Genomic DNA, 57,671 nt, shown 5'->3' with positions numbered 1-57,671 from the left:
GGCCGAGGACGGCGGGGTGATCTTTACCTTGATCACCTGTCCCGAGGTAACGTTAAACTTGTAATAGTCGTTGCGGTCTGTTCCGTCAAGATAGCAACCGGTCCAGGAGCCCGGAGATACGGTCAGGGCGGTGGAGAAGTCGTTCCCGGCATCCCCGCCGGAGCCCGCATCGTTCTGGGTCACCGAGCCGGTGCCGGTTAACGCCACATCATCGATATATACTCCGGTATTGGTAACGCTGCCGTCGCTGTTGAAATAGAACCTGATCTGGGTGGCGGTATTGGGGATGCTGACTGTCTGCTGGGCCCAGCTTTGATAGCTGCCGGCCCTCTGCCAGGCGGTGGTCCAGGTAGTGCCCGATAAGTATTGGACCCGGAGGTAGTCATATCCGCTCTCGCTATACTGCCAGATGTAGAATTTCAAAGCGACATCAGTGTATCCCGAAAGGCTGACGGACTTGGTCATGTAATTGTTCTGGCTGTTGGCGTATGGACTGACATCATCGCACCTGGCGCTGTAGGAGGAACTATAATATTTGGTGGAGGTCGTGGTCCAGCCGCCGGTGGTAGGCGACAGGGTCCAGCCGGTTAAGTTGGTCATATTGTCCGAGAAAATGGTGGTCTGAGCTGATGCCACCCCCGCTAAAATAAAGAGGGCGGATACCAGTAAACCTAACTTTTTCATGAGACTTCCTTTCAAAATGATTACCTATATTCAGATATTAGATATGCATAATTTATACCAAACCAACAAAACAAACATATATCTCACGTTATTGCAACATCTTATAATAAACAGACTTGGCTGATTGCTCCAATGTCTATCAATAAAATGTATCGTTATGTTACAAAACGAACGATTATTTTTCATTAATATGAACTTCTGTGAGATATGTTTCCGTAACCCCTTGAAATGCAACCTGTATAAATATACATTTTGTATCATTATTTTACAACGAACCATTATGGCCTTGTAGCCATAGCCTCTTTGTTCCGGTTTCAGACTTCGCCTGCCCAGCTTCGTTGGATTCACTACATCTACGCCTTACGGGCATAGTATTACAGAGGTATAAATAAAAAAATAAATTTATGTTGAAATTTACGTTTTTTAGTGCTAATATCATTATGTTACATTATGATACAAAATGAGCAAATAGAAATTGGCAGCCGGATAGCCGGCCGCTATGAAGTTATTGCCCAGATTGGCCAGGGAGCGTCAAGTTGCGTTTTCAGGGTTCGCGACCTGACATCCAAAACCGATCTGGCCTTAAAGCTTATCCTGAATTCCTGCCCCGGCATCAATTTTATCCAGCACGAGTTCAAGTTTCTCTCCTCCCTTAATCACCCCAATCTGGTTCCGGTCTATAATTTTGGAAAGGAAGGCCAGCGGTATTTCTATACCATGGAATTGATAGAGGGCCCCGGTTTGCTCTCCCGGCAGTTTGCCTGGAACGAAATTATAGATATCACCGCCCAGCTATGCCTGGCCCTTGAGCATATCCATCAGCAGGATATAATCCATATGGACTTAAAACCAGGCAATATCCTGCTCTCGGACAACGGCCATGTAAAATTGGCTGACTTCGGGTTTGCCCAGTGCTATACCACCGGCCAAAGCCTTGTCAGATCGTTGGGAACCCCGGCCTATATCTCCCCGGAGGTGCTTTCCGGTCAGGCCCCGGACAACCGTTCCGATCTGTATTCCCTGGGGGTGATAATGTATCAGATGGCCGCCCGGCAACTCCCCTTTGAGGCGCCATCTTTTGAACAGCTGGCCGATAAGATCCTCCACCGGCCGCCCCTGGCGCCCAGCCAGATAAAACCAGAGATCCCCCAAACCCTGGATAGCCTGATCCTGAAGCTACTGTCAAAATCTCCGGCCGATCGGCCCTCCTCGGCCAATGAGGTCATTGAGGAACTTAACCAGGGGCTGAAATTGAAACTCCCCCTGGCCGCCAAATCAGGACAGCGGGACCACGTGTTCTTTCCCCGGCTGATAGGCCGGGATCGCGAATTGCAGGAACTGCGCCAGGCCCTAAAATCTGCCGAAGGAAACCAGGGAAACTGCATATTCATATCCGGCGAGACGGGAATAGGACGATCCCGCCTGCTGTCGGAGTTTGCCAACCAGGCGCAGCTGGCCGGAACAAATGTTTTTTGGTCCCGTTGTTATCAGGAGAACCAGACGGCCTTCCAGCCCATCGACCAGTTATTGTGCCAACTGGCCCCCCTGGCCCAAAGCTTTTGCCCCGAAATTTTGGAAAACTACGGCCCGGCCATTTCCCAGGTATCTCCAGCCCTGGACGGATTCCTGGAGGGACAGTCAAAGCCCGGACCCAGCGGGCTTCCCGAGCCGGGCCAAAAGTTGCGGATACTGGACTCCATCGCCCGCCTGACGATTGAAACCATCTCCGCCCTGCCACACGGCGCCAGCCTGATTATCTTTGAGGGCATCCACCGGTCCGATCCCGAAACCATCGATGCCATAACCCACCTCTGCCGCAACATATCCAAAGAGCCCATACTGGTCCTCGGCAGTTTCCGCAGCGATGTCCCGGACGAAAATCATCCCCTGGCCAGGGCCGTCGAATTGCTGTCCGCAGAAAACAAGGCCGAACAGATGTTTCTCAAAAGACTCAATCAGGATGAAACATTCCGGCTGATCTGCAGCCTCTTTCCCCAAGCCAGAAATCTGGAACCCATGGCCCAGAGAATATTTGAGGCCACCGAGGGAAATCCATTTTTGATAGAGGAAACTGTTCATTATTTGATGTCCTCCGGACATATCCGCCGGGAGTCGGGCCGTTGGCATATAGACCCGCTTTTCCGCGACTCCATGGAGTTGCCAAAAAACATCCGGGAGATCTGGCAGCAAAAGATCGGCGCCCTGCCGGCGGTTCAGACCAGAATATTACAAGCTCTGTCGGTTTTTGGCCGACCAACCTCCGATGACGATGTAGCCCTGGTCCTTGATCTTTCGGCCGAACAACTCAGCCAGCATCTGATCCATCTCAAAGGGCGAGACATTATCACCCCGGTGCGGGATGACGATCAAACCCTGTTCGGATTTCACCACTCCAGGCTTGAGCAGTTTATCTATCAGTCTATAGATTCCCCGGAAACAGAAGCCCTGCACCGGAAAATTGCCCAAATGCTGGGAAACCGGAACGATCGGTCGGTCCAGGACAATATCTCCCTTGCCTGGCACTGGGAAAAAGCCGGGGAGCCCGAACGATCCGGACAATACCATCTGCTGGCCGCCAGGCACCTCCAACCGTATTCCTCTCAGCAGGCCATTGACCACTACCTGTCGGCCCTGCAGGTTGCCCGGATGGAGGATCGAAAAACCCTCCTGCCGGAGATTGCCAGGCTTTACTACCGATCCGGCCATTATCAACGCTGTCTGGATATCTGCCGGGAGCTCATCGGGCTGGATGGCGACGGACCGGAAATCCGAAGGCTGAGCGGCGGTTGCTGCCAGGCCCTTGGCAACTGCGAGGAGGCATTGGCTGAATTTTCACTGGGCCTTAAAATGTCGGACGAACTGCCCCGGCTGGCCGCCGGAATTAAGGCCTCGATGGCCGATGCCTATACCGCCCTGGGGGAATTCGGCCGGGCGGAGAAGATCTGCCAGGAAGGGCTTAAAAAACTGCCGTCGGAGAGCGATCCGCTGGCCGAGGCCGAGCTTTACAACAGCCTGGGCCAGATCTACTGGCACCTGGCCGACTGGGCTCAGGCCATTACCGCCCATCAAAAAAGCCTGGGCCTCAAGGAGCAGGCCGGAGACAAGTTCGGGATCGCCGCTTCCTACAACAACCTGGGTGCGGTGTATTACCGGATGTACGAATGGGACCGGGCGGCCGAATGCCACCGCAAAAGCTTTCTCCTGCGCCAGGAGATAGGGGACCTGGGCGGCCTGGCCAAATCCTACAATAATCTGGCCCTGATCTACCGCCATCTGTACGACTGGGACGAGGCCATGGTCTACCACGCCAAATGCCTGGAGATATTAGAGAGGATCGGATCCAGTTACGAGATGGCGGTGTCCCACATTAACCTGGGGTTCATCCACAAAGCCCGGGGAGAGATGGACCAGGCCCTGTGGAACTACAATCAGGGGATTCAGATGGCCCTCAAGATCGACGCCAAAATACTGCTGCTGGACTCCTTCATCAAGAAGTCCGAGTTGTACCTGTCCCTGGGAAGCCTTAAGGACGCCTCCCTCTTCTGCCAAAAGGCCCTGGAGATATCGAAGATTTTGGGTGGCAAACTGGAGACGGGACGGGGACTGAACATCCATGGCCGGATTTATCAGGTTAAACGGCAGTGGGATAAAGCCCGGGAAACTTTGGGCCGGGCGCTGGAGATATTTACCGAACTGGATATCAAGGCCGGTGAAGCCTTCATCCTGAAGAATCTGGCCGACCTGTATCTGGAGACTGGCCAGATCGAGAAATCCGGGCAACTGGCCGACAAGGCCCTGCGGCTGGCCCAGCGGGTGGAGGAACAGCACCTAGTTTCCGAGATCCTGCTGCTGAAAGGACAACTGCGGGAGGAGCTGGGCCAGTCGGGCATACGAGAGATGGAGTGGGCCTTGGAGATATCCGACCGGGTTCGGATACAGGAGACCTCGGGTTTCATCTATGGGGCTATGGCCCGCCACTATCTGCACCGCAAGGATCATCCGGCGGCCGCCCAATACTACCAGAAGGCGGTGGCGGCATTCAAACAGACCAGCCAGCACATCAGCCAGCCGGAACTAAAGAGTAGCTTCCTGCAGGAACCCCGTCGAAAACAGATATTCCGGGAGATACAGCAATTATATCTGGAGGTAGCCGGCCATGGCCCAGCCAGTTAAAATTTCCTCCCCGGAGGACCTTCTCTTCCGGGCCGAAAGGGAACTGACGGAGATTGATTCCCTGCTGCAGGGCCGGACCGGCAGTCTGGGACAGGATGCCGTGGCCCTGGGCCTGTTGTTGGAGGTCTCCCGCAAGATCAGCCGGGTGTTGAACCAGGACCAGCTGCTGGATACCATAATGGATTCGGTGATGGAGCTGACCGGAGCCTCGCGGGGCTTTTTAATGCTGTATGACCAGAGCGGGAAATTGAACATTACGGTCACCCGGGCCGGTCCCAACCAGGCCTGGGACAAGGACGACATTCGCTTCAGCCGCACCATAACCGAAAAGGTCATCACCACCGGACAGCCCCTGTGGCTTAAGGACATCAGCCAGGATCCGGAGTTCAACCAGGCCGCCTCGATAGCCGACCTTCAGCTCCGTTCATCGATGTGCGTTCCCCTGTTCGCCGGCCAGGCCCAACAACGCAAAGCTATCGGGGTCATCTATGTGGACAGCCAGCGGATCCAGGAGACCTTCAGCCATCACGATCTGGATCTGCTGGCCGCCCTGGCGGCCCAGGCGGCCATATCAATAGAAAATGCCCGGCTGGTGGAGGGCATCAAAACCCTGGAGGAGGAGAAGCGGCTGCGGCTGGAGAGAGAGAACCTGTCCCTGCAGCAACTGTTGGACGGCCGGAGCGACCTGCTGGGGCAGTGCCCGGCCATGGATGGGGTCTTCTCCATCATCCGGCGGGTGGCCGGCTCCGAGGTCAATCTGCTGCTGCTGGGGGAGTCGGGCACCGGAAAGACACTGGTGGCCCGGGAGATCCATGACTTAAGCCAGCGTAAGGAAAAACCCTTCACCGTTATCGACTGCGGCTCCATTCCGGAAAACCTTTTGGAATCGGAGCTGTTCGGCTACGAGAAGGGGGCCTTCACCGGAGCCTTTGCCCGCAAGATGGGAAAATTCGAGATGGCCAACGGCGGAACCGTTTTTCTGGATGAGATTGGGGAGATGGCCCTGCCCCTGCAGATCAAGCTGCTGCGGGCCATCCAGGAGGGGGTGATCGAGCACCTGGGGGGCCGGGAGCAGATCCGGGTGGATGTCCGGATTATTGCCGCCACCAACCACGACCTGGAGCAGGAGGTGGCCAAGGGAATATTCCGCAAGGATCTCTACTACCGGCTTAACATCATCACCCTGGAGCTCCCCCCCCTAAGGGACCGGGGCAGCGATATTCTACTGCTGGCCGAATCCTCTCTGAAAAAATTCTCCCTCAAACATAAAAAAGAAGCAGCCCGCTTCAGCCCTGAATCCAAATTCTCTCTTATGGGATATCAGTGGCCGGGCAACATTCGGGAGCTGGAGCACAAGATCGAGCGGGCGGTGATCATGTGTGACGACCGGCTGATCGAGCCGGACCATTTGGGATTGCTGGCCTCTCCCCAGGCAGATACGGAGCCCGGCAATCTGAAGGAGGCTAAAAGGAAACTGGAGAGACAGCATCTTTCCCAGGCCCTGGCAGCCAACCGGTGGGATATTACCGCTTCAGCCAGGCAGTTGGGCATCACCCGCCAGCAGGTATATCGGCTGATAGGACGCTATAAAATGAAACCGCCCGGCGAAAATAAGCCGGGCGGCAAAGAACAATGAAGAACGGGGGCTCGAGTTTTTGGCTCGGCCCCCGTTCTTTTAGATCCAGCTACTGTTTTATGCTGATGCTCTTGATGGTGACATTCTTGGTCGGCCGATCACGCATGTCGCGGGGTTGTTTGGCAATGAGGTCAACCACCTCCATGCCCTTGACCACCTTGCCGAAGGGGATGAAGCCCATCTGATCCAGCCGGGCGCATTTATCGTCTAAGTTGATGAAGAACTGAGCGTCGGACTGGGAGTCTATCGGCTGGGCGCGCGAGGAGGAGGCCATGGAGATGGTCCCGCGAAGGTTGGATTTCTTGCGCGGCTCGGCCCCCATCTGCTCCCCGCCGTAGCCGTCGTTATCAGGATCGCTGTCCTTGGACAGGGGGTCTCCCCCCTGGATCACAAAGCCCGGCACCAGCCGGTGGAAGGTGGTCCCGTCAAATGATTTGGCCAGGGTCCGACTGACAAAATTCAGAACGGTCTGGGGGGCGTCCTTGGGAAACAGCTCTATCTCTATCTGGCCGAGATCGGTATCCAGCACCACCACCGGCTTTTCCATTATCTTCTTGACATCGGGCTGGGCCTGGGATTCGGCCGGAACCTGGCTCTGCAGATTCTCCACTTCTTCTTTCTTGCAGGAGATAAGGGCTACCAGCGAAAGGCCTACGATCATAGTCAATATTTTTTTCATAATATCCTCCGTTTAATATTAAGATGCCCCGAACCAAAATTTCAGTTCGGGGCAATATGGTAAACTGGTGCTTACTGGTTGATCTTAAAGGTAACCGGCCACATCACCCAGACCCGGACCGGTTTGCCGCCCGGAGCCACGGCCGGAGTGAAGATACATTGTTTCCCGGCTGCCACGGCTGCTTCATCCAAAGACACATTTCCGGAACTTTTGGCCACCACCACCATTTTAACGTGTCCGTCGAAGTCGATCAGAAGCTGCAGATATACCTTTCCTTCGATGCCGGCTTTTTTGACGATATCCGGGTAGACCGAGCTGCCGGCTTTCACGATTTCGGGCAGTTTATCAACGGCCACATAAGCCTGCCTGTCAGGGACATCCTCCATCTGAAGGTTGCTGGTGCCGGAGGCTCCCTCGGCCGTTGCCAATCCGGCCGACATGGCTCCCAGCTCGGACTGGGTATAGGCGGCTTCATCCACCGCTTTATCGTCGGCCACCGGCTTGGGGACGCCCATGGTCGGAGCGGCCGCTACCGCCGATGCAACCTGTACCTGCTCCACGGTAGAACTGCTTAAGGAGGGCGGCGCGCCCAACTGGCTGTAGGTGATCCTGACCATCGGGGCATCCGGTATCGGCCGGTGGGCTTCAATATATGCGTTGACCGCAAAGTAGGAGAGCCCTCCCAGCACCACCAGCAGCATGGAAGTAAGCGATATCAGCAGGCCCTTTTTAAGGTGCAGGGGAATCAATACTTTTGATTGTTTGACGCCGAAGCCGATTGAAGAGTATTCCCTGGTCTGTATGGCCATCACTAACCAGGCTACGATCAGCCCCACCAGGGTGCCGGCCACCGGAAAGAAAATATTGATATTACTGTTCATTTTTTATTTCTTCCCTCCTTTCCCGGAGGCAGCCTTTTTCTTGGCTTCCTCGATGGCTTTCAGGTGCTCCTCGGTCTGCTCCACAATGGCAAAACGGGCGATCTGGTTCTGCTGGATGGCATCCATTACCGCCACCACTTTATCATAGCTGCTCTCCCGGTTCACCTGCACCAGCATCGTCAACCGGCAGATCTTCTCGTCCCTGACCATATCCAGGCTGTCGCGGATCTCCTTGGGGATCCGCTTGCCCTTGTTATCGGCCATGAATTTGTCGTATTTGTCCAGAAAATCCGGACCCGACTCGTAATAGGCCTGATTACGGCCATCGATATGGGCCGGCATCTTTTTGATATTATCCAGCTTGCTGTTCAGCATCAGGGAGTCCAGGGACTCCACCGCCACCGGCGTCGGGACGTCAAAGCCCATGTTCTGCAAAATGGTGCCGTCCTTCATGATGTTCATGGTCAGAACATTGGATTGGGCCACCGGTTTTTCGGTGCCGGGCTCTGTTTCCGGAGGCAAAGTTATTTCGATGGCCTGGGGTTCCTGGAACCGGGTGGTGGTCATGAAGAAAATCACCAGCAGGAAGCCGATATCCACCATCGGGGTCATGTCCAGCACTATGCCGGGTCTGCCTTTGCGTTTACGCAAGCCGCCTTTTTTCTTGCCGCCATCTTGGGGCCCCATATCTACTGCGCCCATGCCATCACCTCCCTTCTTCGCCAAACACCGGTTTGGCATCAGCTTTAAGGTTGGTAACCAAGCTGAATCTTAACATGTTGACATCTTTTTTCTGCAGGATGCCCGTCAAATCAAGCATCTTTCCCGACAGGCAATTCTTGTCCACCATAAGGACCATCATCAGTTTGGGGTTTCGCATGCGCTCCTCGACCACGGTCATGGCCATGTTTCCCAAGGGCAGCGGCTGGGCCGCATCCTTGCCGGTGGCATACCATATCACCATGCTGTCAACCCTGGCGGTATACTGCTCCGGGGTCAAAGAGACGATCTCCTGTTTGGCCCACTTGTTGATGAAATTGTCCTTCCTCTGCACCTCGCGGATGGCCAGCTCTGACGACCGGCCCCTGGTCAAGGGCTTGCCGGGAGCGGAGGCCACCTCTTTAAGCAATTCCTCCGAAGCCGAGGGAAGCAGAGTCCCGCCCATGCCCCTCATGGCCGCCACGGTCACGTTGGGGTCGGCCGTGGCCTCCTTGATGTTGGCGATCAGGGTCAGCAGGTTGGTCGGCCCGATGCTGTCGGCCAGGTCCGCGGCCTGCTCCGGAGCCAGCACATTGATCACCATGACATTGGCCTCGGGAACCTTTATGGGCGAACGCGAATCGGGCAGCATGACCGCCACCGTTACCGGCGGCCGGGCATGATAAGTGGACATGAAGAAGATGACCAGCAGAAAGGCGATGTCAACCATCGGGGTCATATCCAGAACTATCCTGGCCCGACGTTTCATCTTTGCTGACATCTTATTTCTCTCCTATCGTCAATAGTTGTTGCATCTCGTAAATGGCCTCGTCGGTGCCGAACTGGAACAGGGACACCTTATTCATGAAATAGTTGTTGGCCACGATTCCGCCGATGCCGTTAAGCAATCCGCCGGCGGTGTTGATCAGGGCCTCGGATATGCCGCGAGCCAGCTGGGAAGCATCCGGGGCGCCGGCGTGGGCCATGGCCTGGAAGGCGCGGATCATGCCGATGGTAGTGCCCAGCAGGCCCACCATGGTCCCGATGGAGGCGATGGTGGTCAGCATTATCAGGTTGCGTTCCAACAGCGGGGTCTCCAGCATATTGGCCTCTTCAATGGCTCTTAACAGCTCGGCGCTCTTTTTATCGGCCGATATGTTCTCGTTCTGCAGGGCCAGGTATTTTTCCAGTCCGGCCCGCAGGACGTTGGCGGTGGAGCCTCTCTGGGCGTTGCAGGCGGCGATGGCTCCGGTAACGTTGCCGGCCCTCAGCAGCTCGCGGAACTCCTCCATAAAAGCCGCCAGGTTCTTGGCCCCCCGGGCCCGGCCGATGGTCAGGCTGCGCTCGATGACGTAGGTGAACAGAAGGATCATCAGGAAAGTCAGTATGATCACCACCGGCCCGCCGTCCTGGATGTATTTGGGCAGGGTCTTGAAGATGATTGCTGAAACTGCCAAACCGATGACATATAGCATCAGGGTAACCAGGGCAATTTTTTTGGTGCGGGCCAGGGCAATGCCCAACACAGCCGCTAACACCGCCGGCGCCACTCCCATGATCAGAATCTTGACGATCAAGGAAGCATCCATTAATCCATTCAACATTGCTTTAAACTACCTCCTGTAAATATGTTGTTTTTTATTTGACTCCCGATCTGCCGGGGAGCCTGTTAATATTTTTTGTTTTCTAATAAATGGGTCCTGATATTGAGGGCTATGATCCTTACCAGACCTCTATCTTGGGTTTCAGAGACTCCAACACCTCCTTGGCGATCTTGTTGCCCGGATCGAGCGTAAGCAAAGCCTTGGCCTCGGCCGAGGCTTTGGTCTTAAAGGCCTTCTCGTTGAACTTGGTGAAAATATACAGATAATGCTGGGACAGGGCTTCCATGGCCGGAACTGCCTCCTTGACGGGTTTTATATTCTTGCCCATCTTCAAGGCTTTGGCCTTCAAGAAGGTATCGATGGCCTTTTCGTAAATGGATCTGGTCTCGGCTTTGGGAGCCTTGCTGGCCTGGCCCTTCAATGAATAACTGTAGCCCATGTTCATCAAAGCGCCGAAGGCGGTGGCCGGATTCTTTTCGATGCGTTTCTGGTACCACAGTATGGCCTCATCGTAATATCCGGCATAGTAGTAAGCATTAGCCATATCGTAATAAGTGTCCTCCACCTTGGAGGGGTCCAGCTCCATCCGTTTTTGATAGGCATTGATGGCCGCATCGAACATCAGCTTGGAATTTGCCGTATCCCTATTGGCCGAATAGGCACTGCCTGCCCGGATATAGACCCTGGCGGCCTCGTACCAGCGGGTGGGATCCATCGGCGACAGCTCCAGGGATTTACTGAAGGCCTGGGCCGATTCGATATAATTCTTCACATCATACTGCAGGGAGCCCAAAAGATACCAGACCCCGTCGTTCTCGGGATCCATCTTGGTGACCTTTTTGGCCTCGATGATGGCCGGCCCGATCAAAGCGGAGTCCTTCTGCATCTGATAAGCCTTGGCCAGCATATAATGGCCGGCAGCATCCTTGGGCGACAGCTCGGTGTATTTTTTGAAATATCTGGCAGCCTCGGCATATTTACCGCTTTGGAAGTAGGCACTACCCAAGTCCAGATTGACATCGGTGAAATCGGGGTTGAGCTTGATGGCCAGCAGATATTCGGACATGGCTTGGTTATAGTTTCGCTGGCGGAAATAGAGATTGGCCAGACCGTTATGGGCACTGGCATTATTGGGATCCATCTGTAGCACCTGGCGAAAGACCTCCCCGGCCTCGTTCAGCTGCCCCTTATCCAGATAGACCTTGCCCAGCCGGTATTTGAGGTCCACGTCGTTGGGCTTCTTGATAAGCAGTTCCTTGATCAGGGCCTCGGCCTCGTCCAGCTTCCCGGCCTTATGGTAGGTAACGGCCAGCTCGGTCACCGCCTGGGGGTATTTCAGGTCCCGGGCCGTTTCGAACTCGACGATGGCCTCATCGAACATCTTCCGTTCAACATAGATCTGTCCCAGGCGGTAGTGGGCTTCTTTGAGTTTGGACTTCCGCTGAATGGCCTGGCGGTAGAGGTCGATGGCTTGGTCGAAATCGCCCTGGTCATCTGCTGTGATTCCCTGCTGCAGGAGATCCTCGGCCTTGGGCTTTCCCGCCTGAGAGGTGGTGGCGCAGCCGATGAGGCACAGCGCCAAAGCTATCAGAACGAAATCGGTGATCTTTAATAATTTCATAGCAGACTATCTCCCCGCGATATTTATAAATGTAGCTGAGTTGGTGCTCTTATTTCTTAATGGTCACCGGCATGGTGGCCGGCACATATCCCTGCTGGGCCGCTATCTTCTGCCCCTCGGCCGAAGATATATAGGTGATGAATCCGTGGGCCAGGCTGGACATTCCCTGGGAATAGGTATTCTCCAAAACATCATTGACATACATATACAGGGGGTGGCTTAAGGGGTAGTTCCCTTCATAGACCGTCTTTTGATTGGGGTAAAAATATCCGCTCTCCTTGACCTGGGCTATTTCAAGCGCTTTTAGGCCGGTTTCTTTAATGGGCGGCCACACGTCCCAGTTCCGATAAAGGGCGCCCATGGAGACCAGGCCTATCGCACTGGGGTGGGTCTTTACCAGCTCGACTATCTGGGCGGTGGTGGTGCAGGGATATGTTTTGGCGGCATATTCCCCGCCGTTCAAGACCAGCTGCTGAAAATATTCGTAATGGCCCATATTGGGTCCGGGGATCACTGGGACCAGGTTTTCGATGTTGCCGCCCAACCGGCGCCAGCTGGTGATCTTTCCGGAGAAAATTCCTGACAATTGTTCAAAATCCAGCCGCTGTATCTTATTTTTGGAATTGACTATCACCGCCAGCCCGTCGTAGGCTATCTTGTATTCTTTGGCCAGGCCGCCGTTGGCTTTGATTATCGAATCCTCGGCGCTGGTTATGGGGCGGTTCATCACTGCGATCCTGATCCGGCCTTCGTTGAGATCCGCGATCGCCGCCTTGGAGCCGCCTTCATCAACCGCTATAGCCGACTTGGAATACAGGGCCATAAAAGACTGGGATTCGCGCCTGATCATTCTGATGGCCACGTCCTCTCCCTTGACCACTATCCTTCCGGCGGTCTGGGACTCTTCGGAACCGCTGTTTTGGGGGCCGCAGCCAAATAGCGGCAGCAAGGCCAGCCCGATGTAAAGCCACGATTTTATGAAATATTCCATTTTAATTATTCAGAAAGTTAATTATAAATTGATATATATGTAAAGTCAAGAGAAAATCTTAAAAATATTCAATAATCTTTGGCTAATCCAGCGATTTTCCCAGCTCATCCCATTCCCTCCCTTGAGGATTTCGTTGCTTTGATATCCGGAGCATCAATTTTCCCAAGGCCTTGTATAACTCCGTTTCCTGGGGAAAATCCTTTTTCAGGGTCTCCAGATGGCCGGACACCGTTTGGACATCGCCCCGCTCGATGGGCCCGCTTAGCGAATTTTCCAGCCCGTTTTCAACCAGATTATCCATCACCGTCCCGGCCAGGGCATGGAGCATAGCTTCGGTTTTTTCCTTCTCGGCCACGGCGGCCCCCATCATCTGGCCCGCGGCATAAAGCAGGGCCAGCAAATAGTTCGAAGCCATCACGCTGGAGAGATGATATAGATTCTTTCGAGAGGCCAGTATATCCACTGGAAAACAATCTAACGATTCTATCAGGGGTCTCAGCCTTGCCAAGGCTACGGCATCTCCTTCCACTCCGAAATAGATGCCCTTGAAGCGATCCCAAGGGATCAAGCATCGGGGGAAACTGGCCAGGGGATGCATCGAGGCGATGGAGGCCCCCAGCATCTTGTTGGCCACCAGGGCCGATGACGAAAGGAAGCCCGAGCAGTGGCAGAGGATCTGCCCCTTGGCCAGGGCCTGCCGGGAGGCCAGCCGATCGGAGACGGCCTTTATGTTGTCATCGGGGACCGCCAGAATCACGACCTCCGCCCCCTGGGTCGCCGCCGAGGGATCGCCGTCGGATGCGGCCGATTTTACCGCCCGGGCCGTTTCCTCCAGCCTGGCCGGATCGCTGTCGGACAGGCCGCTTATTCGATAACCTTTTTGCGATAGAGCCAAGGCCAGCGTGCTTCCCAGCTTGCCGTTTCCGATTATTGCTATGCTTGGTTTATCCATGATCTCTTCCCGTATTATTGTATTGAGGCGCTACCGCCTCCGCTCTTTTCTGTTGTACAGCAGGTAGAATGATATCGCCGAGACAGCATAACATCCTGCGGTCAGGTAATATGGCATGGCATAACCGTAGTGCTGCATGGCCCATCCCGAAAAGGCGGTGGAGAATGTCCAGGACAGGGTCCAGGCCATGGTGGCTATGCTGTTGACCGTGGCCCGGGCGCCATCCGGGACGACCTCCATCATAAAGGCAGAGGAGATGGGCGAGGACATCTGCATCAGGCTGGCCCTCATCCAGAAGGACAGCACAGCGATGTACAGAACCTTCTCGGCCCCCAGGCTTATCAGAAACGGCAGCGACAGCAGTTCCATGGCTACCACGGTTTTGACTTTGCCGAAACGTTTGGCCAGGGCCGGGCCCACCAGCACCGCCGCCAAAGTGAATATCTGGGACACCGAAAAATAAAGACCGATCTGGCTGCTGGAAGCGCCGAACCTTTTGGCAAAATACAGGTTGAAGAACGGTATCACCAGCCCCGCCCCCAACCCGATCCATAAATTGCACCAGACAAATCCGGCGGCGGCCTTGAACCCCTGCACTAAGCGCTTAAGGCTGATCAAATTAGATTCATCCGGAACCTTTGGGGTTTCGGATATTTTAAAGAGCGGCCACAGGGCCGTAAGAAATATGCCGGAGCCCAATAGCAGAGCGAAACGATAGGCCGTGAAAATACTGATGCCAAAAATATTCATCACCAAACCGGGGAGCTCGCCGGCCGCCAGGTTGCCGGCAATCCCGGCCATCAGCATCACGGCAAATGAGGCGGAGAAGAGATGGGTCCGCTCCTCCGGGCGGCTGTTCTCCATCATGAAGGGCGCGGCAGACAGAACATAGAGCGTCGAGGCGATCCCTCCCAAAAAACTCAGGGATAGAAGGCCGGGGCCGTTCACTGTCAAAGCCCTGAAGATCGACAGCAGGGCCCCGGCCAGGGTGCCGATGATCATGGCCTTTTTCCGGCCCAGCCGGTCGGAAAGAATCCCGGCCGGAAGGGCGGTAATGACCAGAGCCAGCCCGCTTAAGGAAAGAATGCTGCCGATGATCCCCTCCTGCAACCCCCCCTCGGTCAGATAGAGATTGAACAGGACCCCGTAGAAGGAGAAACCGACGGAGATCAGAAAGGTGGACAGCAGATACAGCTTGGCATTCCGGGAGAAACGTCCGGCCAGTTTAAAATAATTGACCAAGAACCCGACAATCGTCATCTTAAGACCTTCATCTGTATATACCCGCCCAAGGCAAAATTTATTCCGCAGATCTTTGAGGTTCCATTCTTTGCCGTATCAGGGCCTCCAGCTCCCGGCGGCCCTCCCCGGTCAAGGCGGAGATGAAAGCTGCCCCGGGATAATTTCTCCGCAGGCCATCCAGGGTGTCCGGATCCAGTAGATCCGTCTTGTTGAACACCAACAGCTCCGGACGGTCGGCCTTTATCTCTTTCAGCACCTCCTCCACCGCGGCGATCTCCTTAAGATAGAGGGGATGGGGGCTATCCACCACCTGCAGCACCAGGTCGGCCTGGTTGACCTCCTCTAGGGTGGCCTTGAACGAGGCCACCAGCTGATGGGGCAGCCGCCGGATGAAGCCCACCGTATCGGTCAGCAGAAATTTTTCCCCCGAGGCCAGCACTACCGCCCGGGTGGTGGCATCCAGGGTGGCGAACAGCCGGTCCTCCACTTTGACCCTGGCCTTTGACAGCAGGTTCATCAGGGTGGATTTGCCGGCATTGGTGTATCCCACCAGGGATATCTTGAATATGTCGGCCCGGGATTTTCGCTGGGTCCTTCTCTGCTGTTCAACCTTTTTAAGCTCCTGCTTGAGCCGCGCTATCCTGTGCCTGATCTTTCGCCGGTCCAGCTCCAGCTGTTTCTCTCCCGGCCCCCTGGTCCCTATGCCGGCGCCGGGATCGGTCATCTCCAGGCCGGCCCCCACCAAACGGGAGAAACGATATTGCAACTGGGCCAGCTCCACCTGGATCTTGGACTCGGCGCTCCTGGCATGCCTGGCAAAAATATCCATGATCAGCTCCGCCCGGTCCACCACCCGGCAGTCCAGCTGGGCCTGGATATTGGAGGCCTGGCTGGGGGTCAGGCTGTGGTCGAAGATCACCAGATCGGCCCGGCTGTCCGCCACGGCCAGCGCCAGCTCCTCTACCTTGCCCTTGCCGATGAAATAGGTGGCGTCGGGACGGGCCCGCCTTTGCACTATGTGGTCGATCACCGTAGCCCCGGCGGTATCGGCCAGACGAGCCAGCTCCTTCAATGATTCCTCTTCCTCGAAAATACTGCCCCGGTCCAGCATGGTGCCGACCAGTATGGCTTTTTGTCTCATTATTTATGTCCCATAATATGATTTGCCAGGTTCACCGATTAATAAATGGGCCTCCGTTCGGCGGAAGTGATTATTATCACAAATGATTTGTGGCATGCCGATAATCAGAGGCCCTGGGATATTGGTGTTTTTGTCGAATCTATTTGGCCGACTCCACTTCCTTTTGCTTCAGCTCCTCCTGGATGCGGCGGGTCAGCTCGGGCAGCATCCCGGCCTCCACCATCTTGTCGAACACCTCCAGCGCCCGATCGTAATGGGCCAGGGCCTCCTGGTTGGCATAGGCCTTCTTGGCCTTGTCCCCGGCCTCCACCGAATAGAAGAAGGCCGGCTCCCAGTTCTGGGCATGGAAATAATGGTGCGACAGCAGCTCCAGCACCTCTTCTATCTTGCTCTCGTTGCTGAGCTCCAGGTGATCGCCGATGTTGTTGTGCAGCTCCCGGCGGCGGCTGAACGACAGGCTGTCGTAAGCCACCTCCTGGGTCATGATGTGCTTGAAGTAATAATTGCCCTCCTGCTCGGTAAGCACCAGGTCCAGGCCCCTCAGACTGTTGAGGTGGGGATTGATCTCTATTTTTTTTGGGTAGATGGCCTGCAAAATATGATAGTCGAACTCGCGCCCGATCACCGAGGATATCTGCAGCACCTCCCGGGTCTCGATCGGCAGGCGGTCGATACGGCTCATGATCACCCCCTGAACGGTGTCGGGTATGTTGATCTTGGCTATGTCGGTGGTCACCACCTGCCACTGGCCGTCCTTCTCGGCGACCACCTTCTGCTCGATCAGCGACTTGACCACTTCCTCCACGAAAAAGGGGTTGCCCTGGGACTTCTTCAGGATCAGCTGCTCCAGCTCCGGCGGCATCCCTTCGATGTTCAGCATGGTCTTCACCAGTTCCAGGCTCTCCTCCTGGCTCAGCTCTTTAAGGGTCATCTGGCTGTGATATTCCTTGCCGGCGAATTCGTGCTTGGCCTCGATTGGCCGATAGACCATACACAACACTATGGGTTTGTCGCCGATATTACGGGCTACGTAGTTCAGCAGTCCCAGGGAGGCTCCGTCGGCCCAGTGCAGATCTTCGATGATCAGCAGCAGCGGCTCCTGGGCCGCCCCCCAACTGAAGATGTCCAGCACCAGATCGAATAATCTCTGCTGTCTGAGTTTGGCGTCCAGCGACTTGGTCAGCTCGCTCTCCGGCATGGACACTCCCACCACCTCGCCGATGATCGGGGACCAATCCTTGAGGACCGGGTCGATGATCTCCAGCATTTTGTGGATCCGGGATGTTTTCGCCTCCATGGAATCGGCCTCCTTGATGCCCAAATAGGTCTTCAGTAAATCGGCCCAGGGCAGGTAGGAGATGGCCGCGCCGTAGGACTGGCAGTTGCCCACGAAAAAGGAATATCCCCGTTCGGCCCAGTTCTGGATCAGCTCCCGGGACAGCCTGGATTTTCCGATGCCGGCCTCGCCCACCACCGAAATTATCTGGCCCTGCCCGGAGATGCCTTTCTCCACGGCGCTGTTCAACAATTCCTTTTCCTTCTGGCGGCCCACCATGGCTTTGGATTCCGTCATCCACTTGGCAAAAACATCATCGCCGGATTCATCTTTTTTGCTCACCTGATATATGGTGATGGGGTGTTTCTTGCCCTTGAATTCCTTCTCGCCCAGGCTTTTGAATCCGAATTTTCCGGAGTTCTTCCTCTGGATGGCGGCGGTGGCCAGCAGCTCCTGTTCGCCGGCCGATGACATCAGGCGGGCCGCCAGGTTGACCTCGTCGCCCATCACGGTGAACTCGCGGCGCAGGGCCGAGCCGACCGTCCCGGCGTAGACATAACCGCCGTTGACCCCGAACCTCTGTTTGACCCCGCCATAACCGAACTCCTCGCGGCCCAGCATCTCCAGAGCGCACAACAGGGCCCGCTCCTCGTCATTCTCGTGGGCGATATGAGCCCCGAACAGGATCAGCACCTTGTGGCCCTGGGGGCTGAAATCCACCTTGTTTACTATCCCGCCATATCTCTCAACCACCTCCTGCAGGACCGAAAAATAATTCTGGGCCTTGGAAACGGCATGTTGATCATCGTCGAAATCCATCCCCCAGACATTCAGGAACAGCATGGTCACCCGGCGATGCTCCCCGGCAACGCCTCCGGACTTGGGATCGGCCATGATCCTTTGTGACAGCCAGCTTGAGAAATAAGGACGGATCGCCTCCAGATGTTCGATGGACCGCTCGATATCCTCTGCCTCCTCCTGGCCGCCCTCTGCTAAATGGCCAACCTTTTCGTTCACTTTGACAAGCTTATAAGTATCGCTCTGGGCCGGCTCTGCCGTTATCTTACCCTTGGCTTTATTATAAAGCTCCCGGCTGATCAATAGCTCTGCTCCGGAGGATAGGTCCTCCAGCTGGGAGGCATAGTTGGTGACCCGTCCGGCCATGAAATATTCCAGGTCGGTCTCTTTCCGGCCTACGCTAAAGATCTCGGTGGGGCCGAGATGCAGGGCCAGATGCAGGCTGATGGGGAAGGCCCCGGCCGAGGTCTTGATCTCGGTAAAATTCTTGACCAGCTCCTGCATCTCATAAGCTGCCTGCAAAGCCCGGAGATGGCTGGGCGAGGGCTCGCCCTCCACCGTCTCGAAGCCGGCGCTGAAAGCGTCGCCGCCGAAGTAGACAACGTCGCCGCCGTAGTTGTGGACGATCTTTATCAGCGGGGCAAAATAGCTGTTGATGATGCCGGTGACCTCCTCGGCCCCCTCCCGGCCGATGCGGGACAGCCGCTCGGACAGCACCGTGAAGCCGGTGACATCGGCCAGCAGCAGGGCCTGTTCCACCTTGGCCCCGGAATGAAGCTTTTGAGCATGCCTCCTGATACCACCCGGCAGATAGGACGAAAAGACCCTGGTCAGCTCAGCCAGACGGCGCAATGCCTGTTCCTTATCGTTTTGGGAAAGATTTCCTTCAATAAGTTTGGCAGAGGTCTCCTCCCCCAGATAACGGCTGTAAGTTTTTTTCTTGACGTTCATATCTACCCCACTAAATTTTTGGTTTTCTATCTTTTAAAATTATTCCACGGTCACGCTTTTGGCCAAATTTCGAGGCTGGTCCACATTGCAGCCCCGAAGCAAGGCGATATGATAGGCCAGCAATTGCAGGGGGATGCTATTGATGATGGGGCCGAAATAGCTGTAGGTCCTGGGGACCTTTATCACGAACTCGGCCAGGCTATCTATCTCATCATCGTCGATATTGGCGATAGCGATCACCCGGCCCTTGCGGGCCCGCACCTCCTGGATATTGCTGACCACCTTGTCGTACAGGGCGTCTTTGGGCACGATGAAGACCACCGGCATGTTCTTGTCTATCAGGGCGATTGGCCCGTGCTTCATCTCGGCGGCCGGATAGCCCTCGGCATGGATGTAGGAGATCTCTTTCAATTTAAGGGCCCCCTCCAGGGCGGTGGGGAAATTGCTGCCCCGTCCCAGGTACAGAAAATTCTCGGCGTTTTTAAACTCTTGGGCTATTTTCTTGATCTGGTCGTCTAATAAAAGCACCTGGCGGACTTTGTCGGGGATGTCGGCCAGGTCCCTGGCGATCTTGGCCAGGGTCTTTTGCGGCAGGCCCCGGTTCTTGGCCAACAGGATGGCTATCTGGCCCAGCACCGCGATCTGCGAGGTGAAAGCCTTGGTGGAGGCCACCCCGATCTCCGGCCCGGCGTGGATATAGACCCCGGCGTCGGTCTCCCGGGCGATGGTGCTGCCCACCACGTTGACGATCCCCAGCACCGGGGCCCCTCTGGATTTGGCCTCCCGCAGGGCCGCCAGGGTGTCGGCGGTCTCGCCGCTTTGGCTGATGACCATCACCACATCATCCGGCCGGATGACCGGATTACGAAATCGGAACTCCGAAGCGTAATCCACATCCACCGGGATGCGGCCCAGCTGTTCCAGCATATACTTGCCCACCAGGGCGGCATGCCAGGAGGTGCCGCAGGAGGTGATGATTATCCGCCGGGCATTTAAAAGTTTGTCCATTACCGTATGCAGGCCGCCCAGCCGGACGTCGCCCTCTTTGACCATCAGGCGGCCCCTCATGGCGTTCTCCAGGGAGGTCGGCTGTTCGTTTATCTCCTTGAGCATAAAATGCTCATAGCCGCCCCGTTCTATCTGCTCCAGGGAGAAGGTGACCTCCTCTATCTGCTTGACCACCTCCTGGTCATGGATGGTCTTGGTATAGAATGAATCGGCCGTGATGCAGGCCATCTCGTCGTCGTTCAGATAGACCACCTGCCGGGTGTGCTCCACCAGGGCGGCGGCGTCGGAGGCTATCAGGTTCTCACCCTCCCCCACCCCGATCACCAGCGGGCTTCCGCGGCGGGCGGCGATGATCTTGTCGGGTTCCAGGGGCGATATCACCAGAAGCCCGAAGGTGCCCTCCACCTCCAGCAGGGCGTATCTGACTGCGGAGAACAGGTCCTGGGTCTTTTTATACATCTCCTCGATCAGGTGGGCCAGTATCTCGGTGTCGGTGGCGGTTCTTATCTGATGGCTGTCCTGGATCAGCTTTTTCTTTAAAGTGGAATAGTTCTCGATGATGCCGTTATGGATGATGGCTATCTCGCCCTTGCAGTCCCAGTGGGGATGGGCATTCAGGTCATCCGGCTCGCCGTGGGTGGCCCAACGGGTGTGCCCTATCCCCAAAGAGGCGGAAAGCTTCTTCCCTTCGATCATCGCGGCCAGATCGGCCACCTTGCCGGCCCTTTTCTCGATGACCAGTTTCCCATCTTTGATCAAGGCCAGCCCGGCCGAATCGTAGCCCCGGTATTCCAGGCGCTTCAGGCCCTCCATGATAATGGGGACGCAATTTTTGGCCCCGATATAGCCTACTATTCCGCACATAACGTCAGATAATAGTTAACAGATTTTAGATGATGGGATAATGCCCCGTTTCAGAAGCAGCAAGAAAATTAATGATAACAACGTCTTGATGCTCCGATGGTGTCCGGTGGCGCCTAATTTTTATATACCTTAAGATTGAAAGCGAACATCACGTCGTTCATTTTCAGTTCCAGCTCCATATTGTCCTTGGCAAAAGTGCCGTATCCATAACCCGCTTCCGGGGTCTTCATTTCACCCTTCCAGTTGTTTTCGGCCAGGATCTTTTTATAATGCTCCACCAATGCGGTTTTTTCCCCGGCCATCAACTTTTCGATCCGATAGGTGGCGTAAGTTCTTACCCCCTGACCGCCGCCTGAGGAAGTCCCATTCCCCACCGAGATATTTTTGGCGGTAAAACCTTCGGGAATAGCCAGCTCGGCTGGATAGCCATCGGGCAGCGGGGCTTCCTTAACGACCTGCTGTTTGGTCGGAGTTTGCTTCTTTTCGCTCTTGGGCCCACAGGAAACTATCAAAAAGGCTGCGATAAAAAATACAGCGATCTTCAATACCCTCATTTAAGTACTCCCTTATTTAGAATTGCTGATTGATATAGAAAGATAACTTCCGGGAAGCAAAAGACCCTAAGTGTCAATTTTAATTAACCGGGTTACATCATTCACCAGTTTTCTGGCCTTCTTCTCTTCCCGCGCTTCGGCGATCACCCGCACAATCGGCTCGGTGCCGGAAGCCCTGATATGTACCCAGGCATCAGGCCAGATATATTTAAGGCCGTCCCTTTTATCTGTTTTGCAGTTGGAGAATATTTTAGTCGTCTTGACCAGAAACCTTTTGGGATCCTTTATCGTCAAGGTGGTTTTGATCATGTGATATCTGGGCATTTTCTCGGCGATCTGTGATAATGGAAGATTCTCTTCGGTCAACATCTGCAATATCAAGGCTATCCCGGCAGCGGCATCCCGGGCGTAGTTGAGTTCGGGGATGATTATCCCACCGTTGCCCTCGCCGCCGATAAGAGCCCGGTGCTTTTTCATGGCGCCGACCACGTTGGCCTCGCCCACCGGGGTGCGGATGACGCTGGTTTTAAATTGGCCGGCCACCTCGTCTACCATCCGGCTGGTGGAGAGATTGGTGACGGCCTTGGTTTTAAAATGCAAGAACATGAACCGGGCGGCCAGGGCCAGGGAATATTCCTCGCCTATCGCTTTGCCCTTATCGGAGACCAGGGACAGCCGGTCCACATCGGCGTCGGTGGCAAAGCCGATATCGGCCCGGTGAGCGATGACAGCCTTCTCCAGTTCGCCCAGATTCTTGGCCTGCGGCTCGATGGGCCGCGAGAACTTTCCATTTGTTTCGTTGTGCAAGGAGATGACCCGGCAGCCCAATTCTTTAAGCAGCCGGCTGAATATCGGCCCGCCGGCCCCGTGGCAGGTGTCCACTACTACCTTGAACTTTTTTCTTCTGATGGCCGGAATATCCAGAAATGACAATTTAAGTATTCTGGCCACATGATCACTGATGGCGTTGGGATATTCTCCGCCCCCCCCCAGCCGGTCATATTTTTTATAGGCAAATTTGCCGGAATGGAAAATGGCAATGACCTTTTCGCCCTGGCCTTTATCTAAAAACAACCCCTGGCCGGAGACGAATTTCAGGGCGTTCCACTGGGAGGGGTTATGGCTGGCGGTGATGGCGATGCCCCCCCTGGCTTTTAAAAGTCTGGTCATCAGCTGGACGGTGGGGGTGGGAACGATGCCGATCTTGATGACCTCGCATCCCACCGAGCGCAGACCGGCCTCCACCGTCATTTCCATCACCGGGCCGGACAGGCGGGAGTCGCGCCCCAGCACCACTGGTCCGGCACCGACGAAGGTGCCGAAGGCCGCGGCGAATTTCAGGGCCAGCTCGGGGGTCAGGCTGGTTCCCACCACCCCCCGGATCCCGGCCACGCTGATCATCAATTTATCGTGAGAAGACAAAATATATTACCTTAAGTTAAATGATTATGATTTCTTTGTTTGTGTAGTTGTGTTTTTAAAGGCAACTAACGTTTGCGGACATACGTAGTCCCGAACGGAGCGAGGGATTTGGGCGAAGGCGAGAAGTAGCGCAGCCTTATAGTCCGCGTTATATGAAGTTACAGACTCTAAATAAAGCATAGGTATGAATCTATTCATACAATTCAAAAAACTTGGTTTCCCCTGTCTTACTAAAATTTGACCGTACGAAGTGAACAACTATATATGAATCGGATAGCGGAATAAAACCTGAAGCCAATGAATAAGCTTCATACTTTTGTACAATGATAATGGTTCTTCCCCGATATGCTTCCATGTCCCTTATGACGCGGTCTGTCAATTCTTGCTTCCCCAATTCCGTACTTTGTGGCCAGTCAATAGATAATGGATTACATTGTGAACTTCTTACCCAATTAGCAGCCACATCCGGGATGATACAATAATTTTTCCCTTCGCTCTTCGCTATATCCTTGGCATCTTTCAAGTCTATAAGAAAGTTATAAGTGTTGCCGTTCGTTTTGATCAGCCTCGCTCCCGGGAGCACGCCATCCAGATTTTGGTTTAGGTTGGATGCCGACTGTTCTCTGTAGATATAATTTTCTCTCGCTATCCCAAACGCCGCCAGGCTTATTATTGCTAATAAAATTACTTGAACATTGACGAGCTTTCGCAAACCTTCGGGGTGAAGAAACCGATAAATGAGCGAACATTTAGATTTGCCGGAAACTTTGTCTCCACTTGGTACCCGATAAGAGGACTGCCCGCATGCTATTAGAAATAGAATCAAGGGACCTGTGGCCAAAGCAGGGGTGGGATATCCTAAGGAGATGGATGTGCACCAAGCAAGGCAAATAATTAGCAATCCACATCTTATATGCCGTGATAGTTTCTGCTCTTTAGCGATAAAATATATTGTTGCTCCAACAACAGCGCCGAAAATACCAAAAGATGCTCCCCAAAGATATCTTCCGCCGGCTAAAGACCAAGCTGCTGCCAAAGGGATTCCAAACAATATCAAACGCCCAAGCAGTCTTAGCCAAGTGGCGGTATTTGATAGGCGCTTAAAATCGAGAGCATTGTATGCCATACTTGCTGCCAAGGCGCCGGTCAATATTCCCCACGGTACAGTCCAGGTTTTCACATAGCTCATTACACCCACAGATAATACATTTGTATAGGCGCTTAATTGCAGAATCGCATCCGATGCCGCTCCATTGATTACCAAATAAACCGCGTAAACTGCCAGTGGAATGCTTCCTGTAAGCCAAAAACGCTTTTGTCGCCGGTCGTTTAAGAGCAAGATCACCACGGGAATCATTGGTAAAAAGTTCAGTCTACACAACGGTGCCATACCTATAAATATGTAACCAAACAGTTTCGCCAACCAGGATTGCTTATGACATAATATTATGCCTACCGAAGTCAGAAATAAAGCATCAATAGTGTGCCATGCCATGATAGGGGAATAATGGGCCGAGAAAGAGAACACAACCAGCGCAATAGCGAACTTCTCCACCCAATTGGAGAAAATTTTAAAGGCCCGGGCTGTAACAACAGTCCATATCCACGCGATAGAAGCAAATTGAATCCATACAAAATATCGAGAGACCAGAAAGACATAATCGCCCCCAAAGAGAACAAATGGTATGTGAAGAAAATGGGAACCCGCAGGACGAATTGATATAAAGTCACGATGAGGGATTTGACCGTCTAATATTCGCCTGCTTCCCGCTAAAATGAAACCGTCGTCGGTGGGATTGAAACCAAGATGTGAAAAAAGAAAATGGGCGATAGTTGCCACTAAAAAAATAAATGCTGTTCCCATGAGAAGGTTGACTATGCGTGGGTATTTTGTGAGGGTATTTTTATTCATTTACATTCGTCCGGGTGCAATTGCGCCTAACGGGCGGCGGGTTTGCGGTGCGGGAATCGCGCGCCAGCGCCACCGGGCCGCCTCCGACGAAGGTGCCGAAGGCCGCGGCGAATTTCAGGGCCAGCTCGGGGGTCAGGCTGGTTCCGACCACGCCCCGGATCCCGGCCACGCTGATCATCAATTTATCGTGAGAAGACACGATATATTTCCTGAAGTTAAATGATTTTGTTTTGTTTAGTGGGGCCGCGTTTGCAATTATACTACTGTTGGGCAACAATAAAAGATAAGATACCTATAGCAAGCGTAAGAACCCCACGCACAGTATGGCCAGTCGCTTCCGAGGTTAATCTATCTTTATCTTCCCCATCCGGCAAAGAATTAGCTCCATCTCTAAGATCGCCCGCATCCGAAAAGAAATCATAAGCAAGGATTAAAGAAACGGCGCTTACAAACACATAAGGCGCTTTGTCTTTTTTTATTGAAGACGGAATAGAGGTTATCGTCTTTATTTCGGCGGGGTGAGTAGTTTGAGCAGAAGAAATATTTACCACCTCCGCACCGCGATAGCATTTCAATAACGCGAGCAATTTTAAATCTTCCGCAGTAATATTGTCAGATGGTCTCGATAATACTTCTTTAAGTTTGGCGGCATAAATTGTGTCGTTTTGGTTCAACCAATACTTATTAAAAGGCAAATACGTGGCACCGTCATCAATAACAATTTTATCGATCCTTTCAGATGGCACTTCCCAGGCTGAAGATAGCGGCGCGTCTTTCATAACAAAACTAATTTTACCTGCATCCCATTTAGTTACCGTACCCTCGTAAGACTTCCCATTTGATAGAAATAATGTATCGGCGTGAAGCACTAAAGGCAAAAGAAAAATGATTGTGGCTAAGAAGCACTTTTTCATTTTATTAACTCCTTTTGTTAAGTGTTGGTTTATTTTAGCCTTGCCCAACGTCTCACCACACCACGCAGTGGGTTTTGGTGCTACAAAAAATAGCTCCGACACACTGCGCTTATCAAACCGCACCAAAAACCATTGGGCGTCCACTTTAATCCATTTCAAATGGGGGTGCGTCGTGGTGCGGTGTGTTGGCCGCAGCGCCACGTTATCGTGTATGGCAGAAGTTCAGCCAATCTGGGCCAAAGTACTTATGAATAACTTGAAAAATGACTCGTTCCGAATCTGGAATCCCCTTTAAGTTATCAAGTTCATTTTTCAGACGGTCAGATACGTTTTCAAAAGAGTACCCGTTAAACCTTGATTTCTTGCTCACTTGTTTGTTGACCAGAACTTGACCAGCTTTCGCTATAGATTGAAGCCTCGCGGCAAGGTTCACAACGGGTCCGAGATAGTCCGTGATTACTACTGACTCGAAAAAGGTCGCTGATGCGTATTTGACGACATCTCCACCACAGATTGCTATGCCGAAACCTTCTGGCAGGTGAGCCTCATCTTCTTTCCAATAGTACCAGTACTTCTTGTGCAACTCGAAAGCTGCTCCAATGGCATTATCAGCCGTGGTTGTTTCATCATCGGTTACTTCCCAAACCAACATAATGCCATCGCCAAGCAACTTCCAGTAATCATAGTGATAGTCAATGAGCATTTGGACGACACGTTCAGAAATTACCTCGAAGATCCGCGTAACCTGTTCGGGATTAACTGAAAGCGACCACGTAGAAAATCCACGGAGGTCTGCGAACAGGATGTACGCTCTTGCACGTTGAGCGGATGGAGATTCGACGGGATGATTTGGACGGATGAGACTACGTCTAACAAATTCTGGTATGTGAAGATCGACGTAGTTTCTTCGAACATTGCCAATTGTGAAAGACTTGGTGATTCCGATTTCTCGGCATAGCGCCTCAGCCACAGCCTCTGGTGTGGCGTTCTCTTTGCCTGCGACATCTGAAAGGGGAAGCATCCCGGAACCGTATAACTTGGACTGATGATAACCATACCAAGGTTGTTCAGCCATAGGAAGATCAAATAGACAATAATGAATCGTGTCGTCATCAAAAAGAATATCAAAAGAGAGCCGAATGGGCCTCAGAAGACTGCTGGCATACTCAACAGAACCTATTGGATCATTCGTCATCATATGGTCACATTAGTCGTGGCGTTGCGGCTAACTATTGAATTTACAAATTGCGTATATTTTAGTTTTGGCTGAAAGGTGCGTATAACCCGCACCTTGGTTTTATTGTCCTTCAATTGCTTTAATTTCTTCATCGGTTAAGCCATAAAGTTTATAAACCGCATGGTCAATTTCGTGATCAAGTTTTTCTATATCATTTTTGAGTGCATGCCATTTATCAGTATTCGCCGAAGTTTTACGATAATCTTGATACAGTTTCATTATCTTATCAACACTTAAGGCGATTTTTTCTTGGGCCTTTTCGTCGGGTTTTATTAACGGCAAATTCAACAATGGCTCTTTATCAATTTGATAATTGCTTCCCTGCATTTTGCCTTTATTTTTAAGCCAGTATTTCATCAAGCTTGAATTAAGTAAGCCTGTTAAATATATTTGGTTTAATCTTATAGTTTTTATGACATAAAAAGTGGCCGAAACATAACAATCAAAATCAGTATAAGTAAAAATTGGTCTGTTGGTGCATTTCCTTTGCACTATGATTTTCACCCCCACAAAAAATTTCTCGTCTCGGGATCTGTGCAGGCCATAAGGTTTGTTGTCTGATGTAATTACACCTTTGAACTTATCCAGGTGAGCCTTTATGTTTGGATATGGCTTCATTTCATGGGGGTTTTTGAACTTTGAATCCGTATAAATAAGCCAAAGAGTATTTTGGGGGTTAGAATAATATCTGCCTAACTGTTCAGTAGTGAAATACGGTCTGATTAAACTTTTCTCTTCTTTTGTCAGATGTAGATTTTCTTTTTCTTTGTTTGTTAACCCAAAAATCCCTTCACCGACAATAAAATTAGCCCCCAACTTGATTTGATTAGCTTTATTTAAAAAATCTTGCGGATAAACAATGCCCTGCGCCACTTCTTTCTCAGTAAGCTCAAAGTTTTTCTTGGCTTCAATTTTATTCAATATTTCGTCATTTGTCTGGTTAGAAAATACGATATTTTTATCTATAAGTTGCCTTGGGTTAATCGTCGCGTTAAATTTTGTAATTCCACTATTGCCTGCTTTAAGGTTTGACTGCAACAATAAATTAACTGCGCCTTCTCCAATATTTTTGTCTACAATTTTTGCATAACATGTCTGATACCTTTTCTTTGGCTTCCCTTTCTGAAACACAAAAATCATCGTTTGTATACCGGCATCTTTGAAAACCTTAAAATCGCCAAAATCTATGAATTTTGTAATCTGCCCTTCTGTTAAAATCTTGTTTCTAAAAATACGCGCACCGGCGTTAGTGAGCCAATTATTAGGTGCAATGAAGCTGAAATAGCCGCCGTCTTTTAGCAAATCTATAGCGCGACAGGCAAAGAGTGTCCAAATATCCATTTTACCTTGGTAATAAGGATTGTCATGCACGGCGTCAAAAGCTGATCGGTTTGTATATTCCTTAATATATGGCGGGTTACCGATGATTACATCAAAACCACCATGTGCAGATACTTCTTTGAATTCGGTTTCAAAATTGAACGGCTTGTATTTTGGGTCGCCTTCGGAAATCAGCGAATTGCCAGAACTTAAATTATGCTGTAACGATGGCAGTTTGGTCTTCTGGGTTAAAACCTTTAGCAACAGATTCAGTTGGGCTATCTCCACCGCCTGGGCGTCCAAGTCAACCCCGTAGATATTGTCTTTCAAAATATCAAATTTGGTAAACAAATTGGGGTTCGCCACCTTCCCCAGAATCTCATCATAAGCCGCAGTCAAGAACGAGCCGGAGCCGCAGGCCGGGTCCAGCACCTTTATTTTGGAAATGTCCTTGGGTTTGGCGTTTTTCAGCGCCTCGCCCAGCGCCTCTTTTACAATGTAATCAACGATATACTTCGGCGTATAATATATGCCCTGGGCTTTTCTTTGGGATTTCTGCTTCTCTTCGCTTTTCCGTCCCTGGACATAACCCAGATACTGCTCGTAAATTCCGCCCAGCACATCGGAGGAGATGGCCGAAAAATCGTATCGGTAGCCGTCTCTTGTTTCGTAGATGCCGCTTATGACCTCGGCGATGACCTTATCATCTGCTTTCCATTCTTCGCAGTAGTGCGGTGCGAACAGCTTGGAATTAAAGCCATCGTCAAAATCCCGGAACTCTTTTGCCAACTGGCGGTAAAGCCCGGCTTTCCCGCTTCGCAAAATGCCCATCAGAACGTTTTGCTCTATTTCCCGATCCTCGGCGGTGCGGATGAAGATAAGCCTGTCAAGCACCCTCTGAACGCCCTCGTCCAATTCCTCCTGACTAAGGTCGTTCTGCTTTTTGAACTCCTTGGTCAGCAGGATGCGCCAGGACATCAGGTCCTCGAAAAGCTTTACCCCCACCTGTTTGCGCTGGGTAAGCTTGCCCCACTTTACCGCTTCCTTGTCCAACAGTTTGGTTTCAAAGCTTTCCTTGGACAGCAGCCACAACTGGTCAAACCGGGCGACAAAATCAGCGCACTTTAATTCAATGAACAGGTTTTGCGAAATGCTTTTAGGCGGTATTTCGGCGTTGAATACCTTGATGCTTTCAAAATCGGTCAGCACCGCCCAAGTAACGCTTTTATTCCAACTGTAGTTTATGGCCTGCTCGGCCCATTTCCACTCGTCCAGGTCAACCTTCATGGCCTTGGCTTCCAGAAACATCACCGGAATATTATTGAAACGGAAAGCCAAATCAACCCTGCCGCCGGAGACATTTTCCTCGGTGGTCACCTCATTATCGGTTGACAGGTTCCGCATGTCCCAGCCCAAGAAGCTAAACAGCGGTTCAATAAATTCGTTGCGGGTTTGGGCCTCGTTGTAGGTTTTCACCTTCCCCGCTTCCGCTATCCGCTGGTACTTTTCAACCAGCTTTTGTATCTGTTGTTTGGCTTCCTGTTTGGTCATCTTTTATAAATGCTTTGAAATAATCCGTGTAAATCGTCCGGCGCCATAGTCTGCTACTATAAAAGACGGCTTTGGACGACGGCGTCCGTGTCCCATTAAGCCTGGATTCCCGCCGGAGTTTATCCCGCACTTGATGCGGGGCGGGAATGACAACCGGGATTGCTTCACTCCGACAGCCATTCAAGGTGCTGGGCTCAGTGCAGGCTTTTTTTGCTTTGCGGTGTTTGCCTTTGCGTTGGGCAGAGCAAAATGTGAGTTCAACTGCGTTGGCACTTGAAACTCTATCCCTGAATAATTTCCGTTCACTAAAATTGAAAAGTCGCTTACTAAATGTTGCTGCACTTTTTTTGATTGTTGAGGTAGCTTTTCTTCTTCCTCTTGGTCAGAAAACAAATCAATCTTCTTTGATTTGGTTTTTGGTTTCTCGTCATTGATGTGGTCGTCTAAAGTTTGAGTTCCATTTTGGAAACGATTCAAAATTACTTTCATTGATTCGCTGCCGATGTCAACGCCAATCCAGTTACGGTGAAGTTCGTCTGCTGCAACCAAAGTTGTTCCGGAACCCGCAAAACAGTCCATAACCAGATCTCCTTTATTTGAAGAAGCAAGAATGATTCGTTTCAACATCTCAATATTTTTTTCTGTCGGATAACCTGTGGTTTGAGTGTTTTGATTATTTGCATCTAAGTAGTCAAGCCAAATATCTTGCAAAGCGATTCCGTTGCTTTCGTCTAAATAAATTTTGCGTCTTGGGTTGCCATTTTTACTCCAGTGGAGTTCACCTTTTCGGTCCAACTCGTCCAACTTGTCGGGTGTGAATTGCCAATGTTTACCTTCAGGCGGCATCATTCCTTTCCACATCTTTCCTGTAGTTCCGTTTCTTGTTCCGGGGGCATGAATAGGTACTCGCTTGTGCCGTCTGCCAGTTTCTTTCTCAATGAGCGGATACTCGATCAGAATTTTCTCGTCAGTCCATTCATTAAATTGCTTGTGCCAAACTGCGTTAGCGGATTTTGTATAAAACAAAATGTAATCACAAATATTTCCAAAGGAATTTTTTGTAAAGTTCTTTGACTTGCACTTTTTCCTTGTAATCATGCTGCGAAAATTTGCAGCACCAAAAATTTCGTCCATCAAAACTTTTACATGGAAAACCATTTTGTTGTCAAGATGAACATAAATTGAACCATCCGTCGCCAATAATTCCTTCATCAGCAACAATCGTTCACGCATAAACTCAATATAGTGTTCACCTGTCAACAGGTCGGTGTAAGCGTCTTTTTGTTTTCGTGTTTGAAAAACGCTGTTGGTAGCGTAAGGCGGGTCAATGTATATGAGGCGGATTTCTCCTTTCACCGTTTTGTCTTTCACCAAATCCTTCATTACTGAAACATTGTCGCCAAAATACAAACGGTTTGCAGAATTTCCATTTTGCCAAACAGGGCGAAATGAAAACTGTTCGTTGTTGGAGTTGCTTGTGTGCAACTCTCCATTCCATTTTGTTTTTGGGTTGCCTGTTGCCATTTTGTTACAATTTTGAGTTTAACCATTCTTCGGTGATTCTCTCAGCCACCATTCTCAGAGTCAACACCATTATTTTCCCTTTCCAGCTTTTTTCTAAAGCTGAATAGTCATTCCACATTGAACCGAGCAAAAGTCCTGGCCCATCGTTTACAAAAATTAATTTGGTGTTTAATTTATTTTTCTTGGCGAATCCAAGAAATTCGTTTGCACAATTTGAATATCCGCCGGTTCTGTCGTCTTCTTGTGCACCGCCCCGGTCTGAATCATATCTTGCCAAACCTATTGCAAGAATTTTATTCTTATCCTTAATTACAAAATCAACAGGTCGTGTTGGGTTGGGATAGCTTTCAAAAACTTCCTTCATCAAAATATCTCTGCCTGCCCGTTCGGGTCCAATAATTTGAAGCCCTCTGAAATTGCTGCGGAATAATTCGAAAAATCTTTCGGTTAAATCGTATCCCTTTTTACCCCTGTCCTTGTATTCCCAAAGCAAGGCACAAAGCGCTTCGTCTTTAATTGGTCGGCTGTTAAATGCTCTTTGAACTTCGTTGATTGGTCTGAATTTGCTTTTAAATTCTCTATCAAACATTGTTGCTTTTGTTTTTCGTTTTGTCATTTCAACAGGAAGAACAGGGCAAACATATCGTTTGAAAACTCTTAGTAATTGAACTCTCATCCAAGGTTCGACAACATCGGCAATTTCAAGAAAAAGTCGGGAAGATGATTCAGAAGATTTTACAAGTTGACCGAATAAAACTAAAACAGGTTTGTAAAGCTGACAAGCGTCTTTTAAAATATCTGGGTAATATTCGCCACCAGCCAGTGTTATCCAGTTGGAAGCGTCTTTTTTATAGTTGGAAAATGTATTTGTAAGTACTTTTTTCATTGTAGTAAAGTTAAGAAAAATTGATTGCGTTTTGTTAGTTGACTCTGCGTTCTTTGTGGTTAAAAAGATCCTTCGGCTTGTTGGGTAGATAGTCATACTCAGGATGACGAAAGCAACAACATTTGCTCACCAAGCAAAACAATCTGCGTAAATCTGCGTCCCATTAACCCCATCTCTGGAGCCGCTGACCGGAATCGAACCGGTGACCTACGCTTTACGAGAGCGTCGCTCTACCAACTGAGCTACAGCGGCAACCTGCTTTTTATTCTATCACTATAAAAGCAAAAAGTAAATAAATTTTACTTGCTTTTTTGCCTTTTATTATTCTTCCAGAGGATCAATGACGAAACCAGGGCAAAAACGATCAGCCCCAGGCTTATCCATTGATTATTGGTAAGCCCAAAGAGCCACAGCTGGCTGGCTTCGTAGTACCGAAAATGATCCAGCCCAAAACGCCAAACGCCGTACATCCCCAGAAACAGGCAGAACATCGCCCCGGGGAAATGTTTTATTTTTCCCAGCCACAGCAAAAAGGCCATGGCGAGAAAACCGAAGATTGCCTCGTAAAGCTGGGTGGGATGCAGGGCGCAGGTGAAGGCCGCTCCGGCGGCGGTATCACCAGGAAACTTAACCGCCCAGGGCAGGAACGACGGATTCCCGAAACAGCACCCGTTCAAAAAACAACCGAAACGCCCGATGCCCAGGCCCAGGGCAAAGGCCGGGGCCGCCATATCGGCCAGCGGCCAAAAGGCAATGCCTTTTCTCTTGAGATAGATGATCCCGGCAGGGACCGCCAGCAGAACACCTCCATAGAAAGTAAGCCCGCCCTCCCACACCGCCAGCACCGTCAAGGGCCGGGCCGCATATTCGACCCAATGGCTTAAAACATAGAAGGCCCGGGAGCCGATAACAGAGGCCACCATCACCACCAGCCCGAAATCCATGATCACATCCTTGGACAGGCCGGATCTTTTGGCTTTGGCCTCCAGCAGCAGGATGGCCGACAGGAATGCCAATGCCAGCATCAAGCCGTAGCTGTGCAGGGTAAAGGGGCCTATTTTAAAAATGGTAGGAAGCATACCTTAATGTTTAAAAGGTTTAAGAAGTTTAAATCGTTTACAATATCCGGCAAGCAAAGAAGCACAAAAATTATAATCGAAAGTATTCTCTGCGCCTCGTCCGACGCCATAGCTTGCTTTTATGTTTGCCGGCTTTGGCCGACGGTGTCTGCGGTAAAAGAATCCCTGAAATCCATCTAGTATTCATAGCGGCGCAGGCCGATGTTCAGAAGCAGCCCGACCATCATCAGGTTGATGATCAGGGCCGATCCGCCGAAGCTCAGGAACGGCAGGGGGATCCCGGTCACCGGTAAAATTCCCAGGGCCATGCCGATATTCAGGATCACATGGTATCCAAAAATTGACAGGATGCCCACCGCCGCCAGGCCGGCAAAACGGTTTCGGGCCTGCCGGGCGATAACGATGCCGCGGTACACCGTCCAGAAAAAAAGCAGCAACAGCAACAGGCAGCCGATAAACCCGAATTCCTCGCCGAAGGTGGCAAAGATGAAATCGGTGTGCTGCTCCGGCAGGAAGGACAGCTTCTTCTGGGTTCCCTCCAGAAAACCCTGGCCCCAGAAACCCCCGGAGCCCACCGCTATCTTGGACTGCAGGACATGCCAGCCGGCCCCCCGGGGATCAATTCCGGGATTGAGGAATATCATGATCCTCATCCTCTGGTAATCCTTGAGCCCCTGCCACAGGAAAGGAGTGATGCTTCCGATCACGGTGTTCAACATGAAGATCCAGGAGGCATATTTGAACTTCATCCGGAAGAACCAGAACGACAGCAGCAGAAGGATCATGAAAACTATCCAGCTGGGCATGGAGAAAACCGCCACCATCGAAAGAACCGGCGATAGCAGATACAGGATATTCTTCACCGGATATCCCTGCCAGAAGATCATGGCGATGAACAGCGCCCCGAAGGAAAGCGCGGTCCCCAAGTCCGGCTCGATCAGCACCAGCACCAGAGGCACCACCACTATGGCTATCGGCAGCAGGATGCCCAAAAATCCGGCCCGGTCCATGTCTTTCTTGTAAATAAGTTTGGCCAGGGCCAAGATGGTCGCCATTTTGGCGATCTCCGACGGCTGGAACATCTGTCCGCCCACCTGTATCCAGCGGTGGGTGTTCATATGTTTGGGTCCCAGCAGAGCCACTATCAGCAGAACCAGGGAGATGCCGTATATCGGCCAGGCAAAGGCTTCCAGATAACGGTAGGGCACGATCACCGCCACCACCATGACCGCCAGGCCGATGGCCAGCGACAACAGCTGCTTTCGCCAGATCCCTTCAAAGCCGGCTTGGTCGGTCTGGGTGGCGCTGTACACCGACAGGATTCCAATGCAGACCAAAACCAAAACAGACGCCAGCAGCTGCATATCAAAATCGCGGCTGGAATGAAATCCGAAAAGTTTCATGGAACCGCCGCCACTTTAAGGTTATCGCTCTCTATTATCCCTTTTTCCTTCAGGTAATGCTTAATCAGCTTTCCGGCCAATGGCGCGGCCACCGCCGAACCATGGCCGGCATTCTCCACTATTACCGCCACCGAGATCACCGGATCATCCTTGGGGGCAAAGGCCACAAACCAGGAATGATCGTCGCCGTGGGGATTCTGAGAGGTGCCGGTCTTGCCGGCCACCTCCACCCCGGCAATCCGGGCCGAGCCTCCGGTGCCTCCCGGCTGATTGACCACTCCGACCAGGGCTTGTTTGATGATGGCAATGCTGGCGGGCGATATTCCCAGTTGACGGCTCTCCAGCGTCTCCCCGGCCACCAACTTTCCATCGTAAGTCTCGGCCTTCAGCATCAGGTGCGGCTTGAAGAAAAGGCCTTCGTTGCCAATTGCCGCATATAACGCAGCCAACTGAATAGGAGTAGTTAATATCTCGCCCTGGCCGATGGACAAATTGGCGGGAACCCCTCCGCCCCAGCTGCCTTTTCCAAGTCGCTTTTCATACCAGCCGATGGTAGGGATCAGACCGGGAACCTCCTGGGGCAGGTCGACGCCTGTCTCCGATCCCAGGCCAATCTTAAGGCACAGATCGGAGATGCCCTGAACTCCCAGCAATTGCCCCAATTGATAGAAATATACGTCGCAGGACTGGACAATGGCGTCATGCAAATTCAGCGAGCCGTGTCCCCCGGCCTTCCAGCATTTGAAAACCCGGTTGCCTATTCTCATCGAACCGTGACAGGCCTTGGGCAGCAACTTTTTTTCATCGATTAGGCCGCTGTCCAGCGCCGCCGCGGCGGTAAAAATCTTAAAGGTCGAGCCCGGGGGATAGACGCTGCGGATGGCCCGGTCCCAAAGGGGGAAGGAGGGATCGTTGACCAGCCGGTTCCAGTTATCGGAGCTGATGCCGGTGGAAAATAAGTCGGGGTTAAAATTGGGACGGCTGACCAAGGCCAGTATCTGGCCGGTCCGTGGGTCCACCGCCACCGCCGCCCCCAACATGCCGTCGGTAAAAAGGCTCTCGGCCAGCTGCTGCAGCTTCCAGTCGATGGTCAGATAGAGATTGACCCCGGGCACCGGCTCCAGCCTCTCCAGATCGGGGATGTTTCCCTGCTCCCGCCCCTTGGCGTCAACCTCCACGAACTCGCAACCGTCGCTTCCCCGCAGCAGATCCTCATACTGTTTCTCCAGCCCGCCCTTGCCCAAAAAATCCCCCAGCCGGTAGCTCTGATCCTTAAGCCTTTCGTATTCCCTGGAGTTCAGCTCGGAGGTGTAGCCTATCAGGTGGCTGGCATAACCGCCGAACGGGGCCTTGCGCCTGGATTCGGTGGCCAGCCGCAGGCCCGGCAGTTTGTCGGCGTGCTCCTCGATTATGGCCACCTGTTCCGGAACAAGGTTCCGGACGATGGACACCGGATCCTGGGGATAGGCCCGCCTCTGGTAAATAATCTCCTGCTTGACCGAGTTGCTGTCCAGCCCCAGGATCCGGGAGGCAGTTATCACCGCCGGGCCCCAGTCTCTGACCGCCACCAGCACCAGGTTGAAAGCCGGCTTGCTCTCGGCAATGATAACGCTGTCCCGGGAGAATATCAATCCCCTGGCGGCCGGGATGGCGACCTTGCGAACCCGGTTCTGCCGGGCATAGTTCTGATATTTGGCCCCTTCCACTATCTGGAGCTGGGCGGTCCGGATCAGCAGCACTGACAGGGCCGCTATCCAAAAGATCAGGGCCGCCACCGCCCGGGAGCTATTTTTATAATCCTGCGCCATGGCCCCTACCTTTTACCGTAGGCCCAGCGTTCTAAAGCCGGCAGGATGATGGCCGCAACCAGGGCGGTGAGAACGGCGCTCCCCAGGCCGAACCTGATAAAATAACGGGGATAGGAGGAGAGCGTCCCCCCGTCCCGCCCGAAAAACACGAACAGCTGATACACTAAAGCCAGAGCCGCGGTCAAAGCCGCCTGGCTTAAGAGCTGCTCCCGATAGATCCTATCCCGGGCCATTCCGGTTAGGTAACCGACCACGGTCCCACCGAAGGCGAACAGGCCCATGGTGGAGGGGTGATAACAGTCAGCCAGAAATCCTACCAGCAGCCCGGTCCACACCCCGGACGACACCCCCTCCTTCAGTCCGGCCAGGGCGATCACTATCACCATGAAATTGGGGATCAGCCCCCAGGGGCTGATTATATTTACAATCGAGCTCTGAATAAAAACGGCCAACCAGATCAGAGATAGTATCTTGATGATCTTTATCATTGTCCGGCCCCTCCCGGCAGTTCCGATTCATCCGGCACCGGCACCGGGGCCTGGGGCAGCCGAATATCCATCTTCGGGGGCGGCGGGGCCAGAGCCCTTCTTCTGGGCTTAACCGCCAAGCTGTCCTGAGCCTTGGCCGGGACCAGCGATGGCAGCGGCGGATTGACCCCGCCGGTAATGATGAACATCTGGCTGATCCGGTTCAGATCCAGCGAAGGGTTGATTTCAATATTCATCGTCAGCTGCCTTTTATCGACCCGGATCCTCTCCACTGTCCCCAGCATCAACCCCGAAGGAAAGACCTGCCCATAGCCCGAGGTCAAAACGGTATCGCCCTCCCTGACATCGGACCTCAAGGAAACCCTGTCCAGGATGCACCTCTGCCCCCGGTCGGTGCGGAAGATGCCCAGCACCCGGCTGCGGGCCACTATGGCGCTGACCCGGGAGTCCTGGTCGAAGATGGTGGACACCTGAAAATATTCCGGCCCGGAGTTGACCACCTTTCCCAGTAGCCCCCGGTCGGATACCACCGGCATATCATCCCTGATGTCCTTGGGATCACTGGGCTCGACCACCAGGAACGAAGCCCGGGCCGCCGGCTCGCGCCCCACCACCCGGGCGGACATCAGCCGCCATTGGGTGCGGGACTTGAGTTCCAGCAGTTTCCGGAATTCGTCATTCTCCCGGGCCGCCTCCTTCAGCGAAATATTCTCCAGGGAGGTCACAGCCAGACGCAGCCTTAATTCCTGATTGTCCTTCCAGCTGGAAAAGAGCGACCGGACCTGGCTGGCCGGATATTCCAGCGGGGCGAACAACGTCCCCACCACCCCGCCGCCGGCGGCTTTTTTAAGCCCGGACGGCAGAATGGCCAGCACCGCCGAGATCATCAGGGCGGCGATCAGCACCGCAATATCATGTCGGTGCCAGATCCTTCGGTTGAAGAGAAGCATCAGTATCGGTTATCCCAAATCATTCTCGGCGGCTCTGCATCAGCACCTTGTCGAAGTTATCCCGGCTCTCCAGTATCCGGCCGGCCCCCAGCACGATGCACTCCCGGGGATTATCGGCCACCTTGATGGGCAAATTTGTCTCCTCGCGCAGCAGGGCGTCCAGCCCCCGTAGCAGCGAGCCGCCCCCGGTCATCACGATCCCGGCGTCCACAATATCGGCCGCCAGCTCCGGCGGGGTCTGCTCCAGGGCCTTCTTCACCGCCAGCACTATCAGGTTGATCGGCTCCCGCAGGGCCTCGCGGATCTCCTCGCTGCGGACCTTGACCGCCCGGGGGATGCCGGACACCAGGTCCCGGCCCTTGACCTCCATCTCCCGGCTCTCCTCCACCGGGAAGGCCGAGCCGATCTTTATCTTGATGTCCTCGGCGGTCTGCTCGCCGATCAGGACGCTGTAGCTCTTGCGCAGGTATTCCACGATGGCCTCGTCCATCTCGTCGCCGGCGGTGCGGATGGAGGTGTTGCTGACGATGCCGGAGAGGGCGATCACCGCGATCTCGGTGGTGCCGCCGCCGATGTCTATCACCATGCTGCCGATGGGCGAGCTGACCGGCAGCCCCACTCCTATGGCCGCCGCGATGGGCTCGGCCACCAGGTAGACCTCCCGGGCCCCGGCGTGTTCGGCCGAGTCGCGCACCGCCCGTTTCTCCACCTCGGTGATGCCCGAAGGCACGCAGACTATAATTCGCGGTTTGACTATGGAGCGCCGCTTCTGGGCCGTCTTGATGAAGGCCCTCAGCATCTCCTCGCAGATCTCGAAATCGGCGATCACCCCGTCCTTCATGGGCCGGATGGCCTTTATCTCGTCGGGGGTCCTTCCCAGCATCTTCTTGGCCTCGTCGCCCACCGCGATGGCCATGCCGGTCTTCTTCTCGATGGCCACCACCGAAGGCTGGTTCAGGACTATCCCCTTGCCCTCGACATAGACCAGGGTGCTGGCGGTCCCCAGGTCCACTGCCATGTCATGGGAGATGATGCTGGAAAAAAGATCCCGCAGATTAGGAAGCTTTATCATTGTTCCTCCAAGTTGGATGGTATTTTACAGTATTAAAGTTACAACGTAGAAAAGCAGGCAGAGCGGAGGCTAAAATTATTGTCAGGCCCTCGGCCCTCAGCTCCCGGTGCTCTCGTAGGCTCGGGTGCCCTGGCGCCAGATCAGCAGGGCCAGGCTTAAGAAGACCAGGGCCACCACCGGGGTCATCCAGACGTATATCGAATATTTGTCTTTCCCCAGCACATACATCGAGGGGAAAAAGGCGGTAAAGGCGTACGGTATTATAAAGGTCAGGATCACCCGCACCGCCCGGTTGAAGATTGTCACCGGATAGCGGGAGAATCCCTCCAGCATCAGCATCACCGAGACCACGCTTCCCCGGTCGTTGAACCAGAAGGTCAGGCTGACCAGAATGGTGAAGATCGCCAGGTAGATGGTGCAGGCCGCCAGCACTAGGCCGAAGGTGACCAGGTAGTCGCCCAGCCCCAGGTTCAGTTGCATCCGGGAAAGGGAGTAGGACATCATCGACAGGCCCACCAGGATGGTGGAACTCTCCTCCCAGTAGATGCGCTCGGTGACCACTTGAAAAAAACTGTTCAATGGCCGCAGCAGTATCCGGTCGAAGTGCCCCTCGATAATGTATTTTTCGCTCAGTTCCAGCAGGTTGGAGAAAAAGGTGAAGAACAGCCCCAGGCTGACCTGGGAGAAGCCGAAGATGAAGAAGATCTCCTCCTTGCGCCAGCCCTTAAGGCTGGGAACCTTGACGAAAAGCGAAACGATGAACAGCACCCCTATCAACTGCATCATGGCCCCGGCGATGAAACCGGACAGGAAATCCTCCCGGTAGGCCAGGCGGGACTTGATGGAGTTCGACAGATAGGCCCGCAGCAGGTTTATGTAAAAGATGAAACGTTTGATATGACCCGTTTTTTTATTTCTGCTTTTTAATTTTTGGTCTTTGATTTTATATTTTAGCCCCCCTGGATCTCCAGCCGCTTGATGGCGTAATGCCAGACGATCTGCCCGGTCAGGTAGATTATCACAATCCACATTATCTGCAGCAGCACCCCCTGGTGGACCTTGGACAGCGGCTCCATTCCCAGGTAGATACGCAGCGGGGCATAAGCAATGTATTTGAATGGCAGCCAGAACAAAACATTCTGCACCCAGTCGGGGAAGAAAGTGATCGGGATCATCACCCCGGAGAAGACCTCCACCAGCAGCTGTTTGAAGCGCAGCACCCCTTCGTTGTTCCGGGTGAAGAAAGCCACCAGCCCGGTCAGATAGCTGATACCGGCATGCAGGAAGAAGCTCAGGATCACACTCAGGGGGAAAAGGTACGGCCCCAGCTTCCCGCTGGGCAGGCTGACCGGGAAGATCACCGAGGCCACGATAATGATGGGCAGGGTCATAAACAGAAACATGAACGCCGCCCTTCCGAAAGCCCGGAAATAGTGGTACAGCTGGAAATTGGTGGGCTTCAACAGGTCCATGGCAATGGAGCCGTCACGCACCGCATCGCCGATCATCCGGTCTATCCGGTTGGCGAAAAAGGTCCGGGCCGACCAGCCGATCACCACGTAGGTCATCATCTGCTCCATGGTGAAGCCGGCTATCACCTGGTGCTTGGCGAAAACCGCCTTCCATAAAAAATAGTTCAGGGCGATGATCAGCAGGTAGGAGACGAAGTTCATCAGCACCTGAAAGCGGTAGGCCAGGTAAGTCAGATAGCCCATCCGCATGAATGCCCAGTATTTGGCCAGTCGGCTCACGTTTTTACCCGCTGTCTCTGGCGGTATATTTCCCGGACCACATCTTCGATCTTGGGGTTCTCCAGTTCCAGATCCCTTACTTCAAGCCGGGACAGCAGCTGGCCGATTATCTCCGGAGCGTTGACTTTTTTACGGTCGAAGATGAACTCCCAGTGGAACGGATTATCGCTCTCCATCTCCACCGGATATCCCGCCAACACCTTCTCTAAGCCAGGACGTTCTATGGGCAGTATAAAATCCACCAGCAGCCGGCGGCGGCCCACTGCCCGGTCCTTGAGTGATTTGAGATCCCCGTCGTATATCAGGTGGCCGCTGTCGATCATGATCACCCGGCGGCAGAGATGCTCGATATCGCTCAGGTCGTGAGTGGTCAGGATCACGGTGGTGTTGTATTCCCGGTTGATCTCCTTGATGAAATCCCGGATGCTGGATTTGACCGCGATATCCAGCCCGATGGTGGGCTCGTCCAGAAACAGCACCGGGGGGTTGTGCAGCAGGGAGGCCGCCAGGTCGCAGCGCATCCGCTGGCCCAGGGAAAGTTTGCGGACCGGGATGTTCAGCAGATCCGCGATCCCCAGCACCTCCTCGAATTTCTTCAGCCGCAACTCGAAATCCGCTTTGGGTATCTCGTATATCTTCTGCAACAGGCGCAGGGCCTCGATCACCGCGATGTCCCACCATAATTGAGTGCGCTGGCCGAACACCACCCCGATTTTTTTTACATGCTGGTATCTCTGCTTGTACGGCACCAGCCCCTGAACGCTGATGCTGCCCGAGGTGGGCACCAGGATCCCGGTCAGCATCTTGATGGTGGTGGATTTTCCGGCCCCGTTGGCCCCGATGTATCCCACCACTTCGCCCGGCTCGATGGAAAAGCTGATGCGGTCCACCGCCCGGACAATATGGTACTTGCGGTTGACCAGGTCCTTGAAGGAGCCCCACAGCCCGCTCCGGCGGCGGAAGGTCCGGAAATTCTTTACCAGTTCATTTACTTCGATTATGGGCATTGATCGCAAAAATATAGATTTATTTTAATGGTCATTCCTGCGAAGGCAGGAATCCAAGGATATCCCAGATTGCTTCATCTGCCAAAAATAAGGTTATATTACCTCGGCGTTTAAATAGATCAATAATCCATATTGTCAAGCCCTTCCCGCATCAAGTGCGGGATAAATTCCGAATGGCATCCAGGCCTGGATTCCTGCCGGAGTTTATGCTGAATGCAATGAAGTGCAGGAATGACGAATCACTGTATTTAATCGCCGTAGTAATAATCGCAATGACGTGTCTCTGATAAAACATATTAGTTTAAAAGGAGACACCCTCCAGCGGACAGCCTTGGCAATCAGGTCTCTTGCGGCATTTCTCCTTGGCCAGCCTTACTATCAGGGCATGATATTCGTTGAATAATTTCCGATCACTCGGCAGATGCGATTCGAAAAATATTTGCCAGGATGAATAATCAGATTCTTTTATTTTGATCCCGTGACGGCCGAAGATCCGCCGGGTATAGGCGTCTATCACGAAGACGGGTTTGTTCAAAGCATATAAAAGAATTGAATCAACCGTCTCCGGACCCAGGCCCTTGATTGCCAGCAATTCATCTCTCAGAACGCTGGTCTCGACCCGAGACATTTTTCTTAAATCGCCGGAAAATCTCTGCAGGACATATTGGCTGAGACCCTTTAAATACGCGGCTTTCTGGTTGTAAAAGCCGGACGGCCTGATGGCCGAGATCAGTTTTCGCTTAGAGATGCCAGCGATCTTATGCGGGCAGATCAGATCCTTCTTCTTCAAATTCTCTATCGCCCGGGAGACATTGATCCAATTGGTGTTCTGGGTCAGCACCGCGCCGATCATTACCTCAAAAGGGCTGTCGGCCGGCCACCAATCTTGCGGTCCGTATTCTTTTAAAAGAATTTTATATATTTTTAATAACTTTTTCCCGTATATCATGTAATTTGTTATTTTAGCACAAGTTACGAATAAGTGTCAATGTTTATATGATTTTTGTTGGATAGCAGGTAAGTCTTGTAAATTGAAGATGATAGCACATATAATTTCAGGTGAAAATAAAAAAAGGCGGGGTTGCCCGCCTTTTAAATATATGGATTTCCCTATTTACCAATAATTTTCACTCCTGATGATGTCCCGATCCGGTTGGCCCCGGCTTTTATCATGGCCATAGCATCCTCGGCGGTCTTCACCCCGCCGGAGGCCTTTACCCCCAGATCCGGTCCCACCGTTTGCCGCATCAATGTTATATCCTCGATCGTGGCCCCACCGGAAGAGAACCCGGTGGAGGTCTTCACAAAATGCGCCCCGGCCCCCCGGGCGATCAGGCAGGCCTCTATCTTCTGCTCCTGGGTCAGCAGGCAGGTCTCGATGATCACTTTCACTGTTTTGCCCCCGGCCGCTTTCACCACCCCGGCGATGTCGTCGAAGACTTCACGGTAAAGACCGGAACGCAACGCACCGATATTGATCACCATGTCCACCTCGTCGGCCCCCTGCTCAACGGATTTTCGGGCCTCGTCCGACTTCAGTGCCGGATCGTCCGCCCCCAACGGAAAGCCGCACACCGTGCATAATTTTACGGCGCTGCCCCTGAGATTTTCTTTGGCCAGCGGCAGCCAATATGGATTGATACACACCGAGCAGAATTCGTTTTCGGCCGCCTGGCGGCATAGGTCTATGATGCCCTGTCTGTCGGCCTCCGGTTTGAGCAATGTATGGTCAATATGGGCGGCCAGTTCTTTGGAGTCCGTTACCTTCTGTGCCCCGGCGATCTCGTCCTTGACAGATTTCCAGACACCGGAGAGGGGCCTTTCGCAATCGGCGGGGACCCCGGAGTTCTTCAGTTTCTGTTTGATCTGTTCAATCAAAGTTTCCATTATTACCCTCTCTGTTTTTTTAATGGGTCATGCACCTATTCTTCATCACTGTGTAATCAATTGTGTGTGGGTTGCTATGCTTCACGAATAATTTAATAATTATTTATGCAATAGCGGTATACAATATATGTCCCTATTATGTCAAGCGGTCTTTGCAAAATAATGGAAAATAATAAACCCCAAGCGTATAACGCTATGTAGGGCAATGCCGCGTTGGTTCCTGTGGTTTACTAATAATACTTCGTTTGTGTATTTTACATAACTGTCAAATCTTTGTCGATTGTTTTAAAGCACCCGCCTGGATGTTGCATTGTTATACTGCTCATTCTAATAATTCCTTATCATTTAATGATAGGTGACTTAGAACATAATAACCATCGACAGGTTCTTTACCAATAACATATTTAACAGTCTGCCTTTTTTGGTTAATAAACGTTATTGTATAGAAAACAACAGAACCGACTTCTCGCTCCATTTTGGTCCATACTAACTCACTCGGATTGATTATATTCCAATAATGTTTTTTAAAATTCAAAAGATATACCGATTTGCATTTTGGATTCGATATTCTTTTATTTATCTCTTTAACATTTAAACTATCATCCAATGCATCTATTTCATATTCGTTATGTGGTCCAAACAAATAATTTAAATTCTTTATTGTACAGGCGCTATCATGCATTGCAATATTTTGAATTACATAAATAAATTGTGTAATATCTTTTAATTCTTTAATCATATTAGCATTTGCGGTTGAATAAAAGTAACAGCAAATAAACAACATACAAATAATTTGAAAATGTTTTCTCATTTCGAAGACACCTCTTCTTTTATTTATTATTGTTAGGGAAAATAAAAGGTCTGACAAATAAAGGAATATTTGATCCTATTCTAATTAATCCATGGCAAAGATTCCAACTATTTGTATAGCCTTGCATTCCAGCGCAACCCCTTGCACCAAATGGTTTGCCATCGTAATGATATTTCCAACGCCAATCCTGGAGTAGTAATAAAACTTCATTTGAGTATTTTACATAACTGATGGAGCCTTGTCAATTATTTTAATAAGCTATTTCACCCTCTCTATTCTATGATGCTTTTATAGGTGATATTTTCTCCGTCGGATTCAATGATGACCGCCCCGTGGTGATCGGTCCTGAATATTTTGGATCCGCATTTTTCATAGTTAGCAAGCGCCTCCCGGGCGGGGTGCCCGAACCGATTGTTCTCGCCAACCGAGGTGATGGCAATCTCCGGCTTGATGATCTCCGCCAGCTCCGCCGGATTATTGGGCCGGGCTCCGTGGTGGGGCACTTTGAGCACCCGGCAGGAACCCAGCAAACCCTTCTGTAACAGGATTCCCTCCAACTCCGGCCCCATATCCCCGGAAAATAAAAAACTGGCCTTGCCATACTGGAGATAAAATATCAGGGATGACTCATTGCCGTTATCAATGCTGTCCTCACGGGAGTACAGAAAACCCCGGGCCGGCCAGATCCCACACAGGGTGTCGTAGCCGGAGACGGCCTCCAGCGCGACTTTTCCCGCTTTGGCCTGTTCCAAAGAACGGTTGAACATCGGCTGAGCGCTGGGGTGGTCGCTGATGATAAGCTTCCCGATCTTTACACGGTCCAGCAGGTATGACAGCCCGCCGCAGTGGTCGGCGTCGCTGTGGCTGATAACCACCCCGTCAAGCTTGGTTATTCCTCGGGATCTCAAGAAAGGCAGGATAACGTCCCGGCCGCTGTCCCGGTAGGGCGTATACAGCCCGGCGTCTATTAGGTATTTTTTCCCATTGGGGATCTCCACCAATGCGCAGTCCCCCTGGCCCACATCCAGAAAAGTGATCCTCAGTTCGGCCGGCCGGGCCAGAACCTGTTGCCAAACCAGAACGGTGGCCGCCATCAGAATCACGGAAGTGACCGCCAGGCGTGCCTTCCCGGCCCTTCGCCACAGAAAGGGCAGCAGGCAGACCCCGGCATACAATGCCAGCTGGGGCCAGGTCACGGTCGGCCAGTTGATGGTCCCTAATTTCAGTTGGCTGAAGAACGCTACCGAGTCCAGCATGGCCCGGGAACAGATATAAGCGCTGGCGGCCATGGGCCAGGCAATCCAGCCGCCCAGAAGATTTAAAAGCACCATCGCCAGGCCCAGGGCCAGGATCAGCCCGGTAAGCGGCACCACCACCAGGTTGGCAACCAGTGAGATCAATGGAACGCGGTGGAAATACCAGGCCAACAACGGGGCGGTAAATATCTGGGCGGCCAGGGACACTGCCAGCGGAGTCAATATCCATTTTCTCAACCGGGCCGATCTGGAGGCCCTGAAAAGCTGGGTTTCGATGGGCCTGGTCAATATCAATATCCCGGCGGTAGCGGCAAAGGACAGCTGGAAACCGATGTCACAGGCCGCATCCGGCCAGAAGGCCAGTATCAGCAGGCCAGCCAGCCCCAGCATGTTCAGGCCGTTTCCCCTCCGTTCGAACAGCCCGCCCAGCAGGACCGCCCCCACCATGATGGAGGAGCGGACGATTGACGGGCTGGCCCCGGCCAGCAAGGTATACACCGCCAGCCCGGCCACCGTCCCCAGACTGGCCGCCCGCTTGGGCAGTTGCAATAGGCGCAGGATGATGAAAACGATAAAAGCCATCAGCGCCGCATGAAGCCCGGACACCGCCAGCACATGGGCGGTCCCGGTGTCGGAGAATGCCTCCCGGACTGACCGGGAGAGGTTGTATCGCTCCCCCAGCAGCAGCCCGGCCAGCAGGGATCCCGGGTCGCCCCCCAGATAGCGGTCGATGGTCCCTCTGACGTACTTCCGCAAGGGGATGATCAGGCCGGACATCACGATATTACCCCGGGAGTGCGATAAGATCTTATGGCTGTTGGCGGTGAATATCCCCGACACCTCCTGGCGTTCCAGATACTGGCGGTAATCGAAGCCTCCGGGGTTGCGCCGCTCGGCGGCCTTACGCCAGATCCCCTCCACCGTCAATACATCCCCGTATTCCGGCTGGCTTTCCCCTTGGAAGCCGATATAGGTCATCAATTTCTGATCGGCTGGCTGCCAGGAATCACCGCTGCGCCGGGCAATGGCCCGGGATACAAATCTCCACCCCCTATCCGTCCGGCGCGGCTCGGAGGCTGCCTTTACCAATAGGATCTGTCTGCTGCCGTGATCCCATTGGGGAGAAATGGTGGAGTGCCTTATTTGATAACTGGCCAGACCTGCCGCCATCAAGGCCAGATATAGGGCCGGTGCAACCATTTTAATTCTGAACCGATAACCTGCCCAGGCCAGCAGCAGCGATGCCGCAGCTATCAGTCCTGAAAAAATAAAAGGGATGCTGAACGCCGAGGCGGTCAGCACCCCCAATAACAAGATTATGAAAATTTTCAGGGCCGGATATCTGTCCATTTCAAACCATATTAAACGTAGGATATCCTCTGCTTTTCCGGTTTCTTCAGCTTGGATGGGATGGGCTTGGGCTTGGGTGCGGATTCAGCTTCTGGCTGCTCCGGCGCCGGTTGAAATTGGGGAGCCGGGGCGGCAGGCTGCATACCGGGCCTGGGTGGAGGCCCAGCCGGACGTTGGATCTGCGGAGCCTGGGGTATCGGCCTGGCCTGGGGAGCCGGAGCAACGGCCGGGGCCGGCTGAGGCGCCTGAGGCGTCGGCCTGGGTGTTGCGGCCGGAGGAGCGGCGGGCGCCATGGAAGCCCTCAGGGATTGCAGCCTCTGTCCCACATCCCTGAAATTGACATCGGTGGTGTAGATATCCTCCAGGGTCTTGATGGCGCTGGGGATCTCCCCGGTCAGCTCATAGGCCTGGGCCAGGTTATACCGCAGGCCGATGTAGTCCTCATCGCTGTAGCCCGGGGTGGAGAGCCCCCGCTCCAGTTGTTTGATGGCGAACTTGGGCTCCCCCCGATCCAGAAAACAGATGCCCAGCATCTCGAAGGACTTCAGGCGCTCCTTCTCGCCCTTGGAAGCTACCTGGAACTCGGCAATGGCCTCCTCGGCCAAGCCCATTTCTTTATAGGCTATGCCCAAATCGTAATGGCCCTGGAAATCCTCCTGGTTTATACTTTGATAGACCCCTTCCTTGAACTCGGCCAGGATGTCCTGCAGCGAAAGAAATTCTTCCTGGGCGCCCGGGGCTGCGGCCGGCTCCTCATCGGCCACACTGAACTTGACCCTTGACTGGCGGCCTCCCTCCACTATCTCCCGTCCCCAATGAACGTCATCGCTGGCCGGTGGCTCGGCCGGCTGACCATGGAACTGGGGCTCCTCCGACTGGGTATCTTCCGGCTCGGGCTGTGATGCGTCCAAGGCCGGCGGGGCCTCAGCCTGGACCGGTTCCGGCTGCCAGGCAGCAGGCTCCGGTGCTTGGGGTTGCCCTTCGAATTGGGAGGCTGCCGGCTGGCTGAATGAAATATCGGGAACCGCCGCCTGAGAAGGCGCCGACTCCTGATGGATCTCCATGCCCGGCATTTCGAAAGCCCCCTCGGGCATCTCCGGAAGCAATAGGGACAGGCTCTCCAGGGCATTCTCGTTAACCGGATCTATCTCCAGAACCTTTTGGTAAACCGCCGCCGCCTGTTCCCTCAGTTCCCTGCGGTGCAGGCACTCGGCCAGCCCCAGATAGGCTTCTATCAGGGCCTCCGACTGGTTGTTCTGCAGGGCGATCTCCACCAGCTTCTGGCGGCTGCGCAGCTCCAGGGGCTGCAGGTTGGCTATCTTCTTGTATACCTCCACCGATTTTTCCACGTTGTCGTCGTTCATGTAGCCGTTGGCCGCGGTGTGGTACTGGTCCAGGGCCTCCTGGGTGGAGCCGATCTCGACCAGCAGGTCGCCCAGCTCGATGTTGGTGGCCCAGTCCTGTTTGGCCGCATCTTCCTCCTTGGGCGGCTCCGGTTCTTTATCGATCACCAGTTCCGGAGCGGATTCGGCCGACGCTTCGGATCGCTGCTGGGACAGTTCCTCGATGATGGAATCGGGCCTGACCTCGGCCTCCGGCGCTGCCTGGGCCGGGGCGGCCTCCCCTTTCATCCCCCTGACCTTGGCCTCCAAGGACTCGGCCTCGATCGTCCGGCCCTGGTTCCGGTAGGCCTTGGCCAGCTGGGAGAATTCCTCTATGGCTTCGGGGATCTTCTTCTGGGTCAGATACATCTCGGCCAATTTGGAGCGTACCGCCAGGTTCTGGGGATTGAGTTCTACGATCTGGTGATAGATCGGAAAAGCCTCGTCGGATTTGCCCTGCTTGATCTTCCGCTCGGCGTATTCCAGAAGATTGGTGATGGCCTCGTTGACCAGCCCCTGCTGGATATACAGCTCTCCCAGGGTCTTGTAAACCTCGGGGTCCTCCTTGTTGACCCTGAGGATCTTTTTGCAGACCGCAATGGCATTGTTATAAAGGGCGTCGTTGCTGTAGCCCCTGACCGCCTCCAGATAACTGGAGACCGCCTCTCCGACATTGGACAGCTTCACATAGGCGTCGCCGATGAAATTGTAGGTACTGGCATTTCCGGGCTCCAGATCCAGCACTTTTTTATACTCGTTCACCGCTTTGGCGAAATCGCCCTTTTGGAAATATTCGGCCGCCTTGGCCCTTATTTGATCAACTTTTGCCATCGCACCATTTATCGTTTTGTGAATTTAATCCGCTTCTAGATCAGAATCCGTATTCGTTGGCCTCGGCCCCGGCCGCCACTCCGGCCGTCTGCTCCGCGCCGTCGTCCAGTCCCAGATTGTTGGCCACGATCTGAATTACCGAGGCGTCCAGCAGGTCCTTCTCCTGGAGGCAGCCCTCCATCAGGGCGTTGTCGCAGATGGCGTTTATCAGGCGGGGGCGGCCCTGGGCATACCGGGCGATCAGTTCATAGGCGGTATCGGTGAAAAGCTCCTCCTCGCGGCCGGCCACCACCAGCCGGTGCTGGACGTACTCCCTGGCCGCAGCATCATCCAGCGGACCCAGGTGATATTTCACCGACACCCTTTGATTGAGCGAAACATCCACCAGCAGGTTCTGGTTGACCTCGGTCATGCCGAACAGGATGAAGGTTATCAGCCGGGCATCGGACAGCTCCAGGTTCAAAAGGCCGCGGATCTCCTCCAGCATGGCTTGCCCCCGCAGGAGATTGGCCTCGTCGATCAGGATCACCGCCTTGCGGCCCTCGGCATGGATCTCCATCAAACGACGGGCCAGGGCCGATGACACCTGGGTCTTATCTTCGGGGGCCTCCTTGACGTCTAAAAGTGCGCTTACCCTCCGGAGAAACCATAATGGACTGAAATCGCCGTGGGTCAGCACCAGCAGCGCCGTCTCAAACCTCCCGTCCTCGCGGAGGATCTCCAACAGGCGCCGGGCCAGCATGGTCTTTCCGGTGCCCACCTCTCCGGTCAGCACCCCCAGACCCCTCATCCTCTCGGCCACGTGGGCCAGATGTATTATGGCCCGGCTGTGCTGGGGGCTGTCGTAGTAGAATCGGCTGTCGGGGATATTGGAAAAAGGATCGTCATTAAGCTTGAAAAATCTTTCGTAGTCCATTGATTCTCCTAAAAAATATTATAGGAAAGAAAGCCCTTTATCTTTCTGGCTGAGGACTATCGGCGCTGTCTCCGGGGGCGGTTCGGTTTCCGTTTCTGTTTCGGAAGCCGTCTCCTCAATCGGCAAATTTGCCTGCTGATATGAAACATCATCATTCTCATCCAGCGGAGCATATCTATCGTCACTGGTATTCTCAGAGAGAGTGATCACCGCGGCCTTTGGATAAAATTCCTCATCGCCGGCGGGAAGCGCTTCCGCAGGGATCCTTTCGATTATCTCATCAACGGCAACTATCTGCCTCGGCGCTTCTTCAGACGCCGGTTCTAATGATCCCGGCTCAATGCCGGAACCCGGGCCGGCAGCCGCCTCCTGTTCCGGAAGGGTGATCCTGGTCTGCTGCGGATCCTTGAATTTGTTCTCCAGATCCCTCAGGCGCTTGGCGACGTCCTTATAGGTAATATCAATGACGTAGACCTGCTCGTACTCGTATAAAGCCTTCTGGGAATCCCCCAGTTGCTCATGGGCCACCCCCAGGTTGTAGTGCAGGCCCACATATTCATTATCCAAAAATTTCCGGATGGAGAGGCCCTGGCTGAGCACTTCTTTAGCCAGACCGTAATCACCCTGCTCCAGGAATGATACCGCCAGCATCTCAAATCCCTTTAACTGCCGGTTCCCGCCTTTGATGGAGTTCTGAAATTCAACTATGGCCTCGTCCTTTAAGCCCTCCTGCCGGAAAAGAATGCCCAGGTCGTAATAAGGCTCATAGGCTTCGTCTATCTTGTTCCAGATCAGTTCCTGGTAGTTTTTGCAGGCTTCCAGCAGCTCGGATTGAAGTTTTTTATCATCCAGGGCGCTGTCCTCGGACGATGAAAGCACCTTGGCCAGGGCTTCTTCATTGCCGGGATCGCGTTCCAGTATCTTCTGATAGACCGCCCTGGCCTTCCGGACAAAGCCCCTTCTCTGCAGCACCCGGGCATAGCTCTGCTGGGTTTCGATGATCTTCCTGGCCTGACCCATCTTCAGAGCCACGTCCACCAAACGGCGGTAGGGGACAATATCCGCCGGCTCCGGGGCATTCTCCGAATTGTCGGAAACGGCCTGGTCCGCCAGCTGCCTGATCTTCTGGTAACCGGCTTTTAAGGGAGGATTCTCCGGAATAATGTCTGTTATCCGCTGGTATACCGCCGCCATAGCAGTAAAATCCGAACGGATCTTCATCTGGTTGGCATAACGGACCCACTCCCGGACGGCCCCGCTCTTCAGCCCCAGGTTAAGATATCCTTCAGCTATCTTATTATATAACTCTATCCTATCCTTGTCAATAGACAAAATCTTCTTGGAGGCGGCGATCACCCGGCTGAAGTCCCCGGACTTCTCCGAAAGCCTCAAGGCCTTCTCGTACATGTCCAGGCCCTTGCGCCCCTCGCCCAATTCCAGATAGATATTGGCCAGGGTCAGGTTGAACTCGGAATCCTCCGGCTCGATGGAGACAATCTGCTCCGCCGCCCTCTTGGCCTTCTCCCACTCGGCCTTCTGGTAAAAAGCCCGGGCCTGCTCTTTCAATCGGTTTATTTCAGCCATAATTAATATTTTCCAAAGTCATTGCCTATAATATAGGATTATATAGGACTGGGACTAAAATTACAATTACATTTTTATATTTTTCATCACCGCCTGCTGGACAGCATCGCACAGGTCGGCCGATTCCTTCTTCAGGTCCTGGCATTCTTTTACATGACTGTCCCTGAAAGCCTGGTCTTTTATCGACCCCAGGTTTATCAGCACGTTCAGCACCGCCCCCTCCACCCCGGCCCGGGCCATCAGGGCGGCCACTCCGGCATCTGAGGCCGAATTGGCATTGCCTTTTTCGGCCGCGCCCAGTGAAAGCTCCATTGCCTTCAGGCAGGTCTTGGCGGTCTCCAGCGGGACTGCGGCGGCTTTTTTGTATCCTTGTTCCATGGCCGTTTCGCGGGCTGTTTTCTGTTCCGGAGTCCCCTTGGGCAGGCGCATGGCCTCCATCAGGTGGTTGAAGGCGTTGGTATCCTCGTCCACCGCCTTGGACAGCTTGTCCTTGATTTCCTGCCCTCTCTCTGCCAGAACGGACATTTCCTCCCAGACCTTATCGTAGCCCTGCTTGCCCACGGTAAGATTGGCTACCATGGCTGATAATGCCGCGCACAAGCTGCCGGCCAGAGCCGCCACCGAGCCTCCGCCCGGGGCCGGGGATTCTGAGGAGACTTCGTCCACAAAATCCCTGGCGGTCATGGACATCAGCGGGGCAGGCTGGATGAAGTTGTACTCAATGATCTTCTTGGCCGGATCGAATTCGGAAAGTTGATCGAGCCCCAGCGAACGGATGGCGATCTCCACCAACTCCTTCTCCGGCAGCCCGGCCGATTTGCCCTGTTTTTTCAGGTAGAATTTTCCGGCATCCAGCATCGGTTTCAGGGGAACCAGGCCCACCAGTTCCGAGCCGGTGACGATCAGGCCCAGCTTTTCCGCCTCCTCCCGGGCGGTCTCGAACACCACATGCAGCGGGGTGGTGTTGTAATTGATCAGGTTGATGGACACCTGGGCCTGGCGGTATTGCTCGATATACCAGCCGATGGCCCGCACCGCCTTCAGGCGGCCGGGGACTTTTACCGTTTTTCCCTGGGCATCCTTGACGATCTTGCCCGAGGCATCCTTCTTGGCCCGCCCGCCCTCGCGGATGTTCAGGGCTATCTCGTTGGCCAGCTTTTTGTCCCGGGTGTTGAGGTTGACGTTGTAGGCGATCAAAAATTCCCGGGCGCCCACCACGCTGGCCCCCCATTTATGTTTGAACTTGGCCGGGCCGAAATCCGGCTTCCACTTGGGGTCTTTTAATTTTTCTTCAAGCGCCTCGTATTCGCCGGTTCGAATATCGGCCAGGCTCTGGCGCTCCGGAGAGGCAGCGGCGAATTCGTATAGGTAGACCGGGATCTCCAGCTCCTCCCCCAGCCGTTTGCCTAAGTCTTTGGCTATCTGGGCACACTCGTCCATGGTGACGCCCGATACCGGCACGAAGGGGCAAACATCCATGGCCCCCATCCGGGGGTGGGCTCCGCTGTGTTGGGACATGTCTATCAGCTCGTGGGCCTTCTTGGCGGCCTGGAAAGCGGCTTCCTTGACGCCTTCCGGCGTTCCCACGAAAGTGTAGACGGTGCGGTTGGTATCGGCCCCGGGATCCACGTCCAATAATTTGACGTCGGATACCGAGCGGACGGCATCGGAAATGGCATCGATTATCTTACGGTCGCGGCCCTCGGAAAAATTCGGTACGCATTCGACTAACTTAGTCATATTACTTGCTCCAAATATATGTGATAATTTAATTTTCTTTACCGCGAAGACGCCAAGCTCGCTAAGGTTTTTTTACAAGGGCGCCATGTATGTCTATATATCACACTGAACCGAAAAGACACCAAGGTAAAGAGTTGGGATTTTCTTTGCGTCCTTTGCGTCTTAGCGGTTTAGCTGGTCCCCACCACTATCTTCCCCCGCTTGACCACCGTCTTAACGTAATTCACCGCGTAATGATACGGAATATACCGGTAATTGGGAATATCCATGATCAGCAGATCGGCCTGCTTGCCGATCTCTATTGAACCGATCCTGTCGCCCCGTTTGAGAGCGCAGGCCGCGTTGTAGGTGGCGGCGCAGATGGCCTCCGCCGGGGTCAGCCCCAGATACAGGCAGGCCAGCCCGATGATGAACGGCATGTTCTCGATGGTGCAGGAGCCGGGGTTGAGGTCGGTTGCCAGCGCCACCGGGATGCCCATCTCGATCATCTTCCGGGCCGGGGCGTAATTCTTCTTGATGGTCAAACTGGTGCCTGGCAGAAGGACTGCGATGGTGCCGGCCTGTTTCATCAGGTCCAAACCTGTTTGTGACGGATATAAAAGATGCTCGGCGCTGACCGCCCTGACCTTTCCGGCCACCTCGGCCGCGCCCACCGAGGCCAGTTCGTCGGCGTGGATCTTGGGGTACATTCCGAAATTGCTGGCGGTCTCCAGGATCTTTGTCGCTTCCTCCGGGGTGAACACCCCCTGGTCACAGAACACATCACAGAACTCGGCCAGCTTGGCCTCCGCCACCTTGGGAATCATCTCCTCACAGATCAGCTTGACATATCCTTCCCGGTCAATTCCAGATTCAAAATTCTGACTTCTGTATTCTTCAGGAAACTCATGCGCCCCCAGAAAAGTTGACACCACCTCTATCGGCTGCAATTTATTCAGGTCCTGATTGACCTGTAGTTGCTTGATCTCAGTCTTGGTCTCCAGCCCGTAGCCGCTCTTGGATTCCACCGTGGTGGTTCCCCACATCAGCATACGGTCCAGCTTTTTTAGGGCATCGCGCTTTAAGACCTCGCGTGAAGCCAGCCTGGTGGCCTTGACCGTGGAACGTATCCCGCCGCCCTTGGCCGCGATCTCCTGATAGGTGATCCCTGAGGCCCGCATCTCGAACTCGTCCTCGCGGGAGCCACCGTAGACCAGATGGGTGTGGCAGTCCACAAAACCGGGCATGACCACTTGATTCTTGGCGTCAATGACCTTGGTGTGGGGCAGGAGTTTTAGCTTGGGCTTGAGATCTGAAGTTTTGCCCACCGCCACGATCTTGTCGTTTTCGATTGCCACCAGCCCGTCCTCGATGATGCCGAGCTCGGACATGGCCGCCCTCACCCTTGCCCGTCCTCCCTCTCCTAATGCCTTAGGAGAGGGTCGGGGTGAGGTCAACCCTTGAGGAGAGGGGGAAAGGGTTAGCAGTTGGCCGATATGTTGGATGATAAGGTGCATTAGATCACTCCGACTGCGATTCCAAATTAGCCAATAATTCTGCCAAGCCTGCGGATTTTGCCATTGATCTCAAATAATCCAGATCGAGCTCATCATGTTGTATCTCAAACACAGACAATGCATCCTGAAACTGGATCGTGGCTTCTCCGGCCTGCCGGTGCCAATCGAGTTTTAAAAGTATGATATCCTCTGGGGTGGCAATGAACGTTTTCTGCCCAAGAACCTCGGCCGCCTGGCGGCGATGGAAAGCCGAGCTTTTCAGGGCATCATCCTCATCCAAAATCCAGAAATCGGCCTTAAGCCCCGTCTCGGAATCGATCAGATTGAACATGGTCTTGGTTTTAATGGCGTCCACAGCGGCCTCTTGGCTGATATAATACCGGGGCGCGGGGTATTTCGCTGACAGTGTTTTTATCTGTCCGGATGTTATTGCCACTGCCAGGTCCACATCGTGGGTCAGCCGGGGCTGGCCATAGAAATTCGAAGCCACCGAGCCGGTCAGCATGTACTGGACGCCTATTTCGTTAAGCATCCGGATCACCGAAGTAAAAAATTCTATCTGTTGCATCTTAACATACGTTTTGTGGTTTCCTGCTGTACCTGCCGGTCGTCATACTCGGGATGCCGGTGGCGGATGCCGTCCTGCATCAGCCGAAGGGCCAGGTCATATAGCTCACAGCCCAGCAACACCCGCTGTTGACCGGTCATTTTTCGCAATATTCCCAGGTATTCCCGGCGCTGCAGTTTGTCCTTTAGTTTGGGTAATGATGTAATATTTGTCATTGGAGCATATTTTTATTGGTTTTGCAGTTAGCCACCCGACCTTTTCCTCCTTCTCCTAATGCCTTAGGAGAGGGTTGGGGTGAGGTCAACCCTAAAGGTGAGGGGAAAGGGTTAGCAGTTGGCCGATATGTTGGATGATGAGGTGCATTTATGTTGCTATCTTTTCTATGATTTTATCATGAAAATCCTTAATAATTGGATTATTAACAACTTCACTGTTTCTAACCATTTCTTGTGCCATAGCTGCGGCTTTTTTCCAACACCTGTCATCTTTATTATACATTATTGCATCCGGGTCCTTTTGCTTAACTTCTTGCATATACTCATTCAATAAATCATAAGGCCCAAAACCAGATAAATTACTTACTTTAGTTTTTAATATTTTTGCGATTGCTTTTTTAGACAAGAGGTTTTCAATGTTTCGGAATGATTTATTAAAAAAGGTTAATATACCCATTTTATCACATTCAATAATAAAATTCTCGCGCCCTTGTTGATTGCCACCTTCTGCAGGGGATCTATCTAATTCACTATCCATCCAAATAACCGGTTTTAGTGATATTTTCAACATATCTTCTGGTTTAATGTGTGAGTAATTATCACCGCCAATATTATGAAATATAATCCTATTCGCATTTATAGCATCTGCTGTATCATCAAATGCTAATAAAAATTCTCTTAGCACAAATAATTCAGTAACCCCCTCGACAAAAATGACAACATCCGCAAGACCCACATGGCTCATTGTAAAACCAATTGGATCTAAAACAGCCGTAATATTTTCTTTTGTTATGCGTTTAAATACTTTATCATTTTCAACTCCATTATCAACATAATAAACTGATGTATTTTCATTAAATTCAACAAAAGACGGAGAGTGAGTTGCAATAAACAGTTGTATGTTTTTATTCTCTTTTATCTCGTCAATAAAGTACTTTAATACTTTTTTCTGCAACCCTGGGTGTAGCGAATTTTCTGGCTCGTCAATAAACATCAATAATGGCTTATTATATAACTTATGAAATTTCAAATAAAAAATTAACAAAAATATTGAAATTGTACCTTGGCCATAAAAGGTAATAGGTAATTCTTGTTTATTTATCTCTTCTAAACTAAACAATACACCACTATTATATTTTAAGGGATTTATCGAAACACCTGTTTTAAATCCAAAAAAATTCTCCACTTCTTTTACAATATTTTTAATAATTGACTTTTGATCGCTTAATTGTCCATTATGCAGCGATTCAAATACATAACCTGGCACTTTGCTCCCATTCCCATTTTCCAATACAGAGTTAACATTGCTTACAGGTTGTTCAAGTAATATTGACCTGTGCGAAGTTATAAATATATTTTGTAAGTTTTGTATTTTAGCTGTAATGACCTCATTGAAAGTTGGACAAATATCTTCAAATGAGCTTGCTTTAGTCGTATTTATTGGGTCATTCCTATCAGTATAGTAATCTATCCCATGAGTTTTGTTTTTATATAATTCAACCAATTTATCTTTATTTGCATAATTCCAATAAAATTTTCCCTCTTTTGATAATTTAT

The 57,671-nt window shown here is 52.6% G+C and carries 45 protein-coding genes and 1 tRNA gene (1 of these 46 running past the window's edge); 2 read left to right on the top strand and 44 right to left on the bottom strand.

What is annotated here, in order from left to right; translation table 11 throughout:
* On the bottom strand, window positions 1-684 hold the start of the coding sequence (locus tag KJ869_04645) for a pre-peptidase C-terminal domain-containing protein (protein MBU1576479.1). It extends 2,460 nt beyond the left edge of the window; only the first 684 of its 3,144 coding nucleotides appear in the window; it begins with the start codon at window positions 682-684; the stop codon falls past the left edge of the window.
* 450 nt (window positions 685-1,134) lie between these two features.
* Between KJ869_04645 and KJ869_04640 the strand changes: the two genes are divergently transcribed.
* A complete protein-coding gene (locus KJ869_04640; protein MBU1576478.1) occupies window positions 1,135-4,857 on the top strand; it encodes a tetratricopeptide repeat protein in 3,723 nt (1,240 codons plus the stop codon).
* The gene (locus KJ869_04635; GenBank protein MBU1576477.1) at window positions 4,841-6,493 is read left to right on the top strand and encodes a sigma 54-interacting transcriptional regulator; all 1,653 of its coding nucleotides are present in this window, start codon (window positions 4,841-4,843) and stop codon (window positions 6,491-6,493) included. The genes KJ869_04640 and KJ869_04635 overlap by 17 nt, the downstream gene beginning before the upstream one ends.
* A 49-nt stretch (window positions 6,494-6,542) precedes the next feature.
* Here KJ869_04635 and KJ869_04630 read toward each other — a convergent pair whose 3' ends face one another.
* The 43 genes from KJ869_04630 to KJ869_04420 form a co-directional block, all read right to left on the bottom strand.
* Complete coding sequence (locus tag KJ869_04630) at window positions 6,543-7,172, bottom strand: peptidylprolyl isomerase (GenBank protein ID MBU1576476.1); 630 nt, start codon at window positions 7,170-7,172, stop codon at window positions 6,543-6,545.
* Window positions 7,173-7,243: 71 nt separating this feature from the next.
* Window positions 7,244-8,053 carry an energy transducer TonB gene (locus tag KJ869_04625; protein MBU1576475.1) on the bottom strand — a complete coding sequence of 270 codons (810 nt, stop codon included), beginning with the start codon at window positions 8,051-8,053 and terminating at the stop codon, window positions 7,244-7,246.
* Between the two features lie 3 nt (window positions 8,054-8,056).
* The gene (locus KJ869_04620) at window positions 8,057-8,755 is read right to left on the bottom strand and encodes a biopolymer transporter ExbD (protein ID MBU1576474.1); all 699 of its coding nucleotides are present in this window, start codon (window positions 8,753-8,755) and stop codon (window positions 8,057-8,059) included.
* A 4-nt stretch (window positions 8,756-8,759) separates the two neighbouring features.
* The gene (locus KJ869_04615; GenBank protein MBU1576473.1) at window positions 8,760-9,533 is read right to left on the bottom strand and encodes a biopolymer transporter ExbD; all 774 of its coding nucleotides are present in this window, start codon (window positions 9,531-9,533) and stop codon (window positions 8,760-8,762) included.
* Window position 9,534: 1 nt separating this feature from the next.
* The gene (locus KJ869_04610) at window positions 9,535-10,356 is read right to left on the bottom strand and encodes a MotA/TolQ/ExbB proton channel family protein (GenBank protein MBU1576472.1); all 822 of its coding nucleotides are present in this window, start codon (window positions 10,354-10,356) and stop codon (window positions 9,535-9,537) included.
* A 118-nt stretch (window positions 10,357-10,474) separates the two neighbouring features.
* On the bottom strand, window positions 10,475-11,977 hold the full coding sequence (locus tag KJ869_04605) for a tetratricopeptide repeat protein (GenBank protein ID MBU1576471.1): 1,503 nt from the start codon (window positions 11,975-11,977) through the stop codon (window positions 10,475-10,477).
* A gap of 49 nt (window positions 11,978-12,026) precedes the next feature.
* Window positions 12,027-12,968 (bottom strand): PstS family phosphate ABC transporter substrate-binding protein, encoded by a 942-nt coding sequence (locus tag KJ869_04600; protein MBU1576470.1) that lies wholly within the window; start codon window positions 12,966-12,968, stop codon window positions 12,027-12,029.
* Between the two features lie 82 nt (window positions 12,969-13,050).
* Window positions 13,051-13,920 carry a DUF2520 domain-containing protein gene (locus KJ869_04595; protein MBU1576469.1) on the bottom strand — a complete coding sequence of 290 codons (870 nt, stop codon included), beginning with the start codon at window positions 13,918-13,920 and terminating at the stop codon, window positions 13,051-13,053.
* A gap of 30 nt (window positions 13,921-13,950) precedes the next feature.
* Complete coding sequence (locus KJ869_04590) at window positions 13,951-15,180, bottom strand: MFS transporter (GenBank protein MBU1576468.1); 1,230 nt, start codon at window positions 15,178-15,180, stop codon at window positions 13,951-13,953.
* 40 nt (window positions 15,181-15,220) lie between these two features.
* Window positions 15,221-16,303: a GTPase HflX gene (hflX, locus tag KJ869_04585; GenBank protein MBU1576467.1), complete on the bottom strand. Its 1,083-nt coding sequence runs from the start codon at window positions 16,301-16,303 to the stop codon at window positions 15,221-15,223.
* Between the two features lie 139 nt (window positions 16,304-16,442).
* Entirely contained in the window at window positions 16,443-19,328 is a 2,886-nt protein-coding gene (locus KJ869_04580) for an AAA family ATPase (protein MBU1576466.1), read from the bottom strand.
* Between the two features lie 39 nt (window positions 19,329-19,367).
* Window positions 19,368-21,200 carry a glutamine--fructose-6-phosphate transaminase (isomerizing) gene (glmS, locus tag KJ869_04575; GenBank protein ID MBU1576465.1) on the bottom strand — a complete coding sequence of 611 codons (1,833 nt, stop codon included), beginning with the start codon at window positions 21,198-21,200 and terminating at the stop codon, window positions 19,368-19,370.
* Between the two features lie 113 nt (window positions 21,201-21,313).
* On the bottom strand, window positions 21,314-21,754 hold the full coding sequence (locus KJ869_04570; GenBank protein ID MBU1576464.1) for a hypothetical protein: 441 nt from the start codon (window positions 21,752-21,754) through the stop codon (window positions 21,314-21,316).
* Between the two features lie 66 nt (window positions 21,755-21,820).
* Window positions 21,821-23,176 carry a phosphoglucosamine mutase gene (gene glmM, locus KJ869_04565; protein MBU1576463.1) on the bottom strand — a complete coding sequence of 452 codons (1,356 nt, stop codon included), beginning with the start codon at window positions 23,174-23,176 and terminating at the stop codon, window positions 21,821-21,823.
* 190 nt (window positions 23,177-23,366) lie between these two features.
* The gene (locus KJ869_04560; protein ID MBU1576462.1) at window positions 23,367-25,088 is read right to left on the bottom strand and encodes a hypothetical protein; all 1,722 of its coding nucleotides are present in this window, start codon (window positions 25,086-25,088) and stop codon (window positions 23,367-23,369) included.
* The gene (locus tag KJ869_04555) at window positions 25,081-25,266 is read right to left on the bottom strand and encodes a hypothetical protein (protein ID MBU1576461.1); all 186 of its coding nucleotides are present in this window, start codon (window positions 25,264-25,266) and stop codon (window positions 25,081-25,083) included. The genes KJ869_04560 and KJ869_04555 overlap by 8 nt, the downstream gene beginning before the upstream one ends.
* A gap of 82 nt (window positions 25,267-25,348) precedes the next feature.
* Window positions 25,349-26,161 (bottom strand): hypothetical protein, encoded by an 813-nt coding sequence (locus KJ869_04550; GenBank protein ID MBU1576460.1) that lies wholly within the window; start codon window positions 26,159-26,161, stop codon window positions 25,349-25,351.
* A 43-nt stretch (window positions 26,162-26,204) separates the two neighbouring features.
* Window positions 26,205-27,200 carry an adenylate/guanylate cyclase domain-containing protein gene (locus KJ869_04545; protein ID MBU1576459.1) on the bottom strand — a complete coding sequence of 332 codons (996 nt, stop codon included), beginning with the start codon at window positions 27,198-27,200 and terminating at the stop codon, window positions 26,205-26,207.
* A 99-nt stretch (window positions 27,201-27,299) separates the two neighbouring features.
* Entirely contained in the window at window positions 27,300-30,110 is a 2,811-nt protein-coding gene (locus tag KJ869_04540) for an N-6 DNA methylase (protein MBU1576458.1), read from the bottom strand.
* A 180-nt stretch (window positions 30,111-30,290) separates the two neighbouring features.
* Window positions 30,291-31,634, bottom strand: a complete 1,344-nt coding sequence (locus KJ869_04535) for a site-specific DNA-methyltransferase (protein MBU1576457.1) — start codon at window positions 31,632-31,634, stop codon at window positions 30,291-30,293.
* Between the two features lie 4 nt (window positions 31,635-31,638).
* The gene (locus tag KJ869_04530; protein ID MBU1576456.1) at window positions 31,639-32,520 is read right to left on the bottom strand and encodes a bstEII; all 882 of its coding nucleotides are present in this window, start codon (window positions 32,518-32,520) and stop codon (window positions 31,639-31,641) included.
* A 176-nt stretch (window positions 32,521-32,696) separates the two neighbouring features.
* Window positions 32,697-32,772: transfer RNA gene (locus tag KJ869_04525), tRNA-Thr, on the bottom strand.
* Window positions 32,773-32,819: 47 nt separating this feature from the next.
* Window positions 32,820-33,599 carry a prolipoprotein diacylglyceryl transferase gene (lgt, locus tag KJ869_04520; GenBank protein ID MBU1576455.1) on the bottom strand — a complete coding sequence of 260 codons (780 nt, stop codon included), beginning with the start codon at window positions 33,597-33,599 and terminating at the stop codon, window positions 32,820-32,822.
* A 176-nt stretch (window positions 33,600-33,775) separates the two neighbouring features.
* Entirely contained in the window at window positions 33,776-35,002 is a 1,227-nt protein-coding gene (gene rodA / locus KJ869_04515) for a rod shape-determining protein RodA (protein MBU1576454.1), read from the bottom strand.
* The gene (mrdA, locus tag KJ869_04510) at window positions 34,999-36,810 is read right to left on the bottom strand and encodes a penicillin-binding protein 2 (protein MBU1576453.1); all 1,812 of its coding nucleotides are present in this window, start codon (window positions 36,808-36,810) and stop codon (window positions 34,999-35,001) included. Before mrdA ends, rodA begins: the two co-directional genes overlap by 4 nt.
* Window positions 36,811-36,815: 5 nt before the next feature.
* Window positions 36,816-37,298, bottom strand: coding sequence for a rod shape-determining protein MreD (gene mreD, locus KJ869_04505; protein MBU1576452.1), 483 nt, complete (start codon window positions 37,296-37,298; stop codon window positions 36,816-36,818).
* Entirely contained in the window at window positions 37,295-38,248 is a 954-nt protein-coding gene (gene mreC / locus KJ869_04500) for a rod shape-determining protein MreC (GenBank protein MBU1576451.1), read from the bottom strand. Before mreC ends, mreD begins: the two co-directional genes overlap by 4 nt.
* A 19-nt stretch (window positions 38,249-38,267) precedes the next feature.
* A complete protein-coding gene (locus KJ869_04495; protein MBU1576450.1) occupies window positions 38,268-39,320 on the bottom strand; it encodes a rod shape-determining protein in 1,053 nt (350 codons plus the stop codon).
* A 96-nt stretch (window positions 39,321-39,416) separates the two neighbouring features.
* Window positions 39,417-40,349, bottom strand: coding sequence for an ABC-2 family transporter protein (locus KJ869_04490; GenBank protein MBU1576449.1), 933 nt, complete (start codon window positions 40,347-40,349; stop codon window positions 39,417-39,419).
* Entirely contained in the window at window positions 40,271-41,071 is an 801-nt protein-coding gene (locus tag KJ869_04485) for an ABC-2 family transporter protein (protein ID MBU1576448.1), read from the bottom strand. The genes KJ869_04490 and KJ869_04485 overlap by 79 nt, the downstream gene beginning before the upstream one ends.
* Window positions 41,068-42,078, bottom strand: a complete 1,011-nt coding sequence (locus KJ869_04480; protein MBU1576447.1) for an ATP-binding cassette domain-containing protein — start codon at window positions 42,076-42,078, stop codon at window positions 41,068-41,070. Before KJ869_04480 ends, KJ869_04485 begins: the two co-directional genes overlap by 4 nt.
* A 301-nt stretch (window positions 42,079-42,379) precedes the next feature.
* Window positions 42,380-43,027 carry an endonuclease III domain-containing protein gene (locus KJ869_04475; protein ID MBU1576446.1) on the bottom strand — a complete coding sequence of 216 codons (648 nt, stop codon included), beginning with the start codon at window positions 43,025-43,027 and terminating at the stop codon, window positions 42,380-42,382.
* Between the two features lie 161 nt (window positions 43,028-43,188).
* On the bottom strand, window positions 43,189-43,965 hold the full coding sequence (deoC, locus tag KJ869_04470) for a deoxyribose-phosphate aldolase (protein MBU1576445.1): 777 nt from the start codon (window positions 43,963-43,965) through the stop codon (window positions 43,189-43,191).
* Window positions 43,966-44,287: 322 nt separating this feature from the next.
* Entirely contained in the window at window positions 44,288-44,776 is a 489-nt protein-coding gene (locus tag KJ869_04465) for a hypothetical protein (GenBank protein MBU1576444.1), read from the bottom strand.
* A 272-nt stretch (window positions 44,777-45,048) separates the two neighbouring features.
* Window positions 45,049-47,382 carry a DNA internalization-related competence protein ComEC/Rec2 gene (locus tag KJ869_04460; GenBank protein MBU1576443.1) on the bottom strand — a complete coding sequence of 778 codons (2,334 nt, stop codon included), beginning with the start codon at window positions 47,380-47,382 and terminating at the stop codon, window positions 45,049-45,051.
* 11 nt (window positions 47,383-47,393) lie between these two features.
* Window positions 47,394-49,595: a tetratricopeptide repeat protein gene (locus tag KJ869_04455; protein ID MBU1576442.1), complete on the bottom strand. Its 2,202-nt coding sequence runs from the start codon at window positions 49,593-49,595 to the stop codon at window positions 47,394-47,396.
* A gap of 40 nt (window positions 49,596-49,635) precedes the next feature.
* Entirely contained in the window at window positions 49,636-50,511 is an 876-nt protein-coding gene (locus KJ869_04450; protein MBU1576441.1) for an AAA family ATPase, read from the bottom strand.
* 18 nt (window positions 50,512-50,529) lie between these two features.
* Window positions 50,530-52,095 carry a tetratricopeptide repeat protein gene (locus tag KJ869_04445; GenBank protein ID MBU1576440.1) on the bottom strand — a complete coding sequence of 522 codons (1,566 nt, stop codon included), beginning with the start codon at window positions 52,093-52,095 and terminating at the stop codon, window positions 50,530-50,532.
* Between the two features lie 66 nt (window positions 52,096-52,161).
* Entirely contained in the window at window positions 52,162-53,835 is a 1,674-nt protein-coding gene (gene ftcD, locus KJ869_04440; GenBank protein ID MBU1576439.1) for a glutamate formimidoyltransferase, read from the bottom strand.
* 170 nt (window positions 53,836-54,005) lie between these two features.
* Window positions 54,006-55,331, bottom strand: coding sequence for an imidazolonepropionase (hutI, locus tag KJ869_04435; protein MBU1576438.1), 1,326 nt, complete (start codon window positions 55,329-55,331; stop codon window positions 54,006-54,008).
* Window positions 55,332-55,335: 4 nt separating this feature from the next.
* Window positions 55,336-55,899 carry a hypothetical protein gene (locus KJ869_04430; GenBank protein ID MBU1576437.1) on the bottom strand — a complete coding sequence of 188 codons (564 nt, stop codon included), beginning with the start codon at window positions 55,897-55,899 and terminating at the stop codon, window positions 55,336-55,338.
* Window positions 55,887-56,114, bottom strand: coding sequence for a hypothetical protein (locus tag KJ869_04425; GenBank protein ID MBU1576436.1), 228 nt, complete (start codon window positions 56,112-56,114; stop codon window positions 55,887-55,889). The genes KJ869_04430 and KJ869_04425 overlap by 13 nt, the downstream gene beginning before the upstream one ends.
* Window positions 56,115-56,262: 148 nt before the next feature.
* Window positions 56,263-57,671: ATP-binding protein (locus KJ869_04420; GenBank protein ID MBU1576435.1), on the bottom strand; the 1,409-nt coding region annotated here is incomplete at its 5' end.

It is taken from the genome of Candidatus Edwardsbacteria bacterium (assembly GCA_018821925.1).
In the GTDB taxonomy this organism is placed as follows: Bacteria; Edwardsbacteria; AC1; order AC1; family EtOH8; genus UBA2226.
The sequence above is the reverse complement of the archived record's forward strand: the minus strand, read 5'-3'. Positions and strand labels throughout refer to the sequence as shown.

Excerpts from the sequence above, each read along its gene's own strand:
- KJ869_04640 (MBU1576478.1), top strand. The coding sequence starts at position 1,135 with ATGATACAAAATGAGCAAATAGAAATTGGCAGCCGGATAGCCGGCCGC.
- KJ869_04635 (MBU1576477.1), top strand. The coding sequence starts at position 4,841 with ATGGCCCAGCCAGTTAAAATTTCCTCCCCGGAGGACCTTCTCTTCCGG.
- KJ869_04630 (MBU1576476.1), bottom strand. The coding sequence starts at position 7,172 with ATGAAAAAAATATTGACTATGATCGTAGGCCTTTCGCTGGTAGCCCTT.
- KJ869_04625 (MBU1576475.1), bottom strand. The coding sequence starts at position 8,053 with ATGAACAGTAATATCAATATTTTCTTTCCGGTGGCCGGCACCCTGGTG.
- KJ869_04620 (MBU1576474.1), bottom strand. The coding sequence starts at position 8,755 with ATGGGCGCAGTAGATATGGGGCCCCAAGATGGCGGCAAGAAAAAAGGC.
- KJ869_04615 (MBU1576473.1), bottom strand. The coding sequence starts at position 9,533 with ATGTCAGCAAAGATGAAACGTCGGGCCAGGATAGTTCTGGATATGACC.
- KJ869_04610 (MBU1576472.1), bottom strand. The coding sequence starts at position 10,356 with ATGTTGAATGGATTAATGGATGCTTCCTTGATCGTCAAGATTCTGATC.
- KJ869_04605 (MBU1576471.1), bottom strand. The coding sequence starts at position 11,977 with ATGAAATTATTAAAGATCACCGATTTCGTTCTGATAGCTTTGGCGCTG.
- KJ869_04600 (MBU1576470.1), bottom strand. The coding sequence starts at position 12,968 with ATGGAATATTTCATAAAATCGTGGCTTTACATCGGGCTGGCCTTGCTG.
- KJ869_04595 (MBU1576469.1), bottom strand. The coding sequence starts at position 13,920 with ATGGATAAACCAAGCATAGCAATAATCGGAAACGGCAAGCTGGGAAGC.
- KJ869_04590 (MBU1576468.1), bottom strand. The coding sequence starts at position 15,180 with ATGACGATTGTCGGGTTCTTGGTCAATTATTTTAAACTGGCCGGACGT.
- hflX (MBU1576467.1), bottom strand. The coding sequence starts at position 16,303 with ATGAGACAAAAAGCCATACTGGTCGGCACCATGCTGGACCGGGGCAGT.
- KJ869_04580 (MBU1576466.1), bottom strand. The coding sequence starts at position 19,328 with ATGAACGTCAAGAAAAAAACTTACAGCCGTTATCTGGGGGAGGAGACC.
- glmS (MBU1576465.1), bottom strand. The coding sequence starts at position 21,200 with ATGTGCGGAATAGTAGGCTATATCGGGGCCAAAAATTGCGTCCCCATT.
- KJ869_04570 (MBU1576464.1), bottom strand. The coding sequence starts at position 21,754 with ATGAGGGTATTGAAGATCGCTGTATTTTTTATCGCAGCCTTTTTGATA.
- KJ869_04560 (MBU1576462.1), bottom strand. The coding sequence starts at position 25,088 with ATGAATAAAAATACCCTCACAAAATACCCACGCATAGTCAACCTTCTC.
- KJ869_04555 (MBU1576461.1), bottom strand. The coding sequence starts at position 25,266 with ATGATCAGCGTGGCCGGGATCCGGGGCGTGGTCGGAACCAGCCTGACC.
- KJ869_04545 (MBU1576459.1), bottom strand. The coding sequence starts at position 27,200 with ATGATGACGAATGATCCAATAGGTTCTGTTGAGTATGCCAGCAGTCTT.
- KJ869_04540 (MBU1576458.1), bottom strand. The coding sequence starts at position 30,110 with ATGACCAAACAGGAAGCCAAACAACAGATACAAAAGCTGGTTGAAAAG.
- KJ869_04535 (MBU1576457.1), bottom strand. The coding sequence starts at position 31,634 with ATGGCAACAGGCAACCCAAAAACAAAATGGAATGGAGAGTTGCACACA.
- KJ869_04530 (MBU1576456.1), bottom strand. The coding sequence starts at position 32,520 with ATGAAAAAAGTACTTACAAATACATTTTCCAACTATAAAAAAGACGCT.
- lgt (MBU1576455.1), bottom strand. The coding sequence starts at position 33,599 with ATGCTTCCTACCATTTTTAAAATAGGCCCCTTTACCCTGCACAGCTAC.
- rodA (MBU1576454.1), bottom strand. The coding sequence starts at position 35,002 with ATGAAACTTTTCGGATTTCATTCCAGCCGCGATTTTGATATGCAGCTG.
- mrdA (MBU1576453.1), bottom strand. The coding sequence starts at position 36,810 with ATGGCGCAGGATTATAAAAATAGCTCCCGGGCGGTGGCGGCCCTGATC.
- mreD (MBU1576452.1), bottom strand. The coding sequence starts at position 37,298 with ATGATAAAGATCATCAAGATACTATCTCTGATCTGGTTGGCCGTTTTT.
- mreC (MBU1576451.1), bottom strand. The coding sequence starts at position 38,248 with ATGCTTCTCTTCAACCGAAGGATCTGGCACCGACATGATATTGCGGTG.
- KJ869_04495 (MBU1576450.1), bottom strand. The coding sequence starts at position 39,320 with ATGATAAAGCTTCCTAATCTGCGGGATCTTTTTTCCAGCATCATCTCC.
- KJ869_04480 (MBU1576447.1), bottom strand. The coding sequence starts at position 42,078 with ATGCCCATAATCGAAGTAAATGAACTGGTAAAGAATTTCCGGACCTTC.
- KJ869_04475 (MBU1576446.1), bottom strand. The coding sequence starts at position 43,027 with ATGATATACGGGAAAAAGTTATTAAAAATATATAAAATTCTTTTAAAA.
- deoC (MBU1576445.1), bottom strand. The coding sequence starts at position 43,965 with ATGGAAACTTTGATTGAACAGATCAAACAGAAACTGAAGAACTCCGGG.
- KJ869_04465 (MBU1576444.1), bottom strand. The coding sequence starts at position 44,776 with ATGAGAAAACATTTTCAAATTATTTGTATGTTGTTTATTTGCTGTTAC.
- KJ869_04460 (MBU1576443.1), bottom strand. The coding sequence starts at position 47,382 with ATGGACAGATATCCGGCCCTGAAAATTTTCATAATCTTGTTATTGGGG.
- KJ869_04455 (MBU1576442.1), bottom strand. The coding sequence starts at position 49,595 with ATGGCAAAAGTTGATCAAATAAGGGCCAAGGCGGCCGAATATTTCCAA.
- KJ869_04450 (MBU1576441.1), bottom strand. The coding sequence starts at position 50,511 with ATGGACTACGAAAGATTTTTCAAGCTTAATGACGATCCTTTTTCCAAT.
- KJ869_04445 (MBU1576440.1), bottom strand. The coding sequence starts at position 52,095 with ATGGCTGAAATAAACCGATTGAAAGAGCAGGCCCGGGCTTTTTACCAG.
- ftcD (MBU1576439.1), bottom strand. The coding sequence starts at position 53,835 with ATGACTAAGTTAGTCGAATGCGTACCGAATTTTTCCGAGGGCCGCGAC.
- hutI (MBU1576438.1), bottom strand. The coding sequence starts at position 55,331 with ATGCACCTTATCATCCAACATATCGGCCAACTGCTAACCCTTTCCCCC.
- KJ869_04430 (MBU1576437.1), bottom strand. The coding sequence starts at position 55,899 with ATGCAACAGATAGAATTTTTTACTTCGGTGATCCGGATGCTTAACGAA.
- KJ869_04425 (MBU1576436.1), bottom strand. The coding sequence starts at position 56,114 with ATGACAAATATTACATCATTACCCAAACTAAAGGACAAACTGCAGCGC.